This window comes from Streptomyces sp. NBC_00400 (assembly GCF_036048035.1).
GTDB lineage: Bacteria > Actinomycetota > Actinomycetes > Streptomycetales > Streptomycetaceae > Streptomyces.
In genome coordinates, this window is record NZ_CP107940.1 from 744123 (window position 1) to 801073 (window position 56951).

Sequence of the window (56951 nt, forward strand, 5' to 3'; positions counted from 1 at the left end):
CGACCGGGCCGGCCTGACCGTCACCAAGCGCGGCACCCCCGTCCCCCTTCCGCCCACCGAGCTGCGGCTGCTGCTGGAGCTGTCGGCCGCCCCCGGCCGGGTCTTCAGCCGGGAGCAGTTGCTCGAACTCGTCTGGGAGCACGACTTCCTGGGCGACTCCCGGCTGGTGGACGCGGCGGTCGGGCGGCTGCGCGCCAAGCTGGAGGACCTCCCCGCCAAGCCTCGCTACGTCCAGACGGTGCGCGGCTTCGGCTATCGCTTCGGGCCGCTGTGAGCGCGATGAGGACGGCTGCGGCGAAGCGCACGGCGACGTCCGCTCCGAAGGCGGCCACGAGGGCCGGGGCGCGGGCCCGTTGGCGGCTCCCGCGTCTCGACGGGCTACGCGGCCGGCTGATCATCACCGTCGTCGTGGTCGCTCTGATCAGCGCCGTCACCGCCACGGCGCTGGCGTACCGGGAATCGCGCGACGCGGTCCTCAAGCGGGCCCAGAGCGCCGCCGTCGATGACTTCCACAACCGCGTCGGTCAGCTGGCGACGGAGCTCGATGTCCCTCCTGACCTGAGCTCTCTGACCCGGTTCGCCACCGGGGTCTCCTCCGGCTTGCACGGCTCGCTGGTCCTCGCCCGGTACCGCGATTACACCGCCTCCTCCGACGCATCCGCCGACCGCACCCGGATCACTCCCGAGCTGCGCGCGGCCGTGCGCACCCACACCCGTGTCTCGCTCCAGCGGGTGGAGTACGGGGGCAAGCCGTGGCTGGTGCTCGGCGCCCCGGTCGGCCTGAACTCCCCGGCCCCTCACGGCGCCTCCGGACAGCCGTCCGGGGTCGAGGTATTCGCGGTCGTCTCCCTCGCGGCGGAGGAACGCGACACCGCTGATCTGGTGCGCAGCGTGCAGGGCGGCCTGGTGCCCGTGGTGCTGCTGGCCGCCGTATTGGCGCTGCTCGCGGCCCGTACGGTGCTGCGCCCGGTACGCAGGCTGGCGCGGGCCACCCGCAGGCTGGCCACCGGCGAGCTGAGCATCCGGGTCGAGGAGAAGGGCCGCGACGAACTGGCCGAGCTCGCCCACACCTTCAACGAAACGGCCGGCGCGCTGGAGCACACCGTCGGCGAGCTGCGCGAACAGGAGGCCCTGGCCCGCCGCTTCGTCGCCGACGTCTCCCATGAGCTGCGCACCCCGCTCGCCGCCATGACCATGGTCTCCAGCGTCCTGGAGGAGGACGCCGACCAGCTCACCCCCGACACCGCACACGCGGCCCGTACGGTCAGCGCCGAAACCGCCAAGCTGACCCGGCTCGTCGACGACCTCATCGAGATATCCCGCTTCGACGCCCGCGCCGTGGCGCTCACGGTGCACACAGTGGACGTGGCCGGGGCGGTGCGCGCCACGCTCGCGGCCCGTGGCTGGACCGACCGGGTCGAGGCCGATCTCCCGCCGGGCATACGGGCCCGGCTCGACCGCCGCCGCCTCGATGTCATCGTCGCCAACCTCGTCGGCAACGCCCTCCGGCACGGCGCACCTCCGGTGACCGTCACCGTACGGGCGGCGGACGACCGGCTCACCGTCTCGGTCGCCGACCACGGCCCGGGGCTGGCCCCCGAGGTCGCCCGTCATGTCTTCGACCGCTTCTACAAGGCCGACAGCGCCCGCAGCCGCTCGGAGGGCAGCGGTCTGGGCATGGCCATCGCCCTGGAGAACGCCCGTCTGCACGGCGGCACCATCGAGCTCGCGCCCCCGGAGCCGGGCGTCGGCGCCGTCTTCACCCTTCGCATCCCCCTCCGTACGGAATCCGCCTCATGACGCGTCCCCGCACCGCCCTCACCTGCTGTGGGCTCGTCCTCGTCGCCGCGGGCTGCGGCATCCGTCCCACGGGTGTCACGGATGGCGGCACCGCGCCCTCCGGGATCTCGACGGGCATGCGGGTCTACTTCGCCTCCGACACCGGACTGCGCGGGGTGGCCCGGCCCGGCATCAAGGTCGATGATTTCAATGTCGCCTACAAACTGTTGCTCGTCGGGCCGAACGCGCAAGAGCGGGCCGACGGGCTGACCACCCTCCTCACCGGCGAACGGTGGCAGACTGTCACCTCTCACCGCGGCAATGTCACCATCGATGCCCCGGGCTACAGCGCCGACGGCCCCCAGGATCAGATCACCGGGCAGCTGGTCTGCACCTTCGCCCGTGCCGAGGTCCTCATCCACGGCACCCGCCCGGACAAGGTCCAGGTGACCATCGTCGGCCGGGACGGGCGCGCCGGGCCGTATCAGTGCCAGCAGTTCCTCTCGCGCTGATCCTCTCGCGCTGCCCCCTCACGCCGAGCCCCGGACCGGGATCTGCCCGGTGGGTCGGCACGTCCCTCACAGGTTCAACCGTCCATGGGCGGCAGCCCCGGCAGCACCTTCTCGATCGTGATGGGGAAGTCGCGCACGCGCGTCCCGGTGGCGTTGAACACCGCGTTGGCGACCGCCGCACCGGACCCGCAGATGCCCAGCTCGCCGATGCCCTTCGCGCCCAGGACGTTGGCCTTGTCGTCGTACCCGTCGAGGATGACGACCTCGACATCGGGGATGTCGGCATGGACCGGTACCAGGTACTGCGCGAGATCCCGGTTGACGAAGGCGCCGGACCGCAGATCGACCACGGCCTCTTCCTCGAGGGCCGCGCCCGCCCCCCAGATCATGCCGCCGATCAGCTGCGAGCGCGCCGTCTTCGGGTTGAGCACCCGCCCCACCGAGAACACGCCCAGCATCCGCCGCAGACGGATCTCGGCGGTGTCCGCGTCGACCCCCACTTCGGCGAAATGGGCGCCGTAGGTGTGGATCGAGTAGGCCGAGTAGTTCGGGTCGTCGCCCATGAAGAGGGTCGCGCCCTCCGCCTCCGCACCGTCGGGATGGTGGCGGGCGACAATCTCGCCCATCGCCTGGGACGCGTCGCCGATGCGCACGGTGCCCTCGGCGAACACGGCGCCGGCCGGGTCCCGGCCGTACAGCGCGGAGCCCTCATCGCCGCGCGCCGCGACCAGCAGCTTCTCCCGCAGGGCCGCACACGCCCGGTACACCGCGGTGCACGAGCCGGCGGCGCCCCACGAGCCACCGGACCCCCAGCTGGAGGGCAGTCCGGAACGCCCGAGCTCGATCCGCACCCGGTCGGGCGGCAGTCCCAGCCCCTCGGCCGCGACCTGGGTCAGGATGGTGTAGGTGCCCGTGCCGATATCGGTCATGTCCGACTGGACGACGGCGGTGCCGTCCGCCTCCAGTCGGACCCGCGCCGCTGTCGGCCCCTGGAAATGCCCGCGGATGGCGGCCGACATGCCGTAGCCGATCAGCCACCTTCCCTCGCGCACACTCGCCGGGGTGGCGGGGCGGCGCTCCCAGCCGAACCGCCGCGCGCCGTCGCGCAGGCAGTCGACCAGGTGCCGGTCGCTGTAGGGCACGTCCCGCTCGGGATCGACGGTGGGCTCGTTGCGGATCCGCAGCTCGACCGGGTCCATCCCGAGCGCATCGGCCAGCTCGTCCATCGCCGACTCCACCGCGAGCAGGCCCGGCGCCTCGCCCGGCGCGCGGACGTCCGACCCGCGCGGCAGATCGAGCGGCGTGAGCCGGTGGCTGGTCAGCCGGTGGGGCGCGGCGTAGAGGCTGCGGGTCGTGGCGGCGGTCTGCTCGGCATACTCCAGGTCGCGGTTGGTGTGCATGGTGACGTCATGGGCGAGCGCAGCCAGCCGTCCGTCGTGCCCCGCGCCCAGCCGCACCCGCTGGTTCGATGTGGGGCGCAGGCCGACGAGCTGGAAGACCTGCTGCCGGGTCAGCGCGACCTTGACCGGTTGGCGCAGCTCGCGGGCGGCGAGCGCGGCCAGGATCGTCTCGGCGTGGATGCCCAGCTTGGAACCGAATCCCCCGCCGACGAAGGGGCTGACGATATGAATCCGCGCGGGGTCCATCCGCAGCGTGCCGGCGACCGAGGACTGCGCCGCGTCGACGATCTGGCAGCTGACGTAGACGACCAGGTCCTCGCCCCGCGGTTCCACCAGACACGCATGCGGTTCCATCGGCATCGAGAACTCGTACGGCGTGGTGTAGTACTGATCGACTCGCACCGCGGCGGCATCGAATCCGGCATCGAAATCGCCCACCGACGTATCGGTGGGGAGCCCGGCATTGACCACCTTCGGGATGTACGTCTCCTCGCCGTCCCCGGCGAAGTCGAACCGTCCCCGCCCGACCGCGTACTCCACCTCGACGAGCTCGGCTGCCGCTCGGGCCTGCTCGAAGGTCTCGGCGACGACGAGCGCCACCGGCTCGCCGTAATAGTGAATCTCCGGGCCGGTCAGCACCGGCTGGGCGCGCCAGTACTCCAGCGCAATCGACTCATCACGCGGGCCTTGCACCGGGGCGTTGTGATACGTCATCACCATGCGGACGCCGCCTGCGCTTTCGGCGTCCTCGGTGTCGATACGGGTGATGCGGCCTTTGCCGATCGTCGCGCCGACGATGACCCCGTACAGCGGTTGGCCGGCCTCCCAGTGCTCGTAGGCGTACGCGGCCCGGCCGGCGACCTTCAACGGGCCGTCCACGCGGTTCAGACCTTGCCCGATCATCTCGCCTCCTCAGCTCTACCGGGCCGCTTGCGCCAGCGTGCGGCACAGCGTGCGCCGGGCCAGTTCGATCTTGAAGTCGTTGTCCCCCTGCCCCACGGCGTCCCGCATGGCGGCCTCGGCGGCGGCGCGATAGGTGGCCATCGTGGCGGGACGGCCGGCCAATTCGGCCTCCGCGTCGAGGGACCGCCACGGCTTGTGCGCCACTCCGCCGAGCGCCACCCGCGCCTCGCTGATCGTTCCCTGCTCGGCCGCGACGACGGCCGCCACGGAGACCAGCGCGAACTCGTAGGACGCCCGGTCGCGCACCTTGCGGTAGAGCTGCCGGCCCGGCAGGGGCGGGGGCAGGATCACGCCCGTGATCATCTCGTCGGGCTGCAGCACGGTCTCGATGTGCGGTGTATCGCCCGGCAGCCGGTAGAAGTCCGTGATGGCGACGCGGCGCACCGCCCCGTCGGCGCCGAGCAGTTCGATCTCCGCCTCCAGCGCGGTCAGCGCGACGGCCATGTCCGAGGGGTGGGTGGCGATGCAGGACGTGCTGGTGCCGAGGACCGCGTGGATCCGGTTGAAGCCGCCGAGGGCCGAGCAGCCGGATCCGGGGTTGCGCTTGTTGCAGCCCGCGGCCGTGTCGTAGAAGTAGGGGCAGCGCGTGCGCTGCAACAGGTTTCCCCCGGTGGACGCCTTGTTCCGCAACTGGCCCGAGGCGCCGGACACCAGCGCCTGCGACAGCACCGGATAGCGGGTACGCACCCGGGTATCGGCGGCCACGTCGGAATTCACCGCCTGGGCGCCGATACCGAGTCCGCCGTCCGGCAGCTCCTCGATGTCCCGCAGCGGGAGCCGGCTGATGTCGACCAGATGACTGGGGTGCTCGATGCCGAGCTTCATCAGGTCGAGCAGATTGGTGCCGCCGCTGATGAACTTCGCGCCGGCGGTGGACACCGCGGCGACGGCGGCCTGTGCGTCCGTCGCCCGCTCGTAGGTGAAGGACCTCATTGCGGGCCTCCCTCCGCGATGCCGCGGATGGCCGCAACGATGTTCGGATAGGCGGCACACCGGCAGATGTTGCCGCTCATCCGCTCGCGGATCTCCTCGTCGCTCAGGGAGATCCGCGACGCGGCCACCTCGGCGGTGACGTGGCTGGGCCACCCCGCCTCCACCTCGGCGAGCATGCCGACAGCCGAACAGATCTGGCCGGGTGTGCAGTAGCCGCACTGGAAGCCGTCACACTCGACGAAGGCGCGTTGCATGGGGTGCAGGCCACCCGGATCGCCCAGGCCCTCGATCGTCACCACCTCGTCGTCCTCGTGCATGACAGCGAGCGTCAGACAGGAGTTGACGCGCCGGCCGTTGATCAGCACGGTGCAGGCACCGCACTGCCCGTGGTCACACCCCTTCTTGGTTCCGCTCAGGCGCAGATGTTCGCGCAACGCGTCGAGCAGCGAGGTCCGCGGATCCACCTGGAGCCGCCGCAGCTGATCGTTGACCCTCAAGGTGATCGCCGACAGCGGGGCGGCCTCGCCCTGGCTCCGCCCCGTGGCGCCTCTCTCTGCCTCGCTCATCACGGCCCGCCCTCCTCGACCGGGTGCGGTGTCACGCCGGATCACGCCGGCTCACGCTGGAAATGCATCACCCCTGCCGGGCGCGCTCCCCTGATCACCAGGGTCTCGCACAAACATGGCCGCCGCACCGCGAGGCTTTCTCCGGCGCCCGTCCTGCGGAGGCGCCTGTCCTGCGGACAGCGCCTAGAAACTGAAGCTCATGAACGCCCCGTATCCGCCCTCGGCCGCGGCGGCGAAGAAGGCGACGAGCTCTTCGTAGGAGCGCCGGAGCCATTCCAGTTCACCTTCGGCATCGAGCCTCCACGTCTTGGGGTACACCTCCTCCCTCGTCATCCGCTCCGGGGAGTAGTGGGCCGCCAACCGCTCCCACGGGGTCGCCTGCAGCTGCCGTGCCACGCTCGCGATCTGCTGCGCGGACCACCCGAACAGGGTGCCGTCCTCCAGGATCTGGAAGCCGTCCATCAAGAACTCCAGCTCGACGTCCGTCTCGTCGAGCAGGAACTGAAGGCCGGCCCACGCCTTGTCCGGACCGCCGTAGGGACGATCCGGTATCGGGAAGTCATCGGCATACAGCTCATAGACGTAGGTACCGGCCCAACTCGGGTCCGCCTCCGCCCTGTCCAGCTCCTCCGTCGTCGCGCTGATGAATCCCATGCTCACGCCCATGAAAGGCAATCCCCCGTGGTGTACCGCCGTGATCTACCGCTTGACCGGCCCTTGGCCCGAACAGCGAAGGCGAGTGTTCCACGCGGCTCTGACAATCGGGCTGCGCCCAGCGGCGAGCGGCGGTGGGACGCGTCCGGCGCGCGGCACCGAGGTGAGTGGCTCACGGCTCTGAGGCATGTCCCGAGCGGCGCCGAGGCGTGTTCGCCAAGTGGCACCGAGGCGTGGCCGACGGACCGCGAGGACGGCTCCACCTGACGCACCATCAGAACGGTCACCGAAAGACCGGCGCGAGTACGATCAGAGCGACCGGCGATGACCGGAACGCGCCTCCCGATGCGAGCCGGGGGCGGCCTCTCGACCCGGAAAGACGCAGGTCGCGAGACCGCCCCGGCCTCACCCTCACCCGGTTCGGACGATCCCCCGCGTCGCCCGAACCGGGCAGCTCGACCGGGTTCCGTCCACAGACGAAACCCTCCATTATACGAAGTATATTGGCCCTGAGCCAGTCAACGCAGGAGTTACAGGATGTCCCCCCGCAGCGCATCGGTCAATGAAGAATTGCGGCGGCGGTCCCGCGAGCGGCTGCTGCAGGCGACGGTCGAGCTGGTGGGGGAGCGCGGCTTCGAGGCCACGACGCTCGGGGACATCGCCCAGCGGGCGGGGGCGGCGCGAGGGCTGGTGTCGTACTACTTCCCCGGCAAACGTCAGCTCCTCCAGTCCGCCGTCCACCGGCTGATGCATCTCACGTTGCAGGCCGCACTGGAGCGCGCGCCACGGCCGAGCGGGCCGGAGGCGGGGCGGGAGCTGATGGCGCGGGCCATCGACGCGATCCTGGGCCTTGCGCATGATCGTCCGTTGCTCATGCGGACGCATATGGCGGGAATCCTGGCGGCCGACGGGTTCATCCAGTGCCCCGAGCAGCGACGGCTGGCCCAGTTGCTGCGCGAGACGGTCGTGGCGTACGGATCCTCGGACCCCGATGCCGACTATCCGCTGCTGCGGGCGTTGCTGATGGGTGCGGTGGTGGCGATGCTGCTGCCGGGAGCCCCGATGCCGCGCGTGCGACTGCGCGCCGAGTTGTTCCAACGGTACGGACTGGCCTGGGAGTTGGGCGACGCACACGCCGATGGTGCGGTGCAGGCTCCCTGAGCTTCGCCGGTCAGCGCTTGCTGGTCAGCGCTTGTTGTGACGTGGCGCCAGGAGCCCTTCGTCGCGGGCGCCGGCGATCAGACGTAGCGATCTTCGACGATTACGGCCGGTGGCAAGCATGACGGCCAGCACGGGATCGCTCCCCTCCCGCTGAGCCCGGCGGTACGCGTCCGCGGCGACCCTGCGACGCTCACCGGCCCGCGACCGGGCAAGGACGGCGGAACGGGCACGCTCGGACGACGGGGCCGCGGCGGACGGCCCGGGTGACGTCGACGGGTCGGACGACGTCGCCGGCCCGGACACCGACGGCTCGGACACCGATGACCCGGACACCGACGGCTCGGACGACCCTGGCGACGTCGATGACTCCGACGGTGCCGACGACTCCGACGGTGCCGGTGACGCGGAGACCGGGGCGGTCGCCGACGTGACGGACGCAGCGGACAGGGCAGGCGGGGCGGGCGTCACGCCCGTCGCCTCCTCCCCCGGCACGGCCTCCCCCTGCGTCGCAGGTGCCACACATCCCCCTGCCGCCACCCCCTGCCCGGCACCCGCTGTCTCCGCCTCCGTCTCCGTCTCCGTCTCTGGTTCGCTCCCCGGCGCCGGACCGGTCGCCGGCTCGGTTGCCGCGCCCCCCAACGGCGCCGTGCGCGGTCCGGTCTGCGGCCTACCGTCCGGCTCCGCCGAGGTGGTCAGCGGGCCGGGCTGCCGGGGCGTGGGCCGGGGCCGGTGCGGCCGCCCGGTGGCGGCCCGGAAGGCGTCGTCCAGCGGGCCTTCGATCCAGCGGGCCAGGTCGGTCAGACCGGCGAGTGTCAGCGGCGGGTCGGCGCGTACGTCCTCGACGGTGATGTGGTCGTCGGAGACCGTCACGAGGACATCGACCCGGGCGCCGTCGGCGAACGTCAGCCGGGCGCTGCACCAGGGGCCCAGCGGATCGAGCCGGGGCAGCGGGCACCCGGAGCCCCGGGATCCGGAGGGATCGCCCGGGGCGGCGGGGTCGGGGGCGGGAGCGGGCGCGGCCGAGCCGTGCGCCCGCAGTTCCCACGTGGGCCACTCCAATGGCGCGCCCTGGGCTTCATATCGGTGATTAACGGTATAAAAGTCACTTTCCGACACATTGAAAACCTAGCCCCCCGCTCACCCGGCCCAGTAGCGCGGCACGCTCATCCCACCGGGAGCAACCCCGATAGCGCATCTCCCGCCGTGCGTCCGCCGGTGCGATCCTGGGGGTATTCCGCGGAAGGGGCCACTCGTGCTTCGTGTCGCAGTGATCGGTTCTGGACCCAGCGGCGTCTACACCGCCCAGTCCCTGATCGAGCAGCAGACCGTACCGGACATCGAGGTGTACGTCCTGGACCGGCTGCCCTGCCCGTACGGTCTGGTGCGCTACGGCGTCGCGCCGGACCACGAGAAGATCAAATCGCTGCAGAACACTCTGCGTACGGTGCTGGAGCACCCCAGGGTGCGTTTCCTGGGGAACGTCGAGGTGGGAGCGCCGGGGCTGGGCGTCGAGGAACTGCGCGAGATCTTCGATGCGGTGGTGTTCTGTGTGGGCGCCGCCACCGACCGGCATCTGGGCATCCCCGGTGAAGAGCTGCCCGGCAGTCATCCGGCGACCGAGTTCGTCGCCTGGTACAGCGCACACCCGGATGCGGCCGCCGTCCGCTTCACCCTCGCGGCGCGGTCCGCCCTGGTGATCGGCGTGGGCAATGTGGCGGTGGATGTGGCGCGGATGCTGTCCCGTGGTGCCGCCGAGCTTGCCGCCACCGATATGCCGCAGGGGCCGCTGGGCGCGCTGGCGGACAGCCGCGTCGAGGATGTCTGGATGGTCGGCCGACGCGGCCCCTCCCAGGCCAAGTTCACCACCAAGGAGCTTCGGGAACTGGGCTCCCTTCCGGAGACGGAGGTGTGTGTACGGCCGGAGGAGCTGGCACTGGATCCGGCGTACCGGGATCCCAGCGGGCTGCCCGCGGCGGGGCGGCGGAATATCGAGGTGCTGCGCGGCTGGGCGGAGCGGTCGGCGGCACGGGCGGCGGCTGCGGCGGGCCCGGACACAGGGGCCACCGGTGGCCGTGGGCGCCGTATTCATCTGCGGTTCTTCCTGCGGCCGGTCGAAGTGCTCGGGGATGCCACCGGGGTGCGCGCGGTCCGGTTCGAGCGGACGGCGCCCGACGGGCACGGCGGAGTGACGGGTACCGGCGAATTCGAGGACATCGAGGGGCAGTTGGTGCTGCGTTCGGTCGGCTACCGGGGGACGCCGATGCCCGGCCTGCCGTTCGACGAGACGACCGGGACGGTGCCGCACCGGGAGGGACGGGTACTGCGGGACGGGGCGCCACTGCCCGGTGTGTACGTGGCGGGCTGGATCAAGCGGGGCCCCACGGGGGTGATCGGCACGAACCGGCCGTGCGCCAAGGAGACCGCGCGGTCACTGCTGGCCGATGCCCCCGCACCGGCGGTGCGCGAGGCGGCCGGGGACCCGGTGGCCGCATTGACCCGGGCGGGGCAGCGGCCGGTCCCGTGGCCGGGCTGGCTGGCCATCGAGGCCGCCGAGGCGGAGTGGGGCCGCGGGCTGGGCCGTGGCACCGTCAAACTCCCGGACTGGGCCGGGCTGTTGGAAGCGGCGGGGTCGGCGGATCCGGCTCGCTGAATCCGCGGGCGGGTCGGGGCGCCGGGTTCCGGTCCACCGGCCCGCCGGTCCGGAGCGGCCCCGCGCTCCTGCCGACCCCGGCACTCCCGGCGGCCCCGCTACTCCTCCCCGAGGCGGCCGGCCTGCAGATCGGCCGCCCGGAGCACACCGTCGATCAGGCCGGGGAAGAGCGCTTCCAGATCGGCCCGGCGCAGCCCGTTCATCTTGGCCGTGCCGCGGTAGAGCTGCTGGATGACGCCGTGCTCGCGCAGCACCCTGAAGTGGTGGGTGCAGGTCGACTTGCTGACCGGGAGTTCGATGTCCGCGCAGTTCAGTTCCCCCTCGGCGGCCGCCAGCGCGCAGACGATCCGCAGTCGTACGGGGTCGGCGAGCGCATGCAGGACATCGGCCAGCCGGATGTCCGCACGGGCCGGGTGCTCCAGCGACCGGGGGCCCGACGGAGCCCGCCTGGAGGTCGTTTCGGTCGGCATGGCGGCTCCTGACTCATTCTGCGGGGCTCGGTGTGGCCTGGCGCGCCGCCCGCCCGCTCATTGTACGAGAAGCATCGTAGTTTGACACTCACCGTAGTACGACGCCTATCGTATGAGCGCGGGGCCGGCCGGCACCCGTTCGCCTCAGGTACAGGAGCCCGCCGTGAGCGCACTCTTCGAGCCCATCACCCTTCGCGCGCTGACCGTTCCGAACCGCCTCTGGATGGCACCCATGTGCCAGTACTCCGCGGCTCCCGAGGGCCCGGCGGAAGGGGCGCCCGGCGACTGGCACTTCCAGCACCTGGCCGCGCGGGCGGCGGGCGGCACCGGCCTCATCCTCACGGAGGCCACCGCGGTGAGCCCCGAGGGGCGCATCAGCCCGTACGACCTCGGCCTGTGGAACGACACCCAGACCGAGGCCTTCCGGCGCATCACCGACTTCCTCAAGGACCAGGGCACCACCCCCGGAATCCAGATCGCCCACGCAGGCCGAAAGGGTTCTACCGAGCGCACCTGGGTGGACCGTGGCGCACCGATCCTCCCCGGGCAGCGGTACGGCTGGGAGCCGGTCGGGCCGAGCCCGGTGCCGTTCGGCGAGGGGTTCGCGGCCCCCGCCGAGCTCACCGTGGCGCAGATCCAGGAGATCGTCGCGCAGTTCCGGGCAACGGCCCGGCGGGCGCTGGCGGCCGGCTTCGAGGTGGCCGAGATCCACGGTGCGCACGGCTACTTGATCAACCAGTTCCTTTCCCCCTTCACCAACCGGCGCACCGACGCGTACGGCGGCTCGTACGGGAACCGGACGCGGTTCGCGCTGGAGGTCGTGGACGCCGTGCGCGAGGTCTGGCCGGACGGACTGCCGGTCTTCTTCCGGATCTCGGCGACCGACTGGCTCACCGAGGACGAGAGCGACGCCCGCGAGGGCTGGACGGCCGACGACACCGTGCGCTTCGCCCGCGAGTTGCAAGAGCACGGGATCGACCTGCTGGACACCTCCACGGGCGGCAACGCGCCGGACGCGAAGATCAGCACGGGGCCCGGCTACCAGGTGCCGTTCGCCGAGCGGGTCAAGAAGGAGAGCGGTCTCGCGGTGGGCGCCGTCGGTCTGATCACCGAGGCGCGGCAGGCCGAGAAGATCATCGCGGACGGCCAGGCCGACGCCGTGCTGCTCGGCCGGGAACTCCTGCGGTCCCCCGGCTTCGCGCAGCACGCGGCACGGGAACTGGGTGCCCACGTCGCCGTGCCGCAGCAGTACCACCGGGCGGTCTGAGGCCGTCCCGAGGGCGTGCGGCAGCCTCGGCAGGAACGGGGCCGCACCGTCCGACCTGCGAGGACACGTTCCGGGACGCCATTGTCAGTGGCCGGGTGCAGACTTGCCCCTATCTGAGACAACGGCGTCCCGGAGGTGTTCCGGCATGACTGACGTAGTACTCGCGGTGGGCACGCGCAAAGGGCTCTTCATCGGCCGCCGGCGGCACGGCGGCTGGGAAGTGAGCGGTCCGCACTTCTCCGCGCAGGCGGTGTACTCCCTCGCGATCGACACCCGGCGCGCCACGCCCCGGCTGCTGGCCGGGGCCGACAGCGCGCACTGGGGCCCCTCGGTGTTCCACTCCGACGACCTGGGCAATAGCTGGCACGAGCCCTCCCGCCCGGCCGTCACGTACCCGGAGTACACCGGGACTTCACTGGAGCGGGTGTGGCAGCTGCATCCGGCCGGCCCCGCCGCCCCCGATGTGGTCTATGCGGGCACCGAGCCCGGCGGCCTGTTCCGCTCCGAGGACCGCGGCGAGACCTTTGAGCTGGTGCGGGCGCTGTGGGACCACCCCAGCCGGGAGAGATGGCAACCGGGCGGCGGTGGGCTGGCCGTTCATACGGTGATCACTGACCCGCGGGACGCCGACGCGGTCACCGTCGCCGTTTCGGCTGCCGGGGTCTTCCGCACCCTCGACGGGGGCGCCGGCTGGGCCCCGTCGAACAGCGGCGTGAAGGCGGTCTTCCTGCCGGACCAGCATCCGGAGTTCGGCCAGTGCGTCCACAAGATCGCGCAGGACCCGGTGCACCGCGACCGGCTGTATCTGCAGAACCACTGGGGTGTCTACCGCAGCGACGACGCGGGCGCGCACTGGACGGATATCGGCGGCGGACTGCCCTCCGACTTCGGCTTCGCCGTGGCCGCCCATCCGCACACGGGAGATGTCGCCTACCTCTTCCCGATCACCGCCGATATCGACCGGGTGCCGGCCGGGCACCGTTGCCGGGTCTACCGCACGGCCGATGCCGGCGGCAGCTGGCAGGCACTGAGCGAGGGGCTGCCGGACGAGGACCATTACGGCACGGTGCTCAGGGACGCGCTCTGTGTCGATGACGCCGATCCCGCCGGGGTGTATTTCGGCAACCGCAACGGCGAGGTGTACGCCAGCGCGGACGACGGTGACAGCTGGCAGCAACTCGCCTCCCATCTGCCGGACGTGCTGTGTGTGCGGGCGGCCGCGGTGGCCTGAGGGAAGCCGGGGGGACACGGCACGGGGCGATGGACCCAGGAGCCTGGGCCATCGGTTGATCGGGAGCGGGCCACGGCCAGTAGGGTGATCCCGTGGCTGCACGACCTCTCCAAGACATTGTCGAACCCGGCTGGGCCAAGGCACTTGAGCCCGTTGCCGGACGGATCGCCGCGATGGGCGACTTCCTGCGCGCCGAGATCGCCGCGGGACGTAGCTATCTGCCGGCCGGCAACAATGTGCTGCGCGCTTTCCAACAGCCCTTCGACGAGGTGCGGGTGCTCATCGTCGGACAGGACCCCTACCCCACACCGGGGCATGCGGTCGGGCTCAGTTTCTCCGTGGCGCCGGACGTGCGTCCGCTGCCCGGCAGCCTGGAGAACATCTTCCGCGAGCTGCACTCCGACCTCGGCCTGCCCCGCCCGTCGAACGGCGATCTGACCCCGTGGACGCAGCAGGGCGTACTGCTCCTGAACAGGGCCCTGACGACGGCGCCCCGTAAGCCCGCCGCACACCGCGGCAAGGGCTGGGAGGAAGTGACCGAGCAGGCCATCCGTGCACTGGTGGCGCGCGGGCGCCCGCTGGTGTCGGTGCTGTGGGGGCGCGATGCGCGCAATCTGCGGCCGCTGCTGGGCGATCTGCCGGCGGTCGAGTCCGCGCACCCCTCCCCCATGTCCGCCGACCGCGGCTTCTTCGGCTCGCGGCCCTTCAGCCGGGCCAACGACCTCCTGGTGCGGCAGGGCGCACAACCCGTCGACTGGAGGCTGCCCTGACACCGGGCGATAGTGTGCCTGGCATGACGAATGCGAACATCCCTGCGGGCTGGTACGCCGACCCGCAGGGCACCCCCCACCAACTTCGCTGGTGGGACGGGTCCCAGTGGACCGAGCACACCCACCCGGGACAACAGCCCGCGGCTCCCGGCCAAGGCCAGGCTCCGCAGCCGGGCCCTGCGCAGGCCGCACCGCAACAGGCTCCCCAGCAGCAGGCCCCGCAGCAGTCCGCGCCGCAGCAGCAGATGCCGCAGCAGGCGCCGGGCCAGGCCCCGTATGCGGGTCAGCAGCACGGCGGCGCGCCGTACGGTCAGCAGGGTTACGGCTACCCCCAGCAGGCGCCCGGCCAGCAGGCGCCCGGCCAGGCGATGCAACAGCCGATGCAACAACCTTACGGACAGCAGCCGATGCCGGGCGCGCATCCGGGCGCCGTGCAGCAGCAGATGCAACAGCAGGCCGGGGTGGCGCCGGGCGGACCGGGCGGCGGCAGTCTGTTCACCGAGCCGGTGCTGGTGGTCAGCCAGAAGGCCAAGCTCATCGAGGTCACCAACGAGTACAGCGTCTTCGACCAGCACGGCAACACGATCGGTGCGGTCGTCCAGGTCGGCCAGAGCACGGCGAAGAAGGTGCTCCGCGTCGTCTCCAGTCTCGACCAGTACATGACCCACAAGCTGGAGATCCGGGACGCCTACGGCCAGCCGCAGCTGATCCTGACCCGGCCCGCGAAGATCCTCAAGTCGAAGGTGATCGTGCAGCGGCCGGACGGCTCACCGGTCGGCGAGATCGTGCAGCAGAACGCCATCGGGAAGATCAACTTCGCGATGATGGTCAACGGCCAGCAGATCGGCGCCATCAAGGCGGAGAACTGGCGCGCCTGGAACTTCGCCATCGTGGACCACGCCGACACCGAGGTCGCCCGGATCACCAAGACCTGGGAAGGCCTCGCGAAGACGATGTTCACGTCGGCGGACAACTACGTCCTGCAGATCCACCACCAGCTGCCCGACCCGCTGCTGAGCCTCGTCGTCGCCACGGCCCTGACCGTCGACACCGCCCTCAAGCAGGACGCCCGCGGCTTTGGGTGAGCCCGCGGGCCGTACCCCTGGCGCCCTCGGGCCCGGCCCTTTTCCCTGGGTGCTCGGGGTCGACTCGGGCGGGTCGGGGCTGCGGGTGGCCGTCGCCCGCGCCGACGACCTCGATACCCGGCCGCCGGCCTCCCGCACCTGCGACGAGCCGGTGCGCACCGGCCCCGACGGGATCGATGCGGAACATCTGCTGTCCCAACTCCTGCCCGTCGCAGAGGAGTTGAGGCGTGAAACGGGCGCGTACGGGTTTGCCGCGGTGTGCGTGGGCGCGGCCGGGATGGCCACCCTGGGCGAGGATCTGCGGGCCCGGCTGCCGGGCGCGCTGGCCACCGCGTTCGGGGTGCGCCACCTCGCCCTCGCCGCGGACGCCGTGACCGCCTACGCCGGTGCGCTGGGCCAGCGGCCCGGGGCCGTCGTCGCCGCGGGCACCGGCATGATCGCTCTGGGCACGGATCTGACCGCGGAGGGCGGCTGGCGCCGGGCGGACGGCTGGGGTCATCTGCTGGGCGACTGCGGGGGCGGCGCGTGGATCGGCCGCGCCGGACTGGAGGCCGCGATGCGGGCGTACGACGGACGGCCGGGCGGCTCGGCCGCCCTCCTGGCGCGCGCGGAAGCGGTGTTCGGGCCGGTCTCCGGGCTGCCCGGCGTGCTCTACCCGCGCCCCGACCGGCCCGCCGTGCTGGCCTCGTTCGCCCCGGAAGTGGCCCACTGCGCCGCCGAGGACAACGCGGTGGCCCGCGGCATCATGCAGACCGCGGCGGGCCATATCGCCGATGCCGCCGCCGCGGTCTGCCCGCCGGGGGACGGGACCGCGGTGGGCTGCACCGGCGGGCTCTTCGGCCTGGGCGAACCGCTGCTGGCCCCGCTGCGCAGGGCGCTGGCCGAGCGGCTGCCCCACGCACGTCCGGCGGCCGCCGCCGGCAGCCCGCTCGACGGGGCGCTGGCCATCGCCGCGGCACTGGCCGGTGACCGTCTGACACTGCCCGTCGAGGGACGGTTGTTGCAGATCACACGGCCTGCGCCGGGGTAGCGCGGGCGTGACGCGCGGGATAAATCGGGACGGATACCTCGCCACCGAACCCTCCCTCCGCGCAGGGGTGGTCCGAACCGTTAGCATGCGGCGCCATGAGTTCCCCCACTGGGCCCGCACCTGGCTCGCCCGATTTTGACGCCGCACCCCCGAGCCCGGGAGCCGCACCCGGCCTGCCTGTACGAATGCCGCGACGGCAGTCCGGCCGCCACCGCAAGCCGGAACCGCTGGCCGCACCCGAGGGCGCGCCCGCGCTGGTGCTGGCCGTGCCCGGCACCCCCTCCACCGCCTCGCGCAGCCTGGCGGAAGAGGTCTCCAGCATCGCCCGCTCCGAGCTCCCGGGCCTTGACGCCCGGATCGGCTATGTCGACGGCGGCGACGACGAGTTCCCGTCCCTGGAGGCCGTGCTGGCGCAGGCCGCCAACGAGCACAAGGCACGGGTGGGCGCCGACGGGCAGCCCGACCCCGGCCCCGCCGCCGTGGTGGTGCCGCTGCTGGCCGGACCGGACAGCGCCCTGCTGCGCCGGATACGCCAGGCCATGATGAACAGCGGCTCCGGCGCCGAGCTGACCGATGTCCTCGGCCCGCACCCGCTGCTGGCCGAGGCGCTGCACGTCCGGCTCTCCGAGGCCGGTCTGGCCCGCGCGGACCGTGCCCGGCTCTTCACCGTCGCCACGGCGGCGGACGGCATCATCCTCGCCACCGTCGGCGGCGAGGAGGCCGTGCAGGCGGCCGGGATCACCGGCATGCTGCTCTCCGCACGCCTCGCGGTGCCGGTGCTGGCCGCCGCCCTGGACGAGGAGGGCGCCATCTCCCGTACGGCCGAGCAGCTGCGCGAGTCCGGTTCGCAGCAGCTGGCACTGGCCCCGTACCTGATCGGCCCGGAGATCACCGACGGCCTTCTGGGAGCGGCCGCGGCGGAGGCGGGCTGCGCATCGGCCGAGGTGCTGGGCGCCTACGGCACGGTCGGCCGCCTGGCGCTGTCGAACTACGCGGCGGCGGTGGGCATCAACCTGCCGACGCAGGCGCAGGGGGCACCGGTCCGCTAGGACTCTCCCCGGAACGGACGCCGCTCCCGGAAGGGCCGTCTTCGCGCAGGGCGCGGGGCGGCCCTTCGTCACGTCCGGCCGCCTTGCCGGGCACCGTGCCGGGACGCCCTGCCCCGCTGCTGTCCCGTCACCTTGCCCTCCGCCTTCCCGGGCTGCCACTCCCGGGCGGAGGCAATACGTCCGATTCCGCTCCGAGCGGCGCAGTTGCCCGTCAGGGGGCCCGGGAAGCCGGTGGCCGAGTCGCAGGTGGGCCGAGGGGCGTACGTCCGCCAGATGCCCTCACAGGGGGCTTGCCGTACGCCTGACGCGCCGAGCGATGAGTCCGGGAGCGCCGCGAGGTCTACCGTCCTGCAGAGGCCATTCGCCGGCTGCTCGCCCTTCGTGGCGTGAGCGGGCCGCCCACGGAAGGAAGTTCATGTCGCACGTCGACGTCGTCCGCGCCGCCTTCGGGGCCTACCTCGCCCAGGACCGTGCCGCCATGGACCGGCTGCTCGCCGAGGATTTCGTCTTCACCAGCCCGCAGGACGACCACATCGGCAAGGCCGCATTCCTCGACATCTGCTTCCCCACGGCGGACCGGCTGCGCTCGCAGCAGATTCTCGACGCCGTGGCCCTCGACGAAGAGCAGGTCTTCGTCCGGTACGAGTACGAGCTGAAGACGGGCGAGCGGCACCGCAATGTCGAGGTGATGACGGTGCGGGACGGCCGGCTCGCCGAGACACAGGTGTACTTCGGCGGGCGCTTTCCACAGGGGTGAGACGGCTCCCGCAGGACTGAGACGGCTTCCGCAGGGGGGAAACGGCCGTCCCGGGCGGCTCAGGCGAAGACCACACAGGAGGCGGCCGGCGCCTCGACGGATCCGCCCCGGTCCGGGAGGCCGGTCGCCGGGTCGACGGTGAACCAGGTGACGTCACCGGAGCGCTCGTTCGCGGCGTACAGGTGCCGGCCGTCGGGGTGCAGCGCCAGGTCCCGGGGCCAGTGGCCGCCGCAGGGGACGGTGGTGACGAGGGTGGCGGTGTCGCCGTCGAGGGAGAGGACGGCGAGGCTGTCGTGGCCCCGGTTGGCGGCCCAGGCGAACCGGCCGTCGAGGGAGACGACCAGTTCGGAGGGGAAAGTGTGGGCCTCGTCGGCCCCGTCCGGGAGGAGGCGGGTCTCCCCCAGCGGCGTCAGCGCACCGGTACCGGCGTCCCATCGGCAGACCGTCACCGTCGGATCGAGTTCGTTGAGGACATAGGCGCGGTCGCCGTGCGGGTGGAAGGCGAGATGGCGCGGGCCGCTACCGGGCCGCAGCCGGGTTTCGGCGTGTACGGACAGTGTGCCGCCGGCCAGGGCGCAGCTGCGGACCGAGTCGGTGCCCAGGTCGACGCTGAGCAGCCAGCGGCCGCTGGGGTCGGGCAGGACGGCGTGGGCGTGCGGGCCCTCCTGGCGGTCGGCCTGCGGGCCCCCGCCCCGGTGGGCGAGCACGGTGGCGGGGCCGGTGAGCGTGCCGTCGGCCCGCACGGGGAGCGTGCTGACGCTGCCGGAGCTGTAGTTGGCGGTGACGAGGTGGCCGTCGGCCAGGGTGAGGTGGGTGGGGTCGGCGCCGTCCACGGGGACGGCAGGTGCGAGCAGTCGGGGCCCCTGAGGGGTGAGGGCGAAGGCGGCTGCGGTGCCGTCCGGCGTCTCGCTGACCGCGTAGAGGAACCTGCCGTCGGGGCTCGGGGCCAGATAGGAGGGGTTGGGGAGGACGTCGGTGGAGTGCAGCGGGGTGAGTGCGCCGGTCCCCGGGTGGACGGCCGCGGTGGTGAGGCCGAGGCCGCCGGCCGCGGTGAACGATCCGATGTACGCGCGTCGCCCGCGGTCGCTCGCCGCCACTGGTCCGCCCTTCGTCACTTGGTCCGCCCTTCGTCCGCCTGCCGCCCGGCGAGGCCCTCGGGGTTTCTCCGGCAAGGTGCCCGTCAAGGTGCCCCGGCGACGCTAACAGCCGGGGGCGGGACCGAGGCCGCGATGGCCTGTTCCCGCCCACGGGCGCGCGCCGTCGTGAGCCCGGGGACCCGTACGTGCGTCACGGAGCGCTCCGGGCGCGATGCCGAGACGGGGCGCACGGCGCCCCCACGTCCGTCCGCCCGCCCGTCCGCCGGTACGCCTGTCCGGAGGGAGCGTGGTCAGGCGTCGACCAGCGGGGCGCGCGGAGAGCTGCGCAGCGGCGCGGAGAGTTCGGCCAGCGCCCGCTCCAGGCCGTGGAGATGGGCCAGCGCGGGTTCCGCGGCGGGCGGGTGCGCCACCACGACGGCGGCGGCTCCCGCATCGCGTGCCCCGCGCGGTGTGGTCAGCGCCTCGACGGCGGCCTCCACGCGCTGGCACGCGGCGGTGAGCCGGGCATCGTGGGAGGCCTCCGGGTCGGCGGCGACGGCAGCCAGTCCCCGCACCTCACGGGCGCAGTCGTCGAGCAGCGCCAGCACCTGACGGGCCCGCGCCTTGCGGGCACGCAGCGGGCTCAGGGGGTGCACCAGCGGGGAGAGCGACAGCCGCACCCGGCCCAGCAACGGTCCCAGCTCGGCGACGTGCGGGCCGGGGTCGGCGGTCGCGGAGCCCGCGAGGCGGGCGGCGGCCTCGGCGGTGCAGTGGTGCACACAGCGCAGGGCGCGCTCGATCCAGGCGTCGGTGGTGGCATGGGTGGTGACGGGCAGCACGAAGAGCACCGCCAGCGCCGCGCCGAGCGCCCCCACACCGGTCTCGGCGAGACGCAGCGTGAGCAGACCGGGGTCCAGCACTCCCAGCAGCCCGTACAGCAACGTGGCCATCAAGGTCACCGCGAGCATCATCCAGGTATACGAGACGGCGGCGGTGTAGAAGATCCCGAACACGCTCACCGCGACCAGGACCGCCGTGGGGACGACGGCGCCGTGCAGCGGGACGGCGACGAGCAGACCGAGGACGATGCCGATCACCGTGCCGAGGGTCCGGCGGAAGCCGCGCACCAGCGTCTCGCCGCGCGAGGTGGTGTTCACGAAGATCCACCAGGTGGCGCCCACGGCCCAGTACCAGCGCTGCTCGGAGAGCAGCTGGCCCACGAGGAGGGCGAACGCGCTGCCGGCGGTGGCCTGGATCGCCTGGCGGGTGGTCGTCCGGGCGAGCCCCCTGCCGGCCGGCGGGACGGGCAGGACGGCCGGGGGCAGCCTGCGCTCGTAGCACCACACTCCGAAGCGGACGAGCGAGGAGGCGGCCAGGGCGAGGGCGACCGCGGCATACAGCTCGGGCAGTTGGCCCGGCACCGTGTGCAGGAACTGCGCCGCGAAGAAGGTCATGAACGCGAACACCCCCAGCGCATGGCCGCGCGGTCCCCAGCGGCGGGCGTACACCCCCGCACCCACCACCGCGGCGAAGACCACGCCCCGCCCCACCGGATGGTCGTGGAGCACCGCCGCGACGGCGAGCACCGGGAAGCCGACCGCGGGCAGCAGGCCGGTGGTGACCCTCTGCGCCCGCACCGTCGCGTCGGTGACCGTGAAGAGGGCGAGCAGCGCGGCGAGACCGCCGGTGATGGCCGCCACGAGCGAGTGCCCGGCGAGACCGCACACGGTGACCGCCAGGCCGATGCCGAGGACGGACCGGGCGGCGCTGCGCAGCCGCAGCCACCCCGGATCCGGAGCCACGAACATCCTCTTCAGCACAGCTTTCCGCCCTTCGCCGTTCCGGCATGAAAAAGGCGCCGCGGAATCCCGCAGCGCCATCGACGGGGCCATCACAACACTTCTTCGGCATATTGCTCAACAGACGCAGCAAGAGCTATGCCATTGGTATAGCTGGGTGCGCTCACGCCGGGCCAAGAGCGGGCCAATGGGCGGTACCGGGGCGCGAGCCCGGTCTGTGGGGCGGACCAGGCCCCGGGGGCCGCCCTTCACTGACCGTCGACGAGCTCGGCGAGGCCGTCATGGACACCACCGGCTCCTGGGCCGGTGACCTGGGGCTGACGATCGGGAAGGTCGGCGCCGGTCCCCACGCGCAGTACGCGGCCGCGAAGGAAGCACGCCGGCCGGAAGCGCAGCTGACTCACCCGGCACTGCCTTCACCGGGGCCCTGGGTACAGTCACGACTCCCCAGGAAGCCCGCCGCCCTCGTGAGGAGGCCGTTGCACCATGTCCGTGGATGCCCTCGACGCCAAGATCCTTCGGCTGCTGCTGGAGCAGCCGCGCACCAGTGTGCGGGAGTACGCACGTGTCCTCGGGGTCGCCCGGGGCACCGTGCAGGCGCGCCTCGACCGCCTCGAACGGGACGGTGTGATCACCGCCTACAGTCCCCGGCTGTCCCCCGCCGCGCTCGGTCATCCCGTTCTCGCCTTCGTCCACATCGAGGTCACCCAGGGCCATCTGGAGGAGGTGGCGGACGCGCTGGCGGAGGTCCCGCAGATCATCGAGGCGTTCTCGACGACCGGCGGCGGAGATCTGCTCGCCCGGGTGGTGGCACGGGACGCGGAGCATCTGGAGGATGTGATCCAGCGGCTGATCAGTCTGCCGGGCGTGGTCCGCACCCGTACGGAGGTGGCGCTGCGCGAGCGGGTGCCGCATCGCATGCTGCCGCTGGTCGAGGCGGTGGGCGCCGCCGGATCGCGTTGAGCCGGACGCTTGGGCCTGTCGGCGCCCGGTGCGCCCGCGGCACACCGGGCGGGCATGCGGTGCATCGCGGTCCCGTATGGGTCCGCCACCGCCGACGACCCGGCGTGCGCGAGCGCCGGGCTGCTGTTCCGGGGCGGTCAGGGGGAATGCACAGCGCGGGGCGCGTACGACTGGCCCGGGCAGCCGGTCCGTTCTTCCCCCTGACCGGGGCTGGTCACTCCAGATCGAGGGACTTGCATTCGGCGGCGAGACCGTCGGCGCAGAGCAGGTCGATGCGGACCGCGCCGTCGCGGACGACGGTGTCCTTCATATTCTTCCGGGTGACCATCTGTGCCTTGAACAGCTGGGCGGGGATACCGGACTTGCTCTTGTTGTCGGCGGTGGCCGAGGTGAGGGACTTGATGCTCTTGCCCCGCAGCAGGCGGAAGGCAATTTCGGCGGCGGTCTCCGCCTCCGGCCTGACTTCCTTGTAAATGGTGAAGGTCTGGGTGCCGGCTACCAGCCGCTGCAGCGCGGGGAGTTCGGCGTCCTGGCCACCGACCGGCACATTCTTGATACCGGCCGACTTGAGTGCCGAGGCGATACCGCCCGCCATACCGTCATTGGCCGAGTAGACCGCGTCAAAGCCCTCCGCGCCATGGGCGTCGATGAAGTCGCCCATCTCCTTCTTGGCCGTCGCCGCGGACCAGCCGGGGATGTCCTTCTCGTAGACGATCTTACGGACCTTGCCGTCGAGGACGGCATGGGCGCCCTTCTTGTAGGACGGCGCATTCGGATCGGTCGGCGAGCCGTTCATCATGACGACGTCGGAGGCGGCCGCCTGGGAACCGAGGGCGGCGACAATCCCCTGCCCCTGGAGCCGGCCGATCTTCTCGTTGTCATAGGAGACATACGCCGCGACATCGCCCTCGGCGAGCCGGTCGTACGCGATGACCTTGACGCCCTTCTTGGCGGCGGAGTCCACCCAGCTCTTGGCCGCCGCGGCGTCGACCGGGTCCAGAATGATGACCTTGACGCCCTTCTTCACCAGGCCGTCGAACTGTCTCTTCTGGGCATCGACCTGCTGCTCGGCATTGTGGTAGTCGACTTTGCATTCGAGGCAGAGGGACGCAACGCGCGACGAAATGATGCGGCGGTCGAACTTCTCGTACCGGGCCGCTTTGCTCTCCGGAAGGAGCAGCCCGATCGAGTCCTTACCGGCACCGGTGTCCTGATGATCGCTCCCACAGGCCGCCAACGGCGCTGCGAGCGAAAGCGCCATCGCGCCGGTGAGGGCACGCCGCATTATTGCATTCATTCCCGGTACCTCCAAAGGGGCCGCCTGACCGGCCCATGAACGGCTGAAGTGAACGTCATCTCCGGCCCTACCGTCAAGAATCGAAGCAATAACGATATGGAAGGGTGCTGTGGTTTGACTCTCTGAACCCCTGTCATGCGGCGGGCATTCCGGACAGTAGCGAAACGGTCAATTCATTCCGGAACGCGCCGTAACGCTCCGGCTCCGACCCCGTCACTTCCACCGCGTGACGTGGGCGGACTCCGGGCTCCGCGCCACCGCCCGATGCGTCAACCAGGCGATATGCAAAGGGTGTTGGCCGAACGAACCGGACCTCGACGCATACGCGAACGGAGATGTGAACGCCGACGTGAACGCGCACACTCCCTTTCGCCGCGCACACCGGTCCGCGAGCGGAGAGAGAAATAGATGCTGTGCGCAGCCTTTCCGGGGTACCGCCGAGCCGAACGGCGAGTGGTCAAGACCAATCAGCGGCGAGCCCGTGACGCCCCGGGCGAGGAGCGCACCGAACCTTTCCGCTCAACCGCCAAATACCACAACCGAAATGGAGAATCCCTGGGAATTTCTTGAGATTGTTTTTTGCGTCCGAGCCCTCTTCGCCAAGAGAACCCGGGCCGCGACCATCCGGGAATCGCTTGCGCCGGGTCAGCCCACCCAGCCGCCGGTGAGGCCGAGTACCGCCGAGCCGTCCACGTCGGCGAGCTTGGTGCCGGTGAAACCACGCGCCCAGTCCGACGTCTGGACACGGAACGCGGGCCGGTCCGCGGTGAGCGCCTCCAGCACGGCCTCGGCGGCCTCGGCCGGGGTCTGCGCACTGCCGGCGAACTGCGCGACGGTGCGGTCCAGATAGGCCTGCAGTGCGTCCGCGTAAGGGCCCGCGGCGGCGACCGCACCCTCCAGGTCGGCCCCGATGTTGTTGACGAATTCGGTCGCCACCGCGCCGGGCTCCACGACGGAGACCGTCACCCCTGCCTTCGCGGCCACCGGCGCCAGGCTCTCCATGTAGCCCTCGACGGCGAACTTGGCAGCGCAGTAGGCCTCGTTGAAGGGCTGACCGATGACCCCGCCGACACTGGTGACGGTGACCAGACGGCCACCGGAGGCGCGCAGATGAGGCAGCGCCGCCTTCGAGACATGAAGCACGCCGAAGAAGTTGACCTCCATCACCGTGCGCACCTCGGCGACGGACTCGTTCTCCAGCGTGCCGAGGTGTCCGGCACCCGCGTTGTTGATCACAGCGTCGAGACGTCCGTGATCGGCGATCACCCCGTCGACCGCGGCGGCGACGGACGCCTCATCGGTGACATCGAGCTGCCGCACCTCGAGCTCCACCCCCGCTTCCGTGGCCGCCTTGCGCAGGGCATCGGCGCGGGCGGTGTCGCGCAGCGTGGCCACGACCCGCCAGCCGGCCTGCGCCGCGGCGACAGCGGCAGCCAGGCCGATGCCGGAGGACGTACCGGTGATCAGAACAACCTTGGAAGACATGGTGAACCTTTCAGCCCCGTGGCAACGGAGCAATTTAAGTGCGTGTACACACACCATAAGCATTATGTGTGCACACACGCAACCGGTAGCCTGTCCGGCATGGCGAAAAGGAAGCTCACCCAGGCCGAGATGCCGGTGGCCGACCATGCTTTCTACGGGCTGGTCTGGGCCGGCACCGTCCTGACCGAACGCGTGGACCGTGCCCTGGTCAAGGCCCACGATCTGCCGGTCTCCTGGTTCGAGGTGATGCTCTGGCTCGCCTCCAGCCCGGATCCGGTCCCGGCCTCCGTGCTCGGCAACAGCACCATGCTCAGCCGCAGCCAGGTCTCCCGTGTCGTGGACGCCCTCCGGAGTCGCGGCCTGGTCACCCGCACCCCCTCCGCACATGACGCACGCTCCGTCGAGGTGTCCCTCACCCCGGAGGGCCGCCGGCTCTTCGACGAGGCCGACGCCACCCGCCGTTCCTGTCTGGCCCCGGTGTTCACCGATCTCCTCGACCAGGACGACCTCGAAGCGCTGAGCACGGTGTGGCGGAAGCTGAAGGCCGACAAGGACGGCTGAGGAGTCACTTCACGGAACTGCCGTACGGATAAAGGGGCGGGCTGCGGCACCGCCGGCCCCTCAGTGCGCGATCGTCCGGGCGATGTCCAGGGTGAGCCGCTGCCAGGGGTCGCGCGGGTCCCGCGTGGTGAGGTCACCGATCCGGCGCAGCCGGTAGCGCAGCGACTGGGGGTGCAGGCCGAGCCTGCGGGCCGCGGCGTTCGCGGAGCCCGTGTCGAGGTAGGTGGTGAGCGCGTCCATGAGGTGCCGCCGGCCGGGCAGGAGGAGCGGCCCGAGGATCAACCGGCTGATCTGCTCGGGAGTGGTGGCGGGACGTCCGCCGAGGAGCGCCAGCACCTGGGCATCGCCGTCCGTCAGGACCCGCTCGGGGTGGTGGGCGTGCGCGGGTGCGGTGTCCAGCGCATCGGCCGCGAGACGGTAGGCGACGGCGATCCGGTCCAGGCTCTCCCCTGAGAGGGCACAGCCCCGCAGGCCCCGCTCCCCCAGGACCCGGGGCGCGGACGCACCGGCCGCGGCGGGCAGCAGCAGGACGGCGCGCGAGCCCCGGACCGTCACCAGCGGGGTGGGGCCGCCGCCGTGGCCGCCGAACGAGGACAGGAGCCCGGCGGCCGTCTCCTGCGTCACGCCCGCACCGTCCGCATCGGCCGGCTCGGCCACCAACAGGCAGTAGGGGTCCGGGAGTTGTCTGCCCAGCCGGGCGGCCCGGTCGGTCAGCGCGCCGATGGAGGCGTGCCGTCCCGCGATCAGGTCGTCGAGGAGCAGCCGCAGCGCCCGGTCGCGGTCCGCGGTGAGATCTTCGCTGGTGGCGGTGTAGGCGGTGGCCATCTCCTCGGAGAGGGTGTCCAGGGTGGTCAGCGCCATCCGGGCGAGGGCGAAGGCGTCCGGTGCAGCCGGCGGGGGCGTCGCAGCCGCGATCTCGTCCGTCAGCACCGTCGCCGCGACCCGGTAGGCCCTCAGGACCGCCTGCATCGGGCGGCCGTCCGCGGCCCGCGCCGCGGCGATCCCGCGGAACCGGCGGAGGTCGGCGGGGGTGAGGGCGCCGTCGGTGACCCAGAGGTGGAGCAACCGGTCCAGCGCCCAGGCGGCGATGGCGCGCACCTCGTGGAGGCGGCTGTCATCGAGGGCGGCATAGGCCGGGACCTGCTCGCGCACGGCGGTGACGAGCGTCGCGACCACTCCGGGGTCGGCGATCAGCCGCTGCCGGATGCGCTCCCGTTCCTTCATCACAGGGTGATGATTCCACCCGCGTGTTGTGCGCACCGCGGTGGACGGGTGTGGTCACTGTCGCCAGGATCTCGGGTGAGCACGCAGTCTCAGCGACGAGAGGCGGGACGTACGGATGGCGAAGCACTGGGCGGACTTCCAGTACGAGATCTATCTCCACGGCATGACAGGCGCCGTACCGCGGCTGCCGACCGATCTGACGCGGCTGGAGGAGCTTGCCGAGCGGCGCCTGGGTCCCGGTCCGGTCGGTTATGTGGCCGGCAGCGCGGGCACCGGGAGCACCGCCGACGCCAACCGGGCGGCGCTGCACCGTCATCGGATCGTCCCGCGGATGCTGCGCGAGGTGCACGAACGCGATCTGTCCGTGGAGGTGTGCGGCCGGGCGCTGCCCGCGCCGCTCGCGCTGGCGCCGGTGGGCGTGCTGTCGATCATGCATCCCGACGCCGAGCCCGGCGCCGCCCGCGCCGCCGCGGCCCAGGGCGTGCCGTACATCCTGTCCTCCGCCTCCAGCACCCCCATGGAAGAGGTCGCCGAGGCGATGGGCGACGGGGAGCGGTGGTTCCAGCTGTACTGGGCCAAGGACCGCGAGGTCACCAGGAGCTTTCTGCACCGGGCGAAAGCGGCCGGGTACACCGCTCTGTTCGTCACCCTCGACACCCCGCTCCTCGCCTGGCGGCCGCGCGACCTCGACCAGGCGTACCTGCCGTTCCTGCACGGCGTGGGCACCGCCAACTACTTCACCGATCCCGCGTTCCGTGCGGGGCTCGCCAAACCGGTGCACGAGGACCCGAACGCGGCCGTGATGCACTTCCTGGGGATGTTCGCCGACCCCGCCAAGACCTGGCCGGACCTGGCGTTCCTGCGCGAGAACTGGGACGGCCCGATCGTGCTCAAGGGCATCCTGCACCCCCAGGACGCCCTGCGGGCCGCGGAGGCCGGGATGGACGGTGTGGTCGTCTCCAATCACGGCGGCCGCCAGGTGGCGGGCTCCGTCGCCGCCGCCGATGCGCTGCCCCGTGTCGTGGAGGCGGCGGCCGACCGGCTCACCGTGCTCTTCGACAGCGGCATCCGCACGGGTGACGACATCTTCAAGGCGCTGGCCCTGGGCGCGAAGTCGGTGCTGGTGGGGCGCCCGTACGCCTATGGCCTCGGCCTCGACGGGCAGGCGGGCGTCGAGCACGTCATCCGCTGTCTGCTCGCCGAACTCGACCTGACCCTCGCCCTGTCCGGGCACTCCCGCCCGGACACGCTGACCGCCGACGACCTCATCAAGGAATCCGTATGACCAGCTCGCCGGAGTCGTCCTCCACCACGCAGCCGCACCCCGTGCGCAACGTCCTCGCCGTCGTCTCGCCGCATGTCGGCGGCCGCGCAGCCGGAGCCGCGCTGGCCGGCCTCTTTCCCGGGCAGGCCCGGGTCACCGTCGTCGAGACGACCGACGAGGACCCGGTGGCGCTGCGCGAGGCCCATCTCCTGATCACCGGCCTGGGCCCGGTCACCGCCGGTCATCTCGCCGCGGCACCGGACCTGGAGGTCGTCCAGTGCGCCAGCCACGGCTTCGACTACGTCGACCTGGACGCGGCCCGCCAACGAGGCATCCCGGTCTGCAACATCGGCTCCAGCGGCGCGGAGAAGCAGAACGTCGCCGAGCAGACCTTCGCCCTGATGCTCGCCCTGGCCAAGCAGCTGGTCCCGGCCCATACGGCGCTCACCGAGGCCGACTGGGCACTGCCGCGCCTGCAGCAGTCCATCACCGAGCTGTCCGGCAAGACCCTCGGCATCATCGGCCTGGGCCACATCGGCGAGGAAGTCGCCCGCCGCGCCCTCGCGTTCGACATGGACATCGTCTACTCCGGGCCGAAGCCGGTCGCCGAGGAGACCGCGGCCCGCCTGGGCGGTGCCCGTCATCTCGGTCTCGACGAACTGCTGCGCACCTCCGACTACATCACCCTGCACGCCCCGCTCACCGAGCGGACCCGCCATCTGCTCGACGCGGAGCGCCTGGCGCTCCTCAAGCCCACCGCCTTTGTGATCAACACCGCCCGCGGCGCCCTGATCGACCAGGACGCGCTCGCGGACGCCCTGGCAGCCGGCACTCTCGCCGGCGCCGGTATCGACGTCTTCGACCCCGAACCGCCCACGGCGGCCCTGCGTCTGCTCAAGGCCCCGAACGTGGTGCTCTCCCCGCACGTCGCGGGGGTCACCCGCGAGACGCTGGTCCGCATCGCGCTGGCCGCCGTACAGAATGTCCTCGGCCACCTGGAGGGCAAGCCGCTGCGGGACATCGTCTCGTAACGCCACACCGGGCCGGCGCTCTCCGGTGCCGGCGCTCTCCAGTGCCGGCGCTCTCCGGTGCCGGCTGCTCCCGCACGACCGGCCGATGCCGCGCCCGTGCGGGAGCGGCCGGCCGCCGGGGTCTCTCGCGCGCCCATTCCCCTGCCTTTCCCGGCTCGCCACACGCGGCTTTGCCCCTGATTCCGGCCAATGTTCGGCGCATCGGTGCGGTACCGGTCCGGCTCCGTTGTGATCACCATGGACAACGTCCCGCCGATCACCCGGCCGGCCGGGCCGGTTCCTCACCCGTGGCGGCCCTCCGGACCCGGAACGGCAGCCAGGAGAAACAGGAACACATGCGCGTCACCCACCAGGCACCGCTCGCGCCGATGACCACGCTGGGCATCGGCGGACCGGCGGCGGCCCTTGTCGAGCTGTACGACCCCGCGGATTTCCCCGGGTTCGTGGCGCTGGCCCGCACCTTTCCCGGCGAGCCCGTCTGCCTGGGCGAGGGAAGCAACGTCCTGGCCGGCGACGCCGGATGCGACAGCGCCGTGCTGCGGATGTGCACCAGGGGCATCCGCATGGCCGGGAGCACCGCCGACGGGCGGGTGCTGGTCGAGGTGCAGGCCGGTCATCCGCTCGCCGATCTGGTCGACGCCACCGTCGCCGAGGGCCTGACCGGTATGGAGATGCTGGTGGGCATCCCCGGGACCGCCGGCGCCACCCCCGTCCAGAATGTCGGCGCCTACGGTCAGGAGACCGCCGACACCTTGGTCGAAGTGACGGCATGGGACTGGACGTTGCGCCGCAAGGTGACCATGGATGCCGCGGCCTGCGGCCTGGGCCACCGCACCAGCGTCTTCAAACGCTCCCGCCGCTGGACCGTACTGAGCCTGGTGTTCGCGCTGCGCCGGTCCCGGCTGAGCGCGCCGGTCACCTACCGGACGGTCGCCGCCGAGCTCGATGTACCGGCCGGGAGCAGGGTGCCGCTGGGCGAGGTGGGCCGGGCGGTGCTCACCGTCCGGAAGAGCAAGGGCATGGTGCTGGGGTGCAGTGGCGCCGACGACCGCTCGGTCGGCAGTGTGTTCCTCAGCCCCGAGATCTCCCCCGCCCAGGCCGACGACCTGCGGGCGCGCCACGCACCGGTGAACCGCTTCCCCGACGGCTCGATACGGGTGAGCGCGAGCTGGCTCATCCGGCAGGCCGGATTCGAGCTGCGTCAGCCGATCGTCACCGGCGTACGGATTTCCTCCCTGCACTACACCCTGGTCGCCGAGGAGGGCGCGAGCGCCACCGGTTTCACCCGGGCCATCGACCTCGTGTTCCAGGAGGTCCTGCGCCGTACGGGAGTGCGGCTCACCTCCGAAGTCGACTTCCTCTGATATCAGCCCCTTCTCCGGGGGTGAGGGAACTCACGTCGCCTTTCCGGTTTCACGGCCCGATGATTCGGCATTCACCCGGAGCCGAATACCCGGAAGGCAGGCGACAAGGGGTCCGTTGGGAGCCCGGCCGGACGCACAGCGGCATTCCGCGACGCCCCTTTCCCTCTCGTACGCTTTTGTCGGGCACGAGCAAGTCCTTTTCCCTGACGTGATGTTCAAGCCATTCTTGATGGCTCGAACGGCCGGGGAGGGCGCCCCCTGCTCACTCGCTCTGCCGCCGGAATACGGAGCCGCAAGGAACCGAACCGGATTCCGTCATTCCGGAATCCACGAGAAGCGGAGCACACCTCTCCATGCTTGACATGACATGCACCCTCCGATGAAATGACCGGCGGTTGCGAAATCCCTTTGCAACAACCGGACACAATCCGGGATTAACACATCTTTCTTTGGAGGGGACCATGGAGAACATCATCACCAGCATGGACGAATTCGACCTCGACCTCGACATGGAAATCACGGATTCCGCCACGGTCGCCATGAGTGCGCAGGAGTCGAAGCTCATGACGCAGGTCTGTCCGGTCACCTCCTGGAGCTGCTGAGACGAGCTGCTGAGACAGCGGTGCGGGGCGGCACCGAGGACGTCGTCCCGCCGCCCCGCGCCGTTGTCAGGAGAAGCGGTGGGCGGGGAACGGGGCGGAGAGGGTCATGGGCGGCAGGAGCGACGTCGATTTCACGTGCGGGGAGGTGGCTCTGGTACGGGCCGCGGCCCTCCCCCTGCCCACGGACGACGTACCGGCCCCGCCCCCGCGGCCGGCCGTCGTCGGGGACCCGGACGACGAAGAGGGCCGGCTGCGCCGTCAGGTGAACCGGCTCGCTGCCGATCCACGGCTCATGGAGGCGGTGAACCTCGCCAGCGCAAGCCTCGCGGCGGAGGTGGGCCGAGTGATCGCGGGAGAGCGGCTGCGGATCAAATCGCTGCGCCGTATCGCGGTGTCACTGACGAAGTACCACTCGCGGATGTCCCACCGCCCCACCCCGTTCGGCTTCTTCGCGGGGGTCGGTGTCGCCGGATTCGGAGCCGCCCCCGCGTGGGAGCCGGCCGGTGGCGGGCGCAGTGTGACCCGGCCGGACGCGGACTGGCTGGACGGCGTTCTGGCGACGCTGCTCGACGCCCCGGCCGTATGGCAGCGTGCACGGCTCACCGCCAACAACCTGCACACCGTACGGGACGGCCGGCTGGTCCTGGTCGACCACCATGACCGCACCGGGACCCGGCAGTGGACCGGCTCGGTACGCCACACCCGGGTGGTCCGTCACCTCCTGGCGGCAGCGGCCCGGCCCACGCCGTTCCCCGCACTGGTGGAGGAGGGAAAGCGGGAGTTCCCTCAGGCGCCCGAGGGCGCGGTCGAAAACAGCATCGCGCAGCTCGTCCGCGGCCGCTTCCTGCTCAGCGAGCTGACCCCGCCGCCCGACTGCACCACCCCGCTCGACCACCTCTGCGACCTGCTGCACGGCGTTGACCATCCGACGATCCGTCAACTGTCTGTCATCAGGGACAAGTTGCGCTTCCTGGACGCCGCGCCACCGGACTCCCGGCCCGCCCGGCTGACCGCGGTCCTTACACGGATGCAGGCACTGCATCCGGCCACGGACGTCCTCCAGGCGGATCTGGCGCTGGACGTACGGCTGACCCTGCCGCACGAGGTGGCCCGGGAAGCGGAGCGCGCCGCGACGGTGCTGTGGCGGACCTCCCCCGTGCACCGCGGCACCCCGCACCTCCGCGATTACCATCTGGCCTTTCTCGAGCGGTACGGCACCGACCGGCCGGTCCCGGTGCTGGAACTGCTCGACGAGGCCCGGGGGCTGGGGCTTCCTCCCGAGGACCGGCAGCACGGTGCCCCGCCGGCGGCCACGTCCGCCGCGCCCGCCGCCGATGCCCTCGCGCGCGACCGCGTTCTCGGCGAGCTGCTGATGGACGCCGCCCGCCGCGGCAGCGGGGAAGTGGCCCTCGATGAGGAGGCCGTATGCGCCCTGGAGCCGGCGGAGCGCGGGCCGGCCCCACCGAGCATGGAGGTGGGAGCCGAGCTGGTGACACCGGACTGGGACGCCCTGTGCGGCGGGGATTTCCATCTGGTGCTCAGCCCTCATGCGGTGTCACCGCTGGCCGGGGCGGTGTTCAGCCGCTTCGCGCCGGTGCTCGACGACCGGTCGGCCGACCGGATCCGGGATCTGGCCCGGCACGCCGAACGGACCGCACCCAAGGACGAGATCCCGGCGTGTGTCGCCTACCGGCCCAGGGTGGCCCGTTCCGGCAATGTGTCCGCCGTCCCGCAGTGGCTGTCCCATCGCCTCCCCCTGGGCGTCGGGCCCGCCGTGGCGAAGACCGCAGACGATCTGCGCCTGGAGAACCTGGCGGTGTACGCGGACGCAGACCGCCTCCGGCTCGTCGACACCTCGACCGGCCGCCGGGTGCGGCCGCTGTCGTACTCGATGCTCCATCCCGGCAGCGGCCATCTTCCGTCTGTGGCCCGGTTCCTGCTCGAACTCGGGCAGGAGGGGCAGGCCTTCTGCGCGCCGTGGAGCTGGGGCAGCTGGGCCTCGGCGCCCGCGCTGCCCCGGGTGCGCCACGGCCGGACCGTGCTCTGCCCGGCGCGCTGGCTGCCGGACCGGGCCCTGCGTGCCGCGGCCGAGGGCGGGGACGAGGAGTGGGAGCGGCAGGTCGGGCAGTGGCGGCAGCGGTGGGACGTGCCACGGCAGGTGCTGCTCACCAAGGCGGACCACCGCATCGCGGCGGACCTCGACGACCCCCTGCACCTCATGGCCTTCCGCGACGAGGTGCGGCGCTCCCCCGGCCTGGCGGTGGTGGAGCAGTTCGCAGGCGCAGCCGGGAGGCAGTGGTTCCGGGGGCCCGAGGGCTCCCATGCCGCGGAGTTCTTCTTTCCCGTCCTCGCCCGGCCCACCGGCCGCGGCACCTCCCACGACACCCGGCAGGACCTCCCCGTTCCGGTGCCGGTCCCGCCCCCGGCGCGGGGCACGGACAGCGGCCGCGGAACGCGCGCTCAGCTGCCCGGCGGCGCATGGCTCTACGCGAAGATCTACCTGCCCCGGGCCCGCCAGACGGAGGTGCTGGCCCGTCACCTCGCACCGCTGACCGACCCCCGCCTGCTCCGCAGAGCGGGCGCCGACCTGTGGTTCTTCCTCCGTTACGAGGATCCGGCACCCCACATCCGGCTGCGCTTCCACGGCAAGCCGGAATCCCTGTGGCCGGTGCTGCTGCCCGAGCTCCACTCCTGGGCGCAGGCACGCACGGAAGCGGGGCTGCTCGCCAAGGTGGTCCTGGACACCTATGAGCCCGAGACCGAGCGGTACGGCGGCCCGGCCGCACTCCCGCACGCCGAGCACTTCTTCCACGCCGACAGCACATCCGTCGTCAGTCTGCTGGCCATGTCACCCGACCAGCTGGGCGATCCGACGTTGCCGGCCGCGCTGGGCATCCTCGACATCCTCACCCACCTCGGGTCCCCGGAGCAGGCGCTCGGGTGGCTCAGCACCCCTTCCGTACTGGCGCACCGCAAGGACGTACCGCGAGCCCGGAAGCAGGCCGTCGCCGCGCTGCTGGACCCGCACGGCAGGCCCCGGCCACCGGCCGCCGCGGACGGCTGGGGCGTCGGATGGAGCACCCGCGGCCCGGCGCTGACCGGTCTGCGCGAGGTGCTTCCCGCCGGTGAAGGAGACGGGGACCGGACGGGACGGATCGCCCTGAGCCTGACGCATCTGCACTGCAACCGGCTGTTCGGCCCCCGCCCCGAACAGGAACTCTCGGCCCATGTGACGGCCCGTGAAGCGCTCGCACTGTGGCTCGGCCGGAAGCGGCACAACCGATGACACCGACCACACCCCATGCGCTGTGCGACGCGGCGTCGGCCGTCGCCCACCGCGTCGCCGACCTGCTGAGCACCCCGGAGCAGGTGGCCGGCGCCGCCCGCGACGCCTTCGGCGCGCTGCCCGTCGAGCTGCGGCAGGCCGGCTGGCAGCCCGCCTCGCTGCTGACCGGACACCCCGGCATCGCGCTGCTGCACACCCGGTGCGCCCGCAACGACACCCGGTACGCGGCCCTCGGGCACTCCCATCTCGCGGCGGCCGTGGCGGCGGCCACCGAGGCCGGCCCGGCCGCGGTCGGCGACCTGCTGCTGCCCGCGCGGCTGCACGCGAACGCACACGGCGGATACGCCCGGCTGCTGGCACGCTGCGCCGAGGTCCATGCCGCCTACGTCCGGGCCCGCGTCGCCCACCTCGTCGCACGACGGCAGGAGCACGGCCCCGGGCTGGCGTACGGCGACTACGACGCGATCGCGGGCCTGGCGGGAGAAGGGCGCAGCCTCCTGCTGGCGGCCGACCACGGCGACGAGCGGTGCGTACCGGCTCTCGACGACGTCCTGCATTTTCTCGTCGGCATCAGCCACCCCGTCCGTCTTGTCGACCCCGGCCACCCCGTCCGCTCCGGCCGCCCCGTGGAAGAAGACGGCATCCAGGTGCCGGGATGGTGGTGCGCACCCGACCGGTACCTCGTCCCACGCGACCGCCAGGAGTTCCCGAGAGGTGACTTCAACGTCGGTGTCGCCCACGGGATTTGCGGTCCGCTCGCGCTGCTGTCACTGGCCCACCGCTCCGGGCACCGGGTACCGGGGATGCCGGACGCCATCCGGCGGATGGCCGACTGGGTGCAGAGCATCGGGTACACCGACGGCCACAGCATGCAATGGCCCGGCAGGGTCGCCTTCCCGGGCCGCCCCGGAGAGCCTTCCCGGCGCCGCTCCTCCACGCAGGCGGGGACCCGCAGCAGACCGGGCTGGTGTTACGGGACATCCGGTATCGCCTGGAGCCTCCATCTGGCCGGGCAGGCGCTCGGCGACCACCGGATGACAGCACTGGCCGAGGAGGCGATCGGCGCCCTCGCACCTCGCACCCAGGACGGGCCGGCGTCCGACGACCCGGGCCTGTGCCACGGCCGTGCGGGCGTCCTCCACACCACCGTCCGCATGGCCGCCGCCACCGGACGCCCCGCATTGTGGGCGGCCGCGGACGCCCTCGCCCGGGAACTCCTCGCGGAATTCGACGAGCGAACTCCCTTCGGCTACACCCACGTTCTGCCGCCCGCGCCCCCGCCGTCACCGTCTTCGCAGACCGCCCCGCACCGTGTCCACCACCCCGGACTGCTGGACGGCGCCACCGGAATCGCCCTCGTACTGGCCGACTACGCCGACGCCCGCCGGGGAGCCGCCCCCGTCGGGCGCAACGGCTGGGACGCGGCGCTGCTCATGGGCTGAAGGCGTGGCCAGGGAGTGTGGTCACGCTCCCTGGAACCCGCCGGGTGTCGGCCGGATCTCGAAGCCCGTGAGCCCCTGCGGCTCTTCCTCATGGACGGACACGGTGTTGACGGTCGCCATGGGCGGACCCTCGTGTGCCCAGTCGACCAGTTTCCCTACGTGCTCGGGTTCCCCCTCGAACACGGCCTCCACCGTCCCGTCGGACAGGTTGCGTACCCAGCCGGCGGCTCCGTGCTCGTCGGCCAGGCGCCGGCAGGTGTCGCGGAAGAACACCCCCTGCACGTCTCCGGAGACCACCACCCGTCTGCGGATCATCCGTGCCTCACCTCGTTCGCTCGCCGGGGCGGTACGAGCGCAGATATATCCCGCCCCCGCGGTCAGCGGGCGGAGCCACGCCCGGGCGGCGTACGGCTCACGGAGCGTCCGGTGGCCGACACGGCGCGGGCGAAGCGGACGGCGTCGAGGACGGCGGCCCCGCCCGTGTCGTTGTTGAAGTAGGTGTGGACGTCGGCCCGTTCCGGCCAGGTGCCGGCGATCCGCCGTGCCCAGGTGGTGAGCGCCTGCCTGCCGTAGCGGGGCCCGGGTTGCGCACGGCCCCCGTGGAAGCGCAGATACCCCCAGTCGGCGGTACGCCAGAGGGGCGTCACGGGCCGCGAGCCCCGGTCCGCCCAGCACAGCGCGGCACCCCGGCGCTCCAGCACGGCGCGGATCTCCGCGGTCCACCACGAGGCGTGGCGGGGTTCGACCGCCACTCGGGTACCGGCCGGGAAGCAGCCGAGGCAGGCATCGAGCAGCCCGGCGTCCGCGGGCAGCGTGGGCGGCAGTTGGAGCAGGACGGGCCCGAGCCGGGGGCCCAGGGCGGCGGCGCACGACATCAGCCGCCCGACCGGCTCCTGCGGATCCCGCAGCCGCTTGATGTGCGTCAGATAGCGGCTCGCCTTGACCGCCATCACGAACCCGTCGGGGGTGCGGTCCCGCCAGGCGGCGAAGGTCTTCTCCTCGGGCAGCCGGTAGAAGGCGGCATTGCTTTCGACGGTGACGAACTGCCGCGCGTACTCCTCCAGCCACAGCCGCTGCGGCTGGTCGTGCGGGTAGAGGACGCCGCGCCAGTCCTTGTACTGCCAGCCGGACGTCCCGACGAGGACGGTCATGACCGGATCCCTGCCCGGTCCGGGTCGCCGGCTATCAGCCGGGGCGGTGGCTATCAGCCGGGCAGCGGCTATCAGCCGGGGCCCGTCCGGCGGGGCGGCGTCACCCGGCCCACCGTCCGGACAGGAAGGTGAGGGCGAAGACCGTCATCAGCGGCGCCGCGAGGCAGAGGTACACGGTTTTCACGCGCGGAGCGCGCAGGCTCCATCCGGCCAGGAGGACCCACAAGGGCCACCACAGGAGTGTGGCGCGGGGTATGGAGGTGTACCAGTACGAGGTGCCCAGGGCCCACAGGCTGAGGCCGACGTAGACGGCCTCCGGCCAGCGGCGCCGCCGGACCAGCACCCCGGCGAGCAGCAGGCCGACCACCATGGCGAGGAGTTCGGCCTGGGACATCAGGGCGTACCCGGTGGGCAGTGACTCGGCGAAGGCGGCATGCCAGGTGTTCAGCCAGGCTTCCCAGGGGGCGTGGAAGTCGCGGTACCAGCCGCGTTCTTCGGCGTGCTTCCAGGCCATCCAGTCGCCGGTGTGCATCCGGAGATACCCGCTGTAGACGAGGGGCGGCAGCGCGGGAAGCGCCAGCCACGGCAGCGCGCGCCATTGCCGGCGGGTGCGGACGGTGACGACGAAGTGGACGGCGAGGGCGGCGGCGAGGAAGAGGCCGCTGACCCGGACGGCGGTGGCCGGCGCGGCCAGGGCGGCCGCGGCGGGCCAGTTCTGCCGCTGGGCGGCGAGCCAGGCCGGCAGCGCGAGCGCCAGGAAGAGCGCTTCGGTGTACCCCGCCGCCAGGAATATCGCGCACGGTGAGAGCAGCAGGAAGAGGACGGCGCGGCGCCCGGCGCGCTCGTCGGGCAGGTGCAGCCGGGCGATCCGGGCGAGCGCCAGGACGGCGACGGCGCCGGAGACGAAGGAAATCAGCAGGCCTGCGGTGGCCCAGTGCGGGACGACGGTGTGGACGGCCCGCAGGAGGAGGGGGAAGCCGGGGAAGAAGGCTTCCCTGTTGTCCCAGCCGTTCATCCACGGCCCTGCCTGGCCGGGGAAGTAGCCCTCACGGGCGATGTGCAGGAAGTGCCCCCAGTCCCAGCGCTGCCACGTCTCGAGGAAGTCGGCGGCGTGATGGGTCGCAGGGTCGTCGGGAAACAGCCATCGGGTGCAGTAGGCAGTGGTCCAGATCCCGGCCCGGGTCAGCAGATACAGCCACAGCACCTCACGGTCGGCGGGTCCGGGGACGTAGCGCCGTCGGCGGGATTCCGGCTCCGGCGGGCGGGTCGGGCGAGAGCGGCCGGCCGGGCCGGCGTCGCCTGCTGTGCCGCCGCTCGGGGCTGCCGTGCCGCCCGGGATCGCCGTACCGGCGGTGCGTGCCGGCGCCGAGGGGGCCCGTGGTCCGGCAACGGGACTGGTGGCGAGCGGCGGATGCGTCCGGCGCAGACGGGGCGACGAGGCGGGCATAACGGGAGCTCCTGCGGTGGTTTCGGGCGTGCGGGACCGCCCGGCGGCCGGACCGCCGGGTCAGGGTGCAAAGGGGTCAGCGCGGTGGCGCGGTGGACGGAGGGGACGTGCCGTGCGTGGCGGTGGCGGACGCCCCCGGGGCTCCCTGGCCGGTCCGGGGCGGCGCGGTGGCGGGCGGCGTGCCCGGTGCGGTGCGGCCGGGAACGGGAGTACTGGTCGCCGACGACGTGCTGCGGGGCTGCGTCGGTACGGGTTTCGGGGTGGCACTCGGCCGGGAGGGAGACGGGGTGACGGCCGGGACACCGGTACGCGGGCCGGCGGGCAACAGTACGGCCGCGGCCGCACCGGTACCGGCAAAGACCAGGCAGGCGCCGGCCGCGAGCGCGGCGATCCGACGACGGCGCAGCCGCTCCCCGCGCCGGGCGACGAGCCCGACCGGTGCACAACGCGCACGGGACTGCCCGGTGGAGGCCGCTTCCTGGAACAACGACCGCAGCAGGTCATGGGGTTCAGGCACCGGGTGCCTCCTCAATACGCGGGTCCTGCAGACGAAGGGAGAGTGCCGTCCGGCCCCTGACCAGATGGGTCTTGACGGTGCTGGCGGACAGCCCGGTCTCGACGGCGATCTGCTCCACCGTCAGGTCACACACGTAGTGCAGGGTCATGGTCCGCCGCTGATTGGCGGGCAGCTGCCGCAGCGCCTCCACCAAGGCCACCGATTCGGGCCCGGGGCCCTCGACATGCGGCGGGGCGCCGCTACGCTGCCAGGCATCCGCGGCACGGCGCCGTACGCGCCACCGGCTCACCGCCAGGCGCCAGGCGACCGTACGGATCCAGGCCTCGGGCTGACCGTTCCGGTCGAGCTGACGCCGCCGGCTCCAGCCCCTGGCGAACGCCTCCTGCACCACATCCTGCGCCTCGTGCTGATCGCCGAGCATCACGTACAGCTGCCCGGTCAGCCGGGCGACCGTCTGCGCGTAAAACTCTTCGAACTCCTCGACGGTCAACAGCCACTCCCCGGTTCTTTTCGGTCTCCCCCCGCATACGCCTGGCGCACGGCATCCGGTCGACACAGGACGAAAAGTTCCGGGGTGACGGTCATCACAGACCGTCGCCCACCGGCATCCGGCACCGCCGGCTCAGAACTGAGCGAAACCGCACAGCTGCTCCGCCGGCGGAAACCGCCCATCGGCAGGTAGGGGGCCGATGAAGACCCGGGCTTCCTCGGCCCCGTAAAAGGAGAGGGGTTCCGGCCCCTGCCCGAGAAGGAGCGCATTGCCGCCACGGCGCCATCCCGCATACCGCCAACCGCCCGGCTGCCCCGGGGACTCCACGGTCACGTCCAGCGCGGGCGGTCCGAGCAGCGGGTGAACTGGTCGACGGCGACTGAGAAGTGAGCATGGAACTCCGCCCGGCCTGCGCCCACCTTGCTGCTCCAGCCAGGCAGTTTGCCCCACTCATCGTCCGTGAACGCAAGGTCGGCGCCCACGTCGTACTTGGTGCAGAGGGGCATCACAAAACTGTCACGCGAGCACCCGCGCTCCGGCCACTGTGCTTCCCCCCTCCTTCTCCTCCTGGTGAATCGGTGTCCGGGAGCCGGTCAGCGGGGCACCCGTGCCGCCATGGCGTGCCGCGACGATCTCGGCGGCGATGGACAGTGCGGTCTCCTCGGGGGTGCGGGCGCCGAGGTCGAGGCCGATCGGGGAGCGGAGGCGGGCCAGTTCGGAGGCGGTGACGCCGGCTTCGCGGAGTCTGCGGTTGCGGTCCTCGTGGGTACGGCGTGAGCCCATGGCGCCGACGAAGGCGACCGGCAGCCGCAGGGCTTCCTGCAGCAGTGGGATGTCGAATTTGGCGTCGTGGGTGAGCACGCACAGGACCGTGCGGCCGTCGGTGTCGGTGCGCTGGAGGTAACGGTGCGGCCAGTCGACCACGATGTCGTCGGCCTCCGGGAAGCGGGCCCGGGTGGTGAAGACGGGACGGGCGTCGCACACGGTGACGTGGTAGCCGAGGAACTTGCCCGTACGGACCAGGGCCGCGGCGAAGTCGATGGCGCCGAAGACAATCATGCGGGGCGGCGGCACGCTCGATTCGACGAACAGGGTCAGGTCTGCCGCGCAGCGCGATCCGGTCTCCGAGACGGCGAACGTGCCGGTGCGCCCCGTGTCCAGCAGGGCGCGGCTCTCCACCACCGCCGCACGGTCCAGCTCCGGATGCCCGTCGAGTCCCCCTTCGTAGGAGCCGTCGGGGCGTATGAGCAGTGCTCTGCCGAGCAGTGCGGCCGGTCCCCGGGCCACACGGGCAACCGCCGCCGGCTCCCCCTGAGCGGCGGCCGCCAGCGCCGCGGCGAACACTTTCCTGCCCGGTGTGTCCGCCCGCACCGGAGTGACCAGGACCTCGATCGCCCCGCCGCAGGTCAGTCCCACCGCGAAGGCGTCCTCGGCGCTGTAGCCGAACTGCTCCAGGACCGTCCCGCCGTCCTGGAGCGCCTGGGTGCACAGGTCGTACACCGCCGCTTCCACACACCCGCCGGAGACCGATCCGATGGCCACACCCCGGCTGTCGACGGCGAGGGCAGCGCCCGGGCTGCGCGGCGCGCTGCCGGCAACGGCCACGACGGTGGCAACGGCGAAGTCCCGCCCCTGCGCCATCCACCGGTTCAACTCGTCGGCAATGTCCAGCATCTCGGTTCTCCTCATGGTGTGCAGGTCATGGCGTGCAGGCCCTGCACGAAGGCCCGTTGCGGAGCGGACGTCCTCGAGCCCCGGACGCCCGTGCGGAACGGGAGCCGAACCCGGACGCCCCTGTGAGCTCAGCCGGTTCCGTTGTTCCCTGTCCCGCCTCCCGCCAGCAGGACACGGTCCGGACGGATCGGGAGGTTCCGGTGACGCACACCGGTCGCGTGCCAGACCGCGTTGGCGATGGCCGCCGCGGCCCCCACGATCCCGATCTCGCCGATGCCCTTGATCCCGACCGGGTCGTCTTCGTCCGGGTCGTCCACCCAGTCCGCTTCGATGTGCGGTACATCGGCGTGCGCGGCGAAGTGGTAGCCCGCGAGGTCGGCGCCGACATGGCCGCCCGACGCCGGATCCCTGACCGCCTCCTCGTGCAGCGCCATGGAAAGGCCCCAGGTCATTCCGCCGATGAATTGGCTGCGCGCGGTCAGCGGATTGATGATCCGGCCCGCGGCGAAGATGCCGAGCATCCGTCGGACGCGTACCTCACCGCTGGTGACATCCACCGCGACTTCGGCGAACTGCGCCCCGTAGGAGTGCCGTTCCTTCTTCGCCAGTGCGCCGATGGCCTCGCCGGTGTCCGCCCGTGCCGTGATCCCTTGCGGCGGGATGGCCCCGCCCAGGGTCCGCTGTTCCTGCAGCTCACGCACCGCGGCCGTGATGGCCCAGCCCCAGGAGCGGGTACCCATCGAGCCGCCGGCGACCATCGCGGGCCCGAAATCGCTGTCCGCGATCTTCATACGGATGCGCGCCGGTTCCACCCCCAGCGCGTCCGCGGCGATCAGGGCCAGCGCGGTCCGTGCGCCGGTCCCGACGTCCGCCGCCGTGATCCGTACGGTGAACGTGCCGTCCGCCTCGGCCGTCACCGCCGCTGTGGACGGGGCGGCCGCCGAGGGGAAGGTGGCCGCAGCCGTGCCGGTGCCCAGCAGCCAGCGCCCTTCCCGGCGGGTGCCGGGACGCGGGTCCCGGTCCGCCCAACCGAAGCGTGCGGCGCCCTCCTGGAAACAGGCGAGCAGATTACGGCTGCTGAACGGCAGACCGGAGAGCGGTCCCACCTCCGGTTCATTGCGTGCCCGCAGTGCGATCGGGTCCATACCGCACTTCTCGGCGAGCTCGTCGAGCGCGGACTCCAGGGCGAACGAACCCGGGGCCTTGCCCGGCGCACGCATCCAGCTCGGCGTCGGCACATCGAGCGGGACGACACGGTCGACGGTGTGGTGCGCGTCCGCGTCGTACATCACCCGTCCGAACTGCGCGCTCCGCTCGACGAATTCATGAACGGTGGAGGTGAGGCACTGCGCCTGGTGGTCGAAGGCGCGCAGCCGTCCGTCGGCGTCGGCGCCGAGTCTGACCCGCTGCACCGTCGGGCTTCGGTAGCCGATGACGGAGAACATCTGCCGTCGGGTCAGTACGACCCGGACGGGGCGGTGGAGAACGGTTGCCGCCATGGCGGCGAGCACCACATGCGGACGGGTCGCCTTGGCCCCGAAGGCGCCGCCGACGTGCTCGGACCGCACCCGCACCGAGGCGGGGTCGAGCGAGAACAGCTTCGCCAGCTCATCCGAGACGAACCTGCTGCCCTGGTTGGAGTCGACGACCTCGAGCCGTCCGCTGTCCCAGCGCGCCATCGCCGCATGCGGCTCCAGCGGGCTGTGGTGCTCTTCCGGCGTGGTGTATTCCGCGTCCACGACCACAACGGACGCGGCAAGCTCGGCCGCCAGGTCCCCCTTCTGCGTCTCCGTCGGCGTGCCGGGGGAACCATCCGGTGTGCGCACCCCCGGGCGTCCGGGGAAGAAGGCGATGTCGTGCGGCTCCTCGTCGTAGTGGACCACCAGCGTTTCGGCGGCTTCCCTGGCCTGCTCGGAGGTTTCGGCGACGACCAGCGCGACCGGCCAGCCGACGTGCGGTACACGGTCGTGCTGGAAGACCTGAAGGATCGGCTCGGCCGACCCGAAGCCATTGGTGTAGTAACCGTTGACCCGCGGGGCGTTGCCGTGGTGCAGGACGGCGAGGACACCGGGCATGGCGAGTACGGCGCCGGACTCCACGGAGCGGATACGGCCGCGGGCGATGGTGGACAACACCAGCCAGCCGTGGGCGAGTTCGGCGAAGGGGATCTCACCCGCGTAGCGTGCCGCCCCGGTGACCTTGTCCCGGCCCTCCAGGCGGGTGTGGGCGGTGCCGGAGGCCGGCGTCACCGCGGGGCTTTCCGTCGTCGTGGTCATCGGGCGGCCTCCTCGGCGAGTTCGGACAGCACGGCCACGACGAGGTTGCGCATCAGTGTCACCTTGTATCCGTTGTGGGGCAGCGTCCGGGCGCCTGACAGTTCGGCATCCGCGGCGGCGGCGAAGGCGTCGGCGCTCGCCGGTCCCCCGGTCAGCACCCGCTCGGCTTCCCGGGCCCGCCACGGCCGGGACGCCACCGCCCCGAAGGCGAGGCGGACCTCGCGGACGGCTCCGTCCCGTACGTCGAGAGCGGCGGCGATCGAGCCGATGGCAAACGCGTACGACGCGCGCTCGCGCACCTTCCGGTAGCGGGAGACGGCAGCAACGGGGGCCGGGGGCAGGGTGATACCGGTGATCAGCGCACCGGGCGGCAGCGCCGTCTCCAGGTGCGGGGTCGCGCCCACGGGACGATAGAACTCCGCCAGCGGCAACTCCGCCGGTCCGTCCGCCGTTTCGTACCGGACGACGGCATCGAAGGCGGTGAGGGCCACCCCCATGTCCGACGGATGGACGGCCACGCAGTGCGCGGAGGCGCCCAGGATCGCGTGGTTGTGGTGTTCGCCCTCGATGGCGGGACAGCCGCTGCCGGGGTCCCGCTTGTTGCACGGCTTGGTCGCGTCGGTGAAGTAGCCGCAGCGGGTGCGCTGGAGAAGATTCCCGCCGACCGTGGCCATATTGCGCAACTGCCCCGAGGCACCGGACAGGACGGCCTGCGCCAACGCCGGGTAGTGGCGCCGCACTTCGGGATGGGCGGCGAGTTCGCTGTTGGTGACGGTCGCACCGATGTGCAGACCGCCGTCGGCCCCGGACTCGATCCGGTCCAGGGGGAGTTCCCGTACGTCGACGAGCAGCGCGGGCCGCTCCACCCCGGCCTTCATCAGGTCGACGAGATTGGTGCCGCCGCCGAGCGCGCGCGCCTCGGGATCGGAGCCGAGCAGAGCGAGGGCACCGGGGACATCGAACACGCGCTGATAACCGAACTCCCTCATGCCGTCGCCTCCGCATCGTTCGCGTGGTCCGCGGAGGAGCCGCCTTCCTTCCGCGGCCCGGGTGGGGCAGGCGCCGCACCGGCCTGCGCCGCCTGCGCGACCGCCTGCACGATCGATACATAGGCGCCGCAGCGGCACAGGTTGCCGCTCATCCGCTCCCGGATCTCATCGGCGGTGAGCGGCGGCGCTCCCGCCTCGGGCCGTACGTCCGCGCTCACGGCACTCGGCCAGCCCGCCGCATGCTCCTCGATCACCGCGATCGCCGAGCAGATCTGGCCCGGTGTGCAGTAGCCGCACTGGTAGCCGTCCAGGTCGAGGAACGCCTGCTGCACCGGATGCAGTCGCTCGCCCTCCGCCACGCCCTCGATGGTGGTGATCACGCGCCCCTCGGCGGCCACCGCGAGCTGCAGGCACGCGACGGCCCGGCGTCCGTCGAGCAGCACCGTACAGGCCCCGCACTGGCCGTGGTCGCAGCCCTTTTTGGTACCCGTCAGATCCAGGTGCTCGCGCAGTGCGTCGAGGAGAGTGGTGCGGTGGTCGACGGGCAGCGTGTGCTTCTCGCCGTTGATGTTCAGGGTGATGGCGCTGGACGTCGATAGGGCCATGTTCAGCCTTCTTTCGCGTATGGGAGGCGCGGTGGGCGTCGGGGCGTGGGCCCTGATGCCGACGCGGCCGGCCCGGAGGCCGAGCGGTCCCTGTCCCTCGGGAGCGGGAGTACCGGACGACGGAGGATCCCGATCCCGGGGACAGTTCGGAAGACAGTGGGGGGAAGAGGCGGCAGGGTGCGGGCGGCGCCGGCTCGGAGCGCCGGCGGCGAAGGCGCTGGACGGTAGGCAGGTCACAGTGGTCACGGGTCGTCCACACCGGCCGCATCTGCCGCTATGGTGGACCTAAGCGGACAACTGTCCATTACGTTCACAACGTACCGGACAACTGTCCGGTTAGCAAGGCCGGCCCTCGCTGATTTCCGGAAGGAGGACGAGTGCAGCAGAAAAAGGACGCGTCCCTGCGCTCGGACGCGCAACGGAATCGCGAACGCATCCTGGAAGTCGCGCTGGAGGAGCTGACGCAGTCGGCCGATGCCCCGCTGAGCTCCATTGCGAAGAAGGCCTGCGTCGGACAGGGAACCTTCTACCGCCACTTCCCCAACCGCGAGTCACTGGTCCTGGAGGTCTACCGCTACGAAGTCCAGCAGGTCGCCGACACCGCGACCCAGTTGTTGGAGACCCGTACACCCGACCAGGCCCTGCGGGAGTGGATGGACCGCCTCGCCCAGTACGCCATGGCCAAGGCCGGCCTGGCCGACGCGATGCGCAGGGCCACCAGCAAGCAGAATGCCCTGGCCGGTCTGGGGCACGGCCCCGTCACCTCGGCCATCACCCTCCTGCTGCAGGCGAACGAGGAGGCCGGCACCATCCGTCCGGGGGTGACCCCCGACGACTTCATGCTCGCCATCGCCGGCCTCTGGCAGATCGCCCCCCACGGCGACTCGCAGTCACGCGCCGGACGACTCCTGGACCTGGTCATGGACGGACTGCGGGCCGGCGCTCCCGGCGCGTGACCTACGCGCACCCACCCGCCGCGAGCCGTACCGCCGCCCCAGGCCACCCGACCCGACGCGACTGCCGCCCGCGGCGCCGTCCCCGAAAGGCGCCATGCCGCCGGCGCCGCCTCGTGCGCCACAGCGGCGGTAACTGCAGGTAAGTGATCACTTTCACTCAGCAGCCGCCCCGTCCGCAGTCCATACCGGTCTCCCGACTGCCATCATCCCTACCGGTGCGGGGTACAGCCGATCCCGCACGGAACGAAATGGCAGCGATATCAAGGGAGTTGGCGTGACATCAGCGTGGTGGCGGTGGGTTGTGCCCAGACGGGCGGACACCGGCGCGCATTCCGTTCCCAGCGGGCCGGGAGCGGTCCGTCACTCGCTCGCGGTGAGGCGTTTCGTCGCGAGGCATTTCGCGGCGAGGGGTTTCGCGGCGAAGCGTTTGTCGTCAAGGTGTTTCATGGTGGCCACTGCGGTCGCCGTACTCCTCGGCCAGCTCCTCGGCGGACTGCCCGCCGTGGCGCGGACCAGCGCCCTGCCGGGGTCGGCGTTCCCCCTCGTCCTCGACGTGGACTTGACGCCGAATCCGGTGTGCAGCGGAGCCGTCCACGGCCGGGTGCAGGTCTACGACCCCGCCGCGGCCAAGGCCGGAGCCACCGTGGAGTGGCGCGTTCGCGCCGGTGAGAAGCAGCTGGCCGGCGGGCGCCTCGCCATGGCTGCCCCGGTCGGCACGGCAGAGTTCAGCATCCCCTTCGACCGGGTGCCCGCAGCCGAGGCCGCTTTACAGGTCGACGCCCGCCTCGCCGCCTCGTCCGGGAGCCATGCCCCCGGACCCTACGGAAAGGTCTGGCGGGACACGGTGCGCCGGGGGTGCGATCCGGTGCGGGTGGCATCCGTCGGTGACTCCGTGGTCTGGGGGCAGGGCCTGGACCACGACCAGAAGTTTCCCTATCTGACGGGGCAGTTGCTCGGCCGGGAGACCGGCCGGGGCCATCAGAACATGGACTACTCGATCTCCGGCGCGGTGCTCGACGCACCCGACCTGCCCACGGGCAACGACGACGCGGCCTGTCTGCGCACGACGGAGAAACAGGATCCGGACGGCGACGGGGAGATGGAGTTCGGCGAGGTCACCCGGCAGACACCGGATGTGTTCTGCCAATTGGAAAAGGCGGGCGCACAGGCCCGGGCGGGCGGCTACGGTCTCGATCTGGTCGTGATCAACGGGTGCATCAACGACCTCGATCCCTTCTTCGGCCTCGGCGTCGGCATCACCCCCGGCTCGGAGAATGTGCCCGAGGCGGTGAAGCGCGAGTGCTCCGGCATCGGCGCGGCACCGGAGAACCCGGCCAAGGATGTTCCCTACTTCAGCGGCGCGAAGGTCGGATACGGCGGACGCGGGATGCAGGCGGCGATCGAGAAGGCCCACTCCCTGCCGGGGCGGCCGAAGGTGATCGTGGCCGATTTCTACTATGCGCTGAGCCGCAGCAGTTCTCCGATCCCGGTGCGAACCTGCTCGACTCCGGGAGTCACCGGGGCACGGCTGACTTCCTGCAGGGGAGCCCTCGGCAGGGTGGCCGAGCGCTACGAGCAGTACACACAACTGGCCAATGCCGCCTACCGTCAAGCGGCGTCCGCGGCCAACAAGGCGTCCGCGGACGGCCCGTACGCGGTCGCCGCCGACGGACTGTTCACCGTGGACAATGCCGTTCTCGCCCGGGACTCCAAGGTCTGGGGCACTCCGGTGAGCGACCCGGCGTTCCCCCTGCGCACGCGGGCCTGCCCCGAGCTCAGCCCGACTCCGGCGCAGTGTCTGACCGCGGCCGTCGCCCACCCCGACATCGAGGGCGCCCGGCAGTACGCCGACGCCTTTCTCCTCAACCCGCGGGTGCGCGCATGGTTTCACCTCCCCCGGCAGGGCCCCCGGGCGCAGCTGGACGTCCCGGAGAACGCCCCCGTCGGGAGTGAGGTGCGCATGTCGGTGACGGTGAACGGAAAACCGCCCGCCGCCGGATACCACTACCACTGGTACTTCGGCGACGGTACACAGCAGGAGACGAGGGAAGCGGCCGTCCCCCATGCCTACGACCGTAAGGGGCCCTGGCTGCCACGGCTCGTGATGACCGGCCAGGACGGAAGGAAGGTCCTGGTAGAGGCCACCGGGGCCCTCACCGCGGACTGACGGCTCCGTCCAGGGGGCGGCTCGCAGGCACGGCCTGGGGGCCGCACGGGCCGCCCCCTGGCACGGCCGCGCCGCGGTGGGCCCCGGCACACTCGTCGCTCCCGACCACTTCGAGAACCCGGATGTCCGCGGGACATATCCCGCCCTGGCGCAGAGCAGGCAGAGTGGACAGAGCAGGCAGAGAACGGTGAGGTGGGCTTCCACACCGGACTGCACCGGACAGCACCGGACTGCACCGGCTGCACGGGACTGCACCGGCTGCCCCTGCCTGCCGGACGAGGGCCGCGTGTCCGAGCCGGGACGGAGCCCCAGGTCAGCGAAGCCCAGGCGCGAACTCACGTGCTGATGCAACGCAGTTCACTGAAGGAAGCAACCTGTCGTACTAGCCGGCGGCCGAGACGGCCGGGGATGTCCAGAAGGCCACAGTCGGCCCGTAGGAGCCGTCCTCCTCATCGCTCACCTCGACGGTGATCTCCCGGTCGGGGTAGCGCGCGGACAGGACTCCCTGCCAGCACTCCCCCAGAGCCAGCGCGAGTTGCGGCAGTTCCTCGCCGAGCTGATCGCTGTCCGCCAAGGGGGTGTTGCTGAACATGGCCCACAACTCAACGTGATTGACGACGAGTTCGATACGACGCCGATCGCCCTCCAGATTCGTGAACCAGTCGTCGACGATGCCTTGCCTGAAGTTCTCCTTGAGGAATACGCAGCCGCGGTAGTCGACCGTCTCGGGGCAGAACAGCCAAGCCGCGGCCAGGACGACACGCAGGCCGCCCTCGAAGTCAACGTAGTTGTCCGGGGAGAGCTCCTCGTCCCTCCAGTCGGTCCGCCACCGCCGGAAGAACGCCGGCAGCTCACGCTCGGACCACGCCGGTTTACTGCTGCTCACAGGCTCTCCCAGGGAAATGCGACCCTCGGCGGGCGCACGAAGACTTCACCGGCCACGGCACCTACCAGGTCACAGGAGGCCAAGCGCATTACCGGATCGGCGAGTACTGGACCGACGCCGAAGAGACGCTGGACCACCTGGGCCTGCCGAGCGGAGGGCATGAGTCCCGTCAGTCGGGGTACAGGGCCAGCCGGCACCGCGCCCCGGTACCCAGGGTGCCGGGGCGCTCTCCGAGAAGCGACTCGGTGCGCGGCCATGGACAGTGGTCGTGCCGGCTGTCCACGACCGCGCTGCCGGATCAGCGGACGTGCACCGTCACCACGTCAGAGGCGTGCAAGCGCACGGGATTCTGGTCGTGCGGGCTGGTCAGGCCGTACAGCACCGCACGGAACTGCAGGTCGCCGCGGCGCGCGGACGTGCCGTGTGCAGTGACCTGCGCGTCGCCCGCGACCGCAGCGCTGCAATTCTCCTGGTGCCACCCTTCGCCGAAGCCCTTCTCCTCCAGGCACAGCTGATGCAGGTAGCCGGCGCTGTCATCGCCGCCGTTCGCCTTGACCGTGATGGTCTTGCCGACCTGCGCCGTGCCCGGCGCCGTGATGTCCACGCCGCCCTTCGCGAACGCCGGCCCGGCGGCCAGAGCCACTGAGGCCAGACCCAGCGCACCGATCACCGCCACACGGCCGCCCCGCGTCTTGACTCCGGTCTTCTTCGTCCTGGTCATGGACTTCCCCTCCTATGGGTCCCCATGTGGTAAGACCCACCCCTTCGCAAAGGCGCCCGGTGCGCCTCGCCGACTATCCAGATGAGCCGACCGCCCCGCACGTTGCCTCTCGCCCGGCACCGTTACAAATTCCCGACATAGACTGCTAACCGGGATCTGATCCCAACAACGGCCGCCAAATGGCTTCTTGGGAGCGGTAGCCCATTACCCTGAGCGCTCCGGCATCGCACCGCAAACAAGCAAGAGAGTGCGTCGTCTGCTACCGCGCCAGCAAGCCTTCCAGATTCTTCCTGGCGATCTGCCTGCGGAACTCCCCCTCGTAGGAGGGGTCACCGGAGTCGTGCATTGCCTCGGTCATCCAGACTGCAGATGCCTGCTGCCGCCACGTGTGGTCCAGGCAGGTGTTGGAGTAGCTGTCGAGCAGACCGGAATCGTGGTTCTCGACCTGGTGGATGACTGCGCGGGCGAACACGTCGGCGTCGTGGAGGGCGAGGCTCATCCCCTGTGCGCTCATCGGTGAGATGAGGTGCGCCGCGTCCCCGAGAAGGTAGAGCGTGCCGTAGCTCATGGGGCTGAACACCACTCCGCGGAGCGGCACCACCTGCTTGCTGGTGATCGGCCCCTTGGGGGTTACGGGCTCGCCGAAACGAGCTTCCAGTTCGTTCCAGATGCGGTCGTCCGGCCATTGCTCGATGGTGTCGGTGAGCGGGCACTGCAGGTAGAGACGACTGGCGTGCGGGCCGCGGGTGATCTGTGCGGCGAAGCCGCGGGAGTGCACTGCCAGCACGGCCAGAGGATCCGCAGGCACCTCGGTCATGACGGTGAGCCAGGCGTACCCGAACTCGTGGGTGGAGCAGACGAGGATGTCATCGGGGATGGCCGTCCGGCTGACGCCACGGAAGCCGTCACTGCCGGCGACGAAGTCACAGCTGACGGTCTTGGTCGAGCCGGCGGCGTCCCGGTAGCGCACCACAGGGTTCGCGGTGTCGATGTCATGCAGGGAAACGTCTTCGGCTCCGAAGCGCAGATCGCCACCGTCGCGGAGGAAGACCTTGATGAGGTTCTGGACGAGGATCTGCTGCGGGCAGAACGCGCCGTCGACATCCTCCGAATCGTCATTCATCTTCCACCACCGCATTTCTCCCTCGATCAGCAGCGGCATACCCGAATCGGGGTCACCTTGGCTGTGGCCCTCGACGACCTCGGCCAGCCCCCACTCGTGCAGCCGGCGGACCCCACCGGCGTCGAGAGCCCCGGCCCTCTGCCGCTGCTCCACGTAGTCACGACTGTGTCTTTCCAGGACGATGCAGGAAATTCCCTTACGCAGAAGGAAGTTGCCGAGTGCCAGTCCGGCGACCCCGCCTCCCACGATGACGACGGTTGCATTCTTGCCGGTGTGGGTCATGTGTTTTCGGGCTCCTCGCAGACGGCGAGGTCAAACGCGCCTGAGCGTGAGCGACTGTGCCGCCTAGATGGTGTGGCGTACTGACCACCACTGTGAGACGCGACCACAGGGGCACCCAACCGGTAAATGGACAGCCAGTGCCGCAAACCCGCCAACCTGTCGCACTCCGATGCACGCCGCGAGTCCACCGGTGACGCGTCGCCGGTGACTCCTGCCGTTACGGAAGCGCGGGGCTGGTTCGTAGATCTGCCTGGTAGCTCCCCGGGGTCTGGCCGACGACCGAGTTGAAGGCGTCGATGAAGCTGGAGGGGTTCGACCACCCGCATGCCATCGCTGTATCGGTGACCGACATGCCGTTGGTGAGGTGGCCCAGGGCGTGTTGGATGCGAAGGGTGGTGCGCCACCGGTGGAAACTCATGCCGAGTTCGGTGTGGAACAGGCGGCTCAGGGTGCGTTCGCTGGCTCCCGCAGCGCGTCCCAGCTCGGCCAGAGTCGCAGGCCGCGCAGGATCGGCGTGCAGGAGGTCGGTGACGGTGCGCAGCCGGTCGTCGCTGGATTCGGGCAGGTGCAGCGATTGCTCGGGAGTGTCGCAGAGCTCGTCGACCACCACGGCGAGCAGGCGCCTGTGGGCGCCGGGGCGGACCTCTGTCCGCTCGCCGGTGAGCGCCAAGAAGGCCTCGCGCAGCAGTGGACTGACGGCGAACACACTGGGGTAATCCACGAGTTCGCCGCACAGGTCGACCGGGATGGTCAGGAGACGGGCGTCGGTGCGGCCGTAGAAGCGATGGGAGTGGGCGAAACCGGGTGGCGTCCACGTCACGCGGTTGGCCGGGGCGACCCAGGTTCCGCGCTCGGTCGTGGTGGCCAGTGTCCCGGCAGCTGCGTAGACGAGCTGACCCTGGTCATGGGTATGGGAGTCGAGATGGTAGCCGTGCGGCAGCCACCCAGCGCCGCGGGCCATGGGCTGCGGTTCCGAGGGCTCCGGAGGGGGCTGGCAGGTCTTCAGCATCAGCTGAAGGTGCATCACGTGCACGTCAAGTACAAGGAGACGGCACGGGGGCAGGCTGGCGATCAACATCATGGAGCACTGAGCCTGAAGGCCCTGACCAGCGCGTTTGCGCGTTTGCGCGTTTGCGCGTTTGCGCGTTTGCGCGTTTGCGCGTTTGCGCGTTTCAACGCTGTCACGGCCTTCCCTGTCGGTATGGCGCATACCGACAGTCGCTGCACACTTGGCTGCGGCGGTTCCGAGAGGGCTGCCGGGTTGGCCTGAGGGACCGCTCGCACCGCCCCATACCTCGGCCTCGCGAGTGCTGGTCCGAAGTCGAGTTGGCGAGCTGCCAGTTGCGGCAGAGCCCTCACCACGCCCCGGTCACAGACCTCGACGGCGCCCGCCTCCCGGGCATGACGACACCACACACAGCAGCCGGGCAGCCGTACCGGCAGAGCCGGTGATGCAGGCGCGGACCGGACGGCAGGTCGGATACCCCGCGGATCGTCGGCTTCGGCAACCGAGCCACGCGGCGACCGCCCCCGATCAGACCGACGCGCCATACAGGATCAGGAGTCTCGTGACGACTTCCGCCCCCGAGGCCGATGGGCGGGAACCGAACGTGCCCGTTTGGGCAGGGGACTGTGCCCGGCGGCACCTGGCAGCCTGCGGCGCGCCCGGGGTATTCCGGGAGGGCTCCGACCTCTGTACCGAATGGAACCTCTGTGCAGGCCCACGCGACCGACCGAGCCTCGAACCGGGCTGACGCCGCCACAGCCCGCACACCAGCGGTGCGAGCCTCCGGGCCGCCCCATGCCCTGCTCGCCGTGCAGCATACGGCCGGGAACGCGGCCGTGGTGCAGATGCTGCGCCGGTCCGGACACCCCGGGACGCGGGAAGAACACCAGCACGGCGCCGACTGCGGCCATGGCCGGCTCACCGGCCAGGCCGCGAGACCGGCCTGCCCCGACGGCCGCGCCGAAGGACGCGAGAAGGACGCGAGCGTCTTGGTGCGGAAGGCCAGGGCAAGCCCGTCTTGACGGTGTCACTTCGGCGGCCGTGTACGGATCGCAGCCTGTTTACTCATGGGTAACTTAGCGTACAGTGCTGCAGTGGCGGGCAGTTGGCCCGCCGTCTGTCTGCAGGGCGGACAGCCACCACACGGCACACAGGCTGCCACCACACGCAGCCCGTACAACGGAAAGGACCGTCCTCATGGCCTCCCCACGCCGGCTTCGCGCCATACTGCTGCCGCTGGCTCTGGTCGCCTCCGCAGCCACCCTGGGCACCGGAGCCGCAATGGCCGCACCGGAGGGCGAGTCCTCCGACACCGCGCCCAGCACCACCGAGCAGCACCCCACCTGGGCCATCGCCCACCGGGTGCTGACCACGGGCGGGGTGACCACAGCGCTCAAGAACGGGGCCAACGCGCTGGAGATGGACGCAACGGCCTGGCGCAAGGGTTGGTGGGCCGACCACGACGGCACTCCCACCAGCTACGGGGACACCATGTCGGCCATGTTCGACCAGGTGGCGAAGGAGCATGAGAACGGACGTCAGGTCTCCTTCGTCTGGCTGGACATGAAGAACCCCGACTGGTGCGACGGCAGCGACCCCGAGTGGCGCCACTGCTCCGTGGCCGGGCTGCGCGACATGGCGCGCGAGAAGCTGGAGAGCAGGGGCATCCGGGTGCTCTACGGCTTCTACGGCAAGGAGGGCGGCAGCGGCTGGAAGAACGCCCTCAGTGACCTGAACTCCAAGGAGGCGGTCAGCTTCAGCGGCGCTTACGCACAGGTCCGGGACGGCTTCGCCAAGCACGGGCCGAACGTCCCCGGCAACCAGCGCGTGATGGACAACGGGCTGTTCAACATGGCCTTGAAGTTCGGCAGCATCCGGGAGGAGCTGAAGGCCGGCGGGCAGGCCCGGGACGCCGGAAGGCTCGCGCAGACCGTCGGCTGGACGGTGGGCAAGGGCGACAAGGAGCATGCCGCCACCCTGCTCGACTCCTCCGACGGGAGTGCCGCCGTGGACAGCCTGATCTACGGCAACCGGATGTCGTGCTACCCGGACGGCGTCAGCGGCCCGAAGGGCTGCGGCACGGACGACAGCGCGGTGCGGGAGTCGCTCTCGTACATCACGGACTACGTGAAGGCCCACCCGGACACCCGCCGGATGGCCACCCCTCGGGACATCCCCTTCGGCAGCTGACGCCCCGATCTCCCCCCGCCCGGCCCCGGTTCCTGTCAGCGCCGTCGCCGCCCGGACCGCCGGGGACCGAGTCGTACGCGGCGGCCCACGGTCACGGCTGGGCGCGGGTGATGCCGTTCCTGCTCCTGAGCATGCGGCAGTACAGGGGATACCCAGCCCCCTCATTGCGTCGGGCCGCGTCAACTGATGGACACGTGCCGGGAGTCAGCCGTGCCCGGAGGACGATTGCCGCTTCAGGAAATGTGCGGCTGCCTCGATCGCTTCACTCTTGAGCTTTGCGACGGGGACTCCCCAGTTCTCGTCCCACATGTCGAGGTTGTACGCACACACGACGAGCGAATGCAGCTCGTCGGGGTACCCGAGGCTGCGCCCGAGACCGGCCGGCACCGCAAGGGGCTCACTCTCGACCCCTGCAAGCAGTGCGTCCAGACCGGCCTGAATGAGCGTGTCAGACCCGATGTATCCGCCGGACGCTCGCTCATGCGCGAGACGGCTCAGTTCCTTGAGCGCCTCATCATGAGTCACCGGACCTCCTGTCGGCGGACTGAACCGCGGCCTCCTGCAGCCGCGACAACTGGCCTCCTGCCCCAGGCGATCGGTGCCGTAACGGCCCGCTGCCTTCAGCTGGCCGAACAGGGACACCAACGTGCGTTGATCGGGGCCGGCATGACTACACTCAACCACTTCCGGCTCCGGACCGTCGGCGAGAAGCACGGGGACCAGGTCACGTAGCACATCGAGGTGCACCAGCGTGACGACTGGGGAGTCCCCAGCGAGCACCGCCATACTCGGGCAGCCTTCAGAGGCCCTTCAAGATGGAGCTGGAACAAGCCGACTTCGCACGCCTCAACTCCACAGGCCTGCCACGTGACTTCGACGCGAAAGGCAGCTCTGGCCAGATGCGGACCACGGTATGAGCCCCCGCTACGTCGGCCGCCACACCGGCAGGCGTCCTCACGACACGAACGCTCCGAAGGCATCCCCTCCCGAGCCGCCGAGGCGTGCTTCCAGGACCGTCGGCCGTCGTCGGGTCAAGAAGATCGCCCTCTGGGTCGGACTGGGAGCCTGCCTCGTGTTTTCTGCCGCCGTCCTCATCGGGTTGACGCATGGCCTCCACGAGATGGACCACCCGCCCGGCGGTTGGTGCCAGGACAACTCAGCCACCTGCATACGCCCCTGATCGAAAGGCGCTGGAGGCCACGAGGCAGCGGCGCCGGCCGCCGCACGTACTGGTCCCGCTTTACCGGAGTGCACCGACCCGGTTACCGGCATCGGCCTGCCGGACGGCTTCCACACATCCGCCGGCGCTACATGGGCCTTTGGGCCGAATCCGATGCGAAGGGTTGACCAGTTGATCCTGGCATGTATTCTCTAATTGAGAGATCGTTTAGCAAGACCTCGGTAAACCTCGGTAGACCTCGGAGGGATCCTTGTTAGACCGATTAGGCCGATTAGGCCGATTAGGCCGATTCGATTGGAAGTTGCAAGCCAGCGATCCAGTTACCGTCAGTGGACATATCCATAACGAGACTTATCTCCATGGGGTACACGGTTTCACCAGGGAGCTCGTTCATCACCGTGTAGGCGCTGAATTCGCCACTCCTCCCTCGACGCATCGGAGAGGGGATCACGTAAAGATACGCCCAGACAATCTCACGTATGGGCATCTCGACGTGACTTGCGATGCCGATATGCGCGATATCATTCGCGAGGATTTTGCTAAAAATTGCGCAGAGCCCGCCCTTTATGCAAGACCAGAAAAATTCACACCCATTCCCGGGCGGCGTAAATGGCTAATGAAGCGTGTCGCTGGCCAGATGAATTCCCGGCATGTGACTGAGCGAATCTCATCGTGCCCGGTTCGAATGAGGACAGGACCCATAACGCAACGAAGCCCCTCGATGTCGCATGGAGAGTCAACTACCGTGCAACACAAGACGCTTCGCCGGCGCCCACCTATCGCGCCACGCTCGTTGTACCCTCCAGCCTGGTTTCCTGACGAGAGAACCTGACCGCCGCCCGAAGGGGTGACGCGGGCGGTATCCGGCGGGCCCTGGCGCCGTGGGGCCAGGCGCTCGTGCTGCTGGCCTTCCTCGCCAAGAGCGACACCTTTGAACAGCTCGGATGCCACTTCAGGATCGGCCACCGAGACCGCCCGCCGCTACGTCAACCAGGGCATCGATACCCTCGCCGCGCCACCCACGGCCTGGCCGACGCCCTCGCCGCCTGCGGGAAAGAGGGCGCCTGCTGCGGGACGGCGCCCTGATGTCCGCCTGGCGCTGCAACCAGCCCGGCCACCGAAGCCCACCCGGATCCGCTCTACCAGGCCAAACACCGCGAACACGGCATGAACGTGCAGGCGCTGACCCTCACCGAGGGGAACTGGTCCTCCTCGGCGAGGCCCGGGCCGGTCCGCGTACGACCTGACCGCTGCCAGCGCCGACGGCATCATCGAGTCCGCCGCCGAGCAGGACGTGGAGATCATCGTCGACTCCGGCGACCAAGGCGCCGACGGCACCGTCCACACCCCGGTCAAGCACCCCGAGGGAAAGCCCCCATGGCGGGGAGAAGCCGGCCACCACCGCCCTTGCACGCCTGCGAGCCCCCGCAGAGCCGCCCTTCGCCCAGCTCAAGAACTGGCGCGTGCTGTGCAAGATCCGTATCAGCCCCGGACGGGTCACCGCCCTGCTGCACGCGTTCCTCGCCGTCAACCAGCAACAGCGCTCACTCGCACGGACGCAACTGAGATCTGCTCACTGAACCTGAACCCTATTTGGTCATCGCCGGCGACCCGGTAGCG

Annotated in this window: 50 protein-coding genes and 1 pseudogene (1 of these 51 only partly in view); 24 read left to right on the top strand and 27 right to left on the bottom strand. The window is 71.1% G+C overall.

Going from position 1 to position 56951, the window contains the following annotated elements; all coding sequences use genetic code 11:
• The 3 genes in view from OHS81_RS03315 to OHS81_RS03325 are tightly spaced (at most 5 nt apart) and all read left to right on the top strand, a layout consistent with a single transcriptional unit that may run on beyond the window.
• Window positions 1-274, top strand: the end of a protein-coding gene (locus OHS81_RS03315) for a response regulator transcription factor (protein WP_328382256.1). Its footprint begins 413 nt before the window's first position; only the last 274 of its 687 coding nucleotides appear in the window; the start codon falls outside the window, past its left edge; its stop codon occupies window positions 272-274.
• Window positions 275-279: 5 nt separating this feature from the next.
• The gene (locus OHS81_RS03320) at window positions 280-1800 is read left to right on the top strand and encodes a HAMP domain-containing sensor histidine kinase (protein WP_328382257.1); all 1521 of its coding nucleotides are present in this window, start codon (window positions 280-282) and stop codon (window positions 1798-1800) included.
• Entirely contained in the window at window positions 1797-2291 is a 495-nt protein-coding gene (locus OHS81_RS03325; RefSeq protein WP_328382259.1) for a hypothetical protein, read from the top strand. The genes OHS81_RS03320 and OHS81_RS03325 overlap by 4 nt, the downstream gene beginning before the upstream one ends.
• Window positions 2292-2365: 74 nt before the next feature.
• On the opposite strand, the gene OHS81_RS03330 is transcribed toward OHS81_RS03325, so the two are convergent.
• From OHS81_RS03330 to OHS81_RS03345, 4 genes are all read right to left on the bottom strand, one after another.
• Window positions 2366-4594 carry a xanthine dehydrogenase family protein molybdopterin-binding subunit gene (locus OHS81_RS03330; RefSeq protein WP_328382261.1) on the bottom strand — a complete coding sequence of 743 codons (2229 nt, stop codon included), beginning with the start codon at window positions 4592-4594 and terminating at the stop codon, window positions 2366-2368.
• A gap of 15 nt (window positions 4595-4609) precedes the next feature.
• Complete coding sequence (locus OHS81_RS03335) at window positions 4610-5587, bottom strand: FAD binding domain-containing protein (protein ID WP_328382263.1); 978 nt, start codon at window positions 5585-5587, stop codon at window positions 4610-4612.
• The gene (locus OHS81_RS03340; RefSeq protein WP_328382264.1) at window positions 5584-6153 is read right to left on the bottom strand and encodes a 2Fe-2S iron-sulfur cluster-binding protein; all 570 of its coding nucleotides are present in this window, start codon (window positions 6151-6153) and stop codon (window positions 5584-5586) included. Before OHS81_RS03340 ends, OHS81_RS03335 begins: the two co-directional genes overlap by 4 nt.
• A 183-nt stretch (window positions 6154-6336) precedes the next feature.
• Complete coding sequence (locus OHS81_RS03345; protein WP_328382266.1) at window positions 6337-6819, bottom strand: DUF1877 family protein; 483 nt, start codon at window positions 6817-6819, stop codon at window positions 6337-6339.
• 525 nt (window positions 6820-7344) lie between these two features.
• Here OHS81_RS03345 and OHS81_RS03350 point away from each other — a divergent pair.
• Complete coding sequence (locus tag OHS81_RS03350) at window positions 7345-7968, top strand: TetR/AcrR family transcriptional regulator (protein ID WP_328382268.1); 624 nt, start codon at window positions 7345-7347, stop codon at window positions 7966-7968.
• A gap of 24 nt (window positions 7969-7992) precedes the next feature.
• On the opposite strand, the gene OHS81_RS37340 is transcribed toward OHS81_RS03350, so the two are convergent.
• A complete protein-coding gene (locus tag OHS81_RS37340; protein WP_443058646.1) occupies window positions 7993-9027 on the bottom strand; it encodes a DUF6214 family protein in 1035 nt (344 codons plus the stop codon).
• A gap of 193 nt (window positions 9028-9220) precedes the next feature.
• On the opposite strand from OHS81_RS37340, the gene OHS81_RS03365 reads away from it, so the two are divergent.
• Window positions 9221-10618, top strand: a complete 1398-nt coding sequence (locus OHS81_RS03365; protein WP_328382270.1) for an FAD-dependent oxidoreductase — start codon at window positions 9221-9223, stop codon at window positions 10616-10618.
• Window positions 10619-10716: 98 nt separating this feature from the next.
• Here OHS81_RS03365 and OHS81_RS03370 read toward each other — a convergent pair whose 3' ends face one another.
• The gene (locus OHS81_RS03370; RefSeq protein WP_328382272.1) at window positions 10717-11088 is read right to left on the bottom strand and encodes an ArsR/SmtB family transcription factor; all 372 of its coding nucleotides are present in this window, start codon (window positions 11086-11088) and stop codon (window positions 10717-10719) included.
• 163 nt (window positions 11089-11251) lie between these two features.
• On the opposite strand from OHS81_RS03370, the gene OHS81_RS03375 reads away from it, so the two are divergent.
• From OHS81_RS03375 to OHS81_RS03405, 7 genes are all read left to right on the top strand, one after another.
• Window positions 11252-12355 carry an NADH:flavin oxidoreductase/NADH oxidase gene (locus OHS81_RS03375; RefSeq protein WP_328382274.1) on the top strand — a complete coding sequence of 368 codons (1104 nt, stop codon included), beginning with the start codon at window positions 11252-11254 and terminating at the stop codon, window positions 12353-12355.
• A 145-nt stretch (window positions 12356-12500) separates the two neighbouring features.
• A complete protein-coding gene (locus OHS81_RS03380) occupies window positions 12501-13586 on the top strand; it encodes a WD40/YVTN/BNR-like repeat-containing protein (protein ID WP_328382277.1) in 1086 nt (361 codons plus the stop codon).
• A gap of 92 nt (window positions 13587-13678) precedes the next feature.
• A complete protein-coding gene (locus OHS81_RS03385) occupies window positions 13679-14356 on the top strand; it encodes a uracil-DNA glycosylase (protein WP_088801258.1) in 678 nt (225 codons plus the stop codon).
• A gap of 23 nt (window positions 14357-14379) precedes the next feature.
• Window positions 14380-15441 (top strand): phospholipid scramblase-related protein, encoded by a 1062-nt coding sequence (locus OHS81_RS03390; RefSeq protein WP_328382278.1) that lies wholly within the window; start codon window positions 14380-14382, stop codon window positions 15439-15441.
• Between the two features lie 49 nt (window positions 15442-15490).
• Window positions 15491-16471 (top strand): N-acetylglucosamine kinase, encoded by a 981-nt coding sequence (locus OHS81_RS03395; RefSeq protein ID WP_328382279.1) that lies wholly within the window; start codon window positions 15491-15493, stop codon window positions 16469-16471.
• Window positions 16472-16566: 95 nt separating this feature from the next.
• Entirely contained in the window at window positions 16567-17520 is a 954-nt protein-coding gene (locus OHS81_RS03400) for a sirohydrochlorin chelatase (RefSeq protein WP_443058647.1), read from the top strand.
• 415 nt (window positions 17521-17935) lie between these two features.
• Window positions 17936-18277 carry a nuclear transport factor 2 family protein gene (locus tag OHS81_RS03405; protein ID WP_328382283.1) on the top strand — a complete coding sequence of 114 codons (342 nt, stop codon included), beginning with the start codon at window positions 17936-17938 and terminating at the stop codon, window positions 18275-18277.
• Window positions 18278-18336: 59 nt separating this feature from the next.
• Here OHS81_RS03405 and OHS81_RS03410 read toward each other — a convergent pair whose 3' ends face one another.
• From OHS81_RS03410 to OHS81_RS03420, 3 genes are all read right to left on the bottom strand, one after another.
• Window positions 18337-19374: a lactonase family protein gene (locus OHS81_RS03410; protein WP_328382285.1), complete on the bottom strand. Its 1038-nt coding sequence runs from the start codon at window positions 19372-19374 to the stop codon at window positions 18337-18339.
• Between the two features lie 290 nt (window positions 19375-19664).
• Window positions 19665-21173, bottom strand: coding sequence for an FUSC family protein (locus OHS81_RS03415; RefSeq protein WP_328382287.1), 1509 nt, complete (start codon window positions 21171-21173; stop codon window positions 19665-19667).
• Window positions 21174-21400: 227 nt separating this feature from the next.
• Complete coding sequence (locus tag OHS81_RS03420; protein ID WP_328382289.1) at window positions 21401-21556, bottom strand: hypothetical protein; 156 nt, start codon at window positions 21554-21556, stop codon at window positions 21401-21403.
• An 82-nt stretch (window positions 21557-21638) separates the two neighbouring features.
• Between OHS81_RS03420 and OHS81_RS03425 the strand changes: the two genes are divergently transcribed.
• On the top strand, window positions 21639-22115 hold the full coding sequence (locus tag OHS81_RS03425; protein WP_328382290.1) for an Lrp/AsnC family transcriptional regulator: 477 nt from the start codon (window positions 21639-21641) through the stop codon (window positions 22113-22115).
• 18 nt (window positions 22116-22133) lie between these two features.
• Window positions 22134-22319 (top strand): annotated as a pseudogene (locus OHS81_RS03430) (HAD family phosphatase); the annotation flags it as partial.
• 10 nt (window positions 22320-22329) lie between these two features.
• Here the strand turns inward: OHS81_RS03430 and OHS81_RS03435 are convergent.
• Both OHS81_RS03435 and OHS81_RS03440 read right to left on the bottom strand, forming a co-directional pair.
• Complete coding sequence (locus OHS81_RS03435) at window positions 22330-23412, bottom strand: sugar ABC transporter substrate-binding protein (RefSeq protein WP_328382292.1); 1083 nt, start codon at window positions 23410-23412, stop codon at window positions 22330-22332.
• Window positions 23413-24057: 645 nt separating this feature from the next.
• On the bottom strand, window positions 24058-24897 hold the full coding sequence (locus OHS81_RS03440) for an SDR family oxidoreductase (RefSeq protein ID WP_328382294.1): 840 nt from the start codon (window positions 24895-24897) through the stop codon (window positions 24058-24060).
• Window positions 24898-24996: 99 nt separating this feature from the next.
• Here OHS81_RS03440 and OHS81_RS03445 point away from each other — a divergent pair, with 99 nt between their 5' ends.
• The gene (locus OHS81_RS03445; protein WP_328382296.1) at window positions 24997-25458 is read left to right on the top strand and encodes a MarR family winged helix-turn-helix transcriptional regulator; all 462 of its coding nucleotides are present in this window, start codon (window positions 24997-24999) and stop codon (window positions 25456-25458) included.
• Window positions 25459-25518: 60 nt separating this feature from the next.
• Here the strand turns inward: OHS81_RS03445 and OHS81_RS03450 are convergent, their stop codons facing one another.
• Complete coding sequence (locus OHS81_RS03450) at window positions 25519-26682, bottom strand: PucR family transcriptional regulator (RefSeq protein WP_328390879.1); 1164 nt, start codon at window positions 26680-26682, stop codon at window positions 25519-25521.
• 115 nt (window positions 26683-26797) lie between these two features.
• Here OHS81_RS03450 and OHS81_RS03455 point away from each other — a divergent pair, with 115 nt between their 5' ends.
• The 6 genes from OHS81_RS03455 (at window position 26798) to OHS81_RS03480 (ending at window position 35671) form a co-directional block, all read left to right on the top strand.
• Window positions 26798-27967: a lactate 2-monooxygenase gene (locus tag OHS81_RS03455; RefSeq protein ID WP_328382298.1), complete on the top strand. Its 1170-nt coding sequence runs from the start codon at window positions 26798-26800 to the stop codon at window positions 27965-27967.
• On the top strand, window positions 27964-28977 hold the full coding sequence (locus OHS81_RS03460) for a 2-hydroxyacid dehydrogenase (protein ID WP_328382300.1): 1014 nt from the start codon (window positions 27964-27966) through the stop codon (window positions 28975-28977). The genes OHS81_RS03455 and OHS81_RS03460 overlap by 4 nt, the downstream gene beginning before the upstream one ends.
• Before the next feature lie 287 nt (window positions 28978-29264).
• Window positions 29265-30341, top strand: a complete 1077-nt coding sequence (locus tag OHS81_RS03465; RefSeq protein ID WP_328382302.1) for a UDP-N-acetylmuramate dehydrogenase — start codon at window positions 29265-29267, stop codon at window positions 30339-30341.
• A gap of 461 nt (window positions 30342-30802) precedes the next feature.
• Entirely contained in the window at window positions 30803-30943 is a 141-nt protein-coding gene (locus tag OHS81_RS03470; protein WP_164993100.1) for a hypothetical protein, read from the top strand.
• Window positions 30944-31049: 106 nt separating this feature from the next.
• Window positions 31050-34229, top strand: coding sequence for a lantibiotic dehydratase (locus OHS81_RS03475; protein ID WP_328382305.1), 3180 nt, complete (start codon window positions 31050-31052; stop codon window positions 34227-34229).
• Window positions 34226-35671, top strand: coding sequence for a lanthionine synthetase C family protein (locus OHS81_RS03480; protein ID WP_328382307.1), 1446 nt, complete (start codon window positions 34226-34228; stop codon window positions 35669-35671). Before OHS81_RS03475 ends, OHS81_RS03480 begins: the two co-directional genes overlap by 4 nt.
• Window positions 35672-35692: 21 nt before the next feature.
• Here the strand turns inward: OHS81_RS03480 and OHS81_RS03485 are convergent, their stop codons facing one another.
• The 10 genes from OHS81_RS03485 to OHS81_RS03530 form a co-directional block, all read right to left on the bottom strand.
• Window positions 35693-35986, bottom strand: coding sequence for an acylphosphatase (locus OHS81_RS03485; RefSeq protein WP_328382309.1), 294 nt, complete (start codon window positions 35984-35986; stop codon window positions 35693-35695).
• 62 nt (window positions 35987-36048) lie between these two features.
• Window positions 36049-36822 carry a DUF72 domain-containing protein gene (locus OHS81_RS03490; protein WP_328382310.1) on the bottom strand — a complete coding sequence of 258 codons (774 nt, stop codon included), beginning with the start codon at window positions 36820-36822 and terminating at the stop codon, window positions 36049-36051.
• Between the two features lie 100 nt (window positions 36823-36922).
• A complete protein-coding gene (locus OHS81_RS03495; RefSeq protein ID WP_328382312.1) occupies window positions 36923-38269 on the bottom strand; it encodes a mannosyltransferase family protein in 1347 nt (448 codons plus the stop codon).
• Between the two features lie 76 nt (window positions 38270-38345).
• Complete coding sequence (locus OHS81_RS03500) at window positions 38346-38786, bottom strand: hypothetical protein (protein ID WP_328382314.1); 441 nt, start codon at window positions 38784-38786, stop codon at window positions 38346-38348.
• The gene (locus OHS81_RS03505) at window positions 38779-39276 is read right to left on the bottom strand and encodes a SigE family RNA polymerase sigma factor (RefSeq protein WP_328382316.1); all 498 of its coding nucleotides are present in this window, start codon (window positions 39274-39276) and stop codon (window positions 38779-38781) included. Before OHS81_RS03505 ends, OHS81_RS03500 begins: the two co-directional genes overlap by 8 nt.
• 329 nt (window positions 39277-39605) lie before the next feature.
• Window positions 39606-39782 (bottom strand): hypothetical protein, encoded by a 177-nt coding sequence (locus OHS81_RS03510; protein WP_328382318.1) that lies wholly within the window; start codon window positions 39780-39782, stop codon window positions 39606-39608.
• Between the two features lie 10 nt (window positions 39783-39792).
• Window positions 39793-40950, bottom strand: coding sequence for an XdhC/CoxI family protein (locus OHS81_RS03515; RefSeq protein WP_328382319.1), 1158 nt, complete (start codon window positions 40948-40950; stop codon window positions 39793-39795).
• 128 nt (window positions 40951-41078) lie between these two features.
• Window positions 41079-43226, bottom strand: a complete 2148-nt coding sequence (locus tag OHS81_RS03520; protein WP_328382321.1) for a xanthine dehydrogenase family protein molybdopterin-binding subunit — start codon at window positions 43224-43226, stop codon at window positions 41079-41081.
• Window positions 43223-44215 (bottom strand): FAD binding domain-containing protein, encoded by a 993-nt coding sequence (locus tag OHS81_RS03525; RefSeq protein WP_328382323.1) that lies wholly within the window; start codon window positions 44213-44215, stop codon window positions 43223-43225. Before OHS81_RS03525 ends, OHS81_RS03520 begins: the two co-directional genes overlap by 4 nt.
• On the bottom strand, window positions 44212-44820 hold the full coding sequence (locus OHS81_RS03530) for a 2Fe-2S iron-sulfur cluster-binding protein (protein WP_328382324.1): 609 nt from the start codon (window positions 44818-44820) through the stop codon (window positions 44212-44214). Before OHS81_RS03530 ends, OHS81_RS03525 begins: the two co-directional genes overlap by 4 nt.
• 377 nt (window positions 44821-45197) lie before the next feature.
• Between OHS81_RS03530 and OHS81_RS03535 the strand changes: the two genes are divergently transcribed.
• Window positions 45198-45776, top strand: a complete 579-nt coding sequence (locus OHS81_RS03535; protein WP_328382326.1) for a TetR/AcrR family transcriptional regulator — start codon at window positions 45198-45200, stop codon at window positions 45774-45776.
• Window positions 45777-46221: 445 nt separating this feature from the next.
• Entirely contained in the window at window positions 46222-47943 is a 1722-nt protein-coding gene (locus OHS81_RS03540) for a PKD domain-containing protein (RefSeq protein WP_328382327.1), read from the top strand.
• A 382-nt stretch (window positions 47944-48325) separates the two neighbouring features.
• Here the strand turns inward: OHS81_RS03540 and OHS81_RS03545 are convergent, their stop codons facing one another.
• The 4 genes from OHS81_RS03545 to OHS81_RS03560 form a co-directional block, all read right to left on the bottom strand.
• A complete protein-coding gene (locus OHS81_RS03545) occupies window positions 48326-48829 on the bottom strand; it encodes a hypothetical protein (RefSeq protein ID WP_328382329.1) in 504 nt (167 codons plus the stop codon).
• Between the two features lie 298 nt (window positions 48830-49127).
• Window positions 49128-49550, bottom strand: coding sequence for a hypothetical protein (locus OHS81_RS03550; RefSeq protein WP_328382331.1), 423 nt, complete (start codon window positions 49548-49550; stop codon window positions 49128-49130).
• Window positions 49551-49809: 259 nt separating this feature from the next.
• Window positions 49810-50955: a 4-hydroxybenzoate 3-monooxygenase gene (locus tag OHS81_RS03555; RefSeq protein ID WP_328382333.1), complete on the bottom strand. Its 1146-nt coding sequence runs from the start codon at window positions 50953-50955 to the stop codon at window positions 49810-49812.
• 217 nt (window positions 50956-51172) lie between these two features.
• Entirely contained in the window at window positions 51173-51964 is a 792-nt protein-coding gene (locus OHS81_RS03560; RefSeq protein ID WP_328382335.1) for a helix-turn-helix domain-containing protein, read from the bottom strand.
• A gap of 1194 nt (window positions 51965-53158) precedes the next feature.
• Between OHS81_RS03560 and OHS81_RS03565 the strand changes: the two genes are divergently transcribed.
• Complete coding sequence (locus tag OHS81_RS03565; RefSeq protein ID WP_328382337.1) at window positions 53159-54151, top strand: phospholipase; 993 nt, start codon at window positions 53159-53161, stop codon at window positions 54149-54151.
• 204 nt (window positions 54152-54355) lie between these two features.
• On the opposite strand, the gene OHS81_RS03570 is transcribed toward OHS81_RS03565, so the two are convergent.
• Window positions 54356-54937 carry a hypothetical protein gene (locus OHS81_RS03570; protein ID WP_328382339.1) on the bottom strand — a complete coding sequence of 194 codons (582 nt, stop codon included), beginning with the start codon at window positions 54935-54937 and terminating at the stop codon, window positions 54356-54358.
• Window positions 54938-56951: the final 2014 nt, after the last annotated feature.

Bases quoted from the DNA above. Each gene is read 5' to 3' on its own strand.
- OHS81_RS03320 (WP_328382257.1), top strand. From the start codon at position 280: ATGAGGACGGCTGCGGCGAAGCGCACGGCGACGTCCGCTCCGAAGGCG.
- OHS81_RS03325 (WP_328382259.1), top strand. From the start codon at position 1,797: ATGACGCGTCCCCGCACCGCCCTCACCTGCTGTGGGCTCGTCCTCGTC.
- OHS81_RS03330 (WP_328382261.1), bottom strand. From the start codon at position 4,594: ATGATCGGGCAAGGTCTGAACCGCGTGGACGGCCCGTTGAAGGTCGCC.
- OHS81_RS03335 (WP_328382263.1), bottom strand. From the start codon at position 5,587: ATGAGGTCCTTCACCTACGAGCGGGCGACGGACGCACAGGCCGCCGTC.
- OHS81_RS03340 (WP_328382264.1), bottom strand. From the start codon at position 6,153: ATGAGCGAGGCAGAGAGAGGCGCCACGGGGCGGAGCCAGGGCGAGGCC.
- OHS81_RS03345 (WP_328382266.1), bottom strand. From the start codon at position 6,819: ATGGGCGTGAGCATGGGATTCATCAGCGCGACGACGGAGGAGCTGGAC.
- OHS81_RS03350 (WP_328382268.1), top strand. From the start codon at position 7,345: ATGTCCCCCCGCAGCGCATCGGTCAATGAAGAATTGCGGCGGCGGTCC.
- OHS81_RS03370 (WP_328382272.1), bottom strand. From the start codon at position 11,088: ATGCCGACCGAAACGACCTCCAGGCGGGCTCCGTCGGGCCCCCGGTCG.
- OHS81_RS03380 (WP_328382277.1), top strand. From the start codon at position 12,501: ATGACTGACGTAGTACTCGCGGTGGGCACGCGCAAAGGGCTCTTCATC.
- OHS81_RS03390 (WP_328382278.1), top strand. From the start codon at position 14,380: ATGACGAATGCGAACATCCCTGCGGGCTGGTACGCCGACCCGCAGGGC.
- OHS81_RS03400 (WP_443058647.1), top strand. From the start codon at position 16,567: ATGAGTTCCCCCACTGGGCCCGCACCTGGCTCGCCCGATTTTGACGCC.
- OHS81_RS03405 (WP_328382283.1), top strand. From the start codon at position 17,936: ATGTCGCACGTCGACGTCGTCCGCGCCGCCTTCGGGGCCTACCTCGCC.
- OHS81_RS03425 (WP_328382290.1), top strand. From the start codon at position 21,639: ATGTCCGTGGATGCCCTCGACGCCAAGATCCTTCGGCTGCTGCTGGAG.
- OHS81_RS03435 (WP_328382292.1), bottom strand. From the start codon at position 23,412: ATGAATGCAATAATGCGGCGTGCCCTCACCGGCGCGATGGCGCTTTCG.
- OHS81_RS03440 (WP_328382294.1), bottom strand. From the start codon at position 24,897: ATGTCTTCCAAGGTTGTTCTGATCACCGGTACGTCCTCCGGCATCGGC.
- OHS81_RS03445 (WP_328382296.1), top strand. From the start codon at position 24,997: ATGGCGAAAAGGAAGCTCACCCAGGCCGAGATGCCGGTGGCCGACCAT.
- OHS81_RS03450 (WP_328390879.1), bottom strand. From the start codon at position 26,682: ATGAAGGAACGGGAGCGCATCCGGCAGCGGCTGATCGCCGACCCCGGA.
- OHS81_RS03455 (WP_328382298.1), top strand. From the start codon at position 26,798: ATGGCGAAGCACTGGGCGGACTTCCAGTACGAGATCTATCTCCACGGC.
- OHS81_RS03460 (WP_328382300.1), top strand. From the start codon at position 27,964: ATGACCAGCTCGCCGGAGTCGTCCTCCACCACGCAGCCGCACCCCGTG.
- OHS81_RS03470 (WP_164993100.1), top strand. From the start codon at position 30,803: ATGGAGAACATCATCACCAGCATGGACGAATTCGACCTCGACCTCGAC.
- OHS81_RS03475 (WP_328382305.1), top strand. From the start codon at position 31,050: ATGGGCGGCAGGAGCGACGTCGATTTCACGTGCGGGGAGGTGGCTCTG.
- OHS81_RS03480 (WP_328382307.1), top strand. From the start codon at position 34,226: ATGACACCGACCACACCCCATGCGCTGTGCGACGCGGCGTCGGCCGTC.
- OHS81_RS03485 (WP_328382309.1), bottom strand. From the start codon at position 35,986: ATGATCCGCAGACGGGTGGTGGTCTCCGGAGACGTGCAGGGGGTGTTC.
- OHS81_RS03490 (WP_328382310.1), bottom strand. From the start codon at position 36,822: ATGACCGTCCTCGTCGGGACGTCCGGCTGGCAGTACAAGGACTGGCGC.
- OHS81_RS03495 (WP_328382312.1), bottom strand. From the start codon at position 38,269: ATGCCCGCCTCGTCGCCCCGTCTGCGCCGGACGCATCCGCCGCTCGCC.
- OHS81_RS03510 (WP_328382318.1), bottom strand. From the start codon at position 39,782: ATGCCCCTCTGCACCAAGTACGACGTGGGCGCCGACCTTGCGTTCACG.
- OHS81_RS03515 (WP_328382319.1), bottom strand. From the start codon at position 40,950: ATGCTGGACATTGCCGACGAGTTGAACCGGTGGATGGCGCAGGGGCGG.
- OHS81_RS03520 (WP_328382321.1), bottom strand. From the start codon at position 43,226: ATGACCACGACGACGGAAAGCCCCGCGGTGACGCCGGCCTCCGGCACC.
- OHS81_RS03525 (WP_328382323.1), bottom strand. From the start codon at position 44,215: ATGAGGGAGTTCGGTTATCAGCGCGTGTTCGATGTCCCCGGTGCCCTC.
- OHS81_RS03530 (WP_328382324.1), bottom strand. From the start codon at position 44,820: ATGGCCCTATCGACGTCCAGCGCCATCACCCTGAACATCAACGGCGAG.
- OHS81_RS03540 (WP_328382327.1), top strand. From the start codon at position 46,222: ATGGTGGCCACTGCGGTCGCCGTACTCCTCGGCCAGCTCCTCGGCGGA.
- OHS81_RS03550 (WP_328382331.1), bottom strand. From the start codon at position 49,550: ATGACCAGGACGAAGAAGACCGGAGTCAAGACGCGGGGCGGCCGTGTG.
- OHS81_RS03555 (WP_328382333.1), bottom strand. From the start codon at position 50,955: ATGACCCACACCGGCAAGAATGCAACCGTCGTCATCGTGGGAGGCGGG.
- OHS81_RS03560 (WP_328382335.1), bottom strand. From the start codon at position 51,964: ATGCTGAAGACCTGCCAGCCCCCTCCGGAGCCCTCGGAACCGCAGCCC.
- OHS81_RS03565 (WP_328382337.1), top strand. From the start codon at position 53,159: ATGGCCTCCCCACGCCGGCTTCGCGCCATACTGCTGCCGCTGGCTCTG.
- OHS81_RS03570 (WP_328382339.1), bottom strand. From the start codon at position 54,937: ATGGCGGTGCTCGCTGGGGACTCCCCAGTCGTCACGCTGGTGCACCTC.